The following is a 57,671-nucleotide window of genomic DNA, read 5'->3' on the forward strand; positions in this document are numbered from 1 at the left end:
CAGGGCGCGCATCAGATATCCTCCTGACGGTTCGCCAGCAGGGTCGCAAACGGCCCCTGCGCGGCAACAAGCGCGGCGTAATCGCCTTGTTCAACAATGTGTCCGTTTTCCATCACCCAGATCTGATCCCAGTCGGCAATACCTTCCAGCTGGTGAGTCACCATCAGGGTGGTTTGCTGGCGTGAGGCTACGTTAAGCGCATCCATCACGCGCTGCTCGCTGTGAGCGTCCAGGCTGGCCGCAGGTTCGTCCAGCAGCATTAGCGAAGAGGGATTCAGCAGCGCACGGGCGACCGCGACGCGCTGTGCCTGGCCAACTGACAGCCCGGCAGACTGATCGCCAATGACGGTATCGACACCCTGCGCAAGCAGCGGCAGAAACTCGCTGACCCAGGCGCGGTCGAGGACCGATTGCAGCTCATCTTCACGCGCATCCGGGCGTGCCAGCAGCACATTCTCGCGCAGCGTCGGAGCTGGCAGCTGAGGGTTTTGCCCCACCCAACTCAGCTGTTTACGCCAGGCATCAGGATCGAGCTCGCGCAGCTCCGTTTTGTTGATACGCAGCGATCCGGTGTACGCCATAAAACCTGACAGAGCATTCAACAATGAGCTTTTACCTGAGCCGCTGGTACCCACCAGCACCACACGTTGCCCGGCAGGCAGGGTAAAGTTCAGCGGACCGGCCAGCACTTTGCCTTCAGGCGACAGAACAGAAAAATCCTGTGCTTCAATGGTCACCGGATCGTTCGTATTCAGCGTTACCTCACCACGCTCCGGATTCGCCAGCGGCGTTTCCATGAAGGTTTTCAGGCTGTCGGCAGCACCCACCGCCTGCGCTTTGGCATGGTAAAAGGTGCCGAGATCGCGAAGCGGCTGGAAAAATTCCGGTGCCAGGATCAGCGCCAGGAACCCGGCGGAAAGCGTGACCGCCGTACCGTAGTGGCCAAAGTCCAGCGCGCCGAGGTAGGAGAAGCCAAAGTAAACCGCCACCAGCGCAATCGACAGGGAGGTGAAAAATTCGAGCACGCCAGAAGAGAGAAAGGCCATGCGCAACACTTCCATGGTGCGCTGACGGAAATCCTGCGACGCCAGGCGAATGTTTTCGGTTTCCGCTTCACCACGACCGAAGATCCGCAGGGTTTCCATTCCGCGCAGACGGTCCAGGAAATGACCGCTCAACCGACCCAGCGCCAGGAAGTTACGACGGTTAGCATCTGCCGCGCCCATGCCGACCATCGCCATAAACAGCGGGATGAGCGGGGCGGTGCCCAGCAGGATCAACGCCGCCACCCAGTTAACAGGGAAGATGGCGATAACAATCATCAGGGGCACAAATACTGCCAGCGCCATCTGCGGAAGATAACGCGCGTAGTAATCGTGCATATCGTCGATTTGCTCAAGGATCAGCGTCGCCCAGCTACCAGCCGGTTTGCCCTGGATCCACGCAGGTCCGGCTTCCGAAAGCCGGTCGAGCACCTTGCGGCGGATCTCATAGCGAATGTGCTGCCCGGCATGGAATCCAACCCGCTCGCGCAGCCAGACCACCCACGCACGCAGAACGAAAACCAGCACCAGAACGATAAACGGCAACAGCAGCGCTTCGCGCGGGATGTTCTCCATGATCATATGGTTGAGAATGCGGGCCAGCAGCCATGCCTGGGCAACAATCAACAGACCGCTGATGAATCCCAGAACGCGGGAAATCATAAGCCAGCGGCGGGACAGGACGCTTTGCTGTTTCAGCCAGCGGGTTAACTCTTGTTGACGGGTTTTTTCCATTGCGTACTTTGCAGGTGACGTTATAAGAAATTAGACCTCTGCATGTTACACGCGAGCAAAAATAAAGGCGACCAGTGGCCGCCTTTATTTACGTTTGTTACTGACTTGTAAAGATTATTTACCTTGTTCAGCCAGTCCGTCCAGATAGCGTTCTGCGTCCAGCGCGGCCATACAGCCGGTGCCCGCAGAGGTGATCGCCTGACGATAAATATGGTCCATCACGTCGCCAGCTGCGAAGACACCCGGAACGCTGGTCTGGGTGGCGTTGCCGTGAATGCCAGACTGCACTTTGATGTAGCCGTTCTCCAGCTCCAGCTGGCCTTCGAAGATAGCGGTGTTCGGGCTGTGGCCGATTGCCACAAACAGGCCCGCCACTTCCAGCGTTTCGACGTTATCGGTGTTCTGGGTATCACGGATACGCAGTCCCGCCACGCCCATCTGATCGCCAGTCACTTCTTCCAGCGTACGGTTGGTATGCAGCACAATGTTGCCGCTCGCCACTTTGTCCATCAGGCGTTTAATCAGGATCTTCTCCGCGCGGAAGGTGTCGCGACGGTGAATCAGGTGTACTTCTGAGGCAATATTTGCCAGATACAGCGCTTCTTCCACAGCGGTGTTGCCGCCGCCGATAACCGCAACTTTCTGGTTGCGATAGAAGAAACCGTCGCAGGTCGCGCAGGCTGACACGCCGCGGCCTTTGAACGCTTCTTCAGACGGCAGGCCGAGATAGCGGGCAGAGGCGCCGGTGGCGATGATCAGCGCATCGCAGGTGTATTCGCCGCTGTCACCCGTCAGGCGGAACGGACGGTTCTGCAAATCCACTTTATTGATGTGGTCGAACAGGATTTCGGTTTCGAATTTGGCGGCATGCTCGTGCATGCGCTCCATCAGCAGCGGCCCGGTCAGGTCGTTCGGGTCGCCAGGCCAGTTTTCCACTTCCGTGGTGGTGGTCAGCTGACCGCCTTTTTCCATCCCGGTGATCAGTACCGGTTGCAGGTTAGCGCGTGCAGCATAGACCGCTGCGGTATATCCCGCAGGTCCAGAACCAAGGATTAGCAGCTTACTGTGTTTGGTCGTGCCCATGAGATCCCCATTGTTGTTGGCAGGCAATGGGCTGGATTGTAGGGAATTTGTTGCCGTAAAAAAAGAGCAGGAGAGTTTTGCTTCCGATATATGCAATAGACGCGCCCTATGGGTCAGAGGCGGTCACATCACTTCTGCTACTGAAAACCGCGCGTTTATAAGGCAATAAAATGAGGATTAATACCCCTCCGTAATGAATATCCGGCATGTTGTACTAAAAATCGATGTTTTGCTTTGACAATCCCCTGCGCTTTTGCGAAAACATTCAAGGAAGAAAAAAAGACGCACGAACTGCATGCCGCATAGACATGCACGGAAATGCCATTTTTACCGGGTCAGTGAAATCTACGCATGGTGTGGACAGACGCCATACGTGATGTCTGTGACTGCTTTCGGGCAACGGTCTTCTTACCGCAGAACCCGAATCTACATCGCGTCTAATACATAACCAGGCGATGTGATGAATAACGGGTCCAGGCTCTGAACAGTGATGTGCACAGGGTCCAGGCAGGAGTAGGGAAGGAATACAGAGAGACAATAATAATGGTAGATAGCAAGAAGCGCCCTGGCAAAGATCTCGACCGTATCGATCGTAACATTCTTAATGAATTGCAAAAGGATGGGCGTATTTCCAACGTCGAGCTTTCAAAACGTGTGGGACTTTCCCCGACGCCGTGCCTTGAGCGTGTGCGTCGACTGGAAAGACAGGGTTTTATTCAGGGCTATACGGCTCTGCTGAACCCGCATTATCTGGATGCCTCACTTCTGGTATTTGTTGAGATTACTCTGAATCGTGGTGCACCAGATGTGTTTGAGCAATTTAACGCCGCTGTACAAAAACTTGAAGAAATTCAAGAGTGCCATCTGGTTTCCGGTGATTTTGACTACCTGTTGAAAACCCGTGTGCCTGATATGTCCGCCTACCGTAAGCTGCTGGGTGAAACCCTGTTGCGTCTGCCAGGCGTGAACGACACCCGTACTTATGTGGTGATGGAAGAGGTCAAACAGAGCAATCGTCTGGTTATTAAGACGCGCTAACACGGAACAGGTGCAAAATCAGTGTAGTTTGATTACACTCCTGTTAATCCATACAGCAACAGTGCCGGGGAGTCCCGGCGCTGTTGTCCGTTTTAGCACACAGGCAGGACATGCCTGATACCTGGAGAGCCTTTCTTGAGCCAGGAATACACTGAAGACAAAGAAGTCACATTATCTAAGCTAAGCAGCGGACGTCGTCTCCTTGAGGCGTTACTGATTGTTATTGCCCTTTTTGCCGTCTGGCTGATGGCTGCCTTACTCAGTTTCAACCCCTCAGACCCCAGCTGGTCGCAAACCGCATGGCATGAGCCTATCCATAATTTAGGTGGCGTTCCCGGCGCCTGGCTTGCGGACACACTCTTCTTCATTTTCGGTGTGATGGCCTATACCCTTCCCGTCATAATTATTGGCGGATGCTGGTTTGCCTGGCGTCATCGACAGAACGACGACTACATCGATTATTTTGCCGTTTCGCTGCGCCTGATTGGCGCCCTGGCGCTGATCCTCACCTCCTGCGGACTGGCGGCGATCAACGCCGATGACATCTGGTACTTCGCCTCCGGCGGGGTGATTGGCAGCCTGTTGAGCTCCGCGCTGCAACCGATGCTTCACAGCAGCGGCGGCACGCTGGCGCTGCTTTGTATCTGGGCAGCGGGCCTGACGCTGTTTACCGGCTGGTCCTGGGTGAGCATTGCCGAAAAAATCGGCAGCTTTATTCTGACTCTGCTGACGTTTGCCAGCAATCGCACCCGTCGTGACGATACGTGGGTCGATGAAGATGAATATGAAGATGAGTACGAAGAGGAAGACGAGGCACCCGTGCAGCGTCGTGAATCCCGCCGTGCCCGTATTCTGCGCGGTGCTCTGGCGCGCCGCCAGCGTGTTGCTGAAAAATTCGCTAACCCGTTAGGCCGTAAAACGGATGCCGCGCTTTTCTCCGGCAAACGTATGGATGAAGAGGAGCAGATTGAGTATCGCGGCGCGGCCGTCGATCCTGATGATGTGTTGTTCTCTGGTCATCGAGCTACGCCGGGTGAGTATGACGAATACGATCCGCTGTTGCATGGTCATTCCGTGACTGAACCGGTAGCCGCTGCTGCTGCCGCAACGACGGCTGCGCAGGCCCATGTTGCGCCTGTTGAAGCCGTGATGCCGTCCTCGCCTGTTCCGGCACCGGAGTCCGCGATCCAGCAACCGCAGGTGGACTGGCAGACTGCGCCAGGCGTCCATACGCCTGAACCGACCATTGCGCCGGAGCCTGAAAGCTATATTCCTGTGCAGCAGGAACAGTGGCAGCAACCGTATCAGCCGCCTGAGCCTGCCAGCGAGCCGCAACAGCCGTATCAGGCCTATACGCCCGAACCTGCTGAGCCTGAACAGCCATACGTTGCGCCGGTGTCTGAACCCGAAATGGTGGAGGAAGCGAAGCCATCCCGTCCGCCATTGTACTATTTTGAAGAGGTGGAAGAGCGCCGTGCCCGAGAGCGCGAGCAGCTTGCCGCCTGGTATCAGCCCGTGCCTGAGCCGGTGCAGGAGCCTGTTGTAAAAGCGCCTTCTGCGAGCGTTGCACCTGTAGACCCAGCGCCAGCCGTTGCGTCGAGAGCGGAAACCGTGAAGCAGGCAACGGCAGCCGCTGCCGCTGCCGCGTCCGCTCCGCTATTCAGCCCGGCAACCGATGGTGCGCCGCGTCCTCAGGTAAAAGAGGGCATTGGTCCACAATTGCCGCGTCCTAATCGCGTGCGCGTACCGACGCGCCGGGAGCTGGCCTCTTATGGCATTAAACTGCCTTCCCAGCGTATGGCGGAAGAAAAAGCCCGTGAGTCCGACTACGAAGATGATGCCGACGAACTGCATCAGGATGAGCTGGCGCGTCAGTTTGCCGCCCAGCAGACTCAACGCTACGGGAATGAGTACCAACACGATGTTCATTCTCAGCAGGATGAAGATGATGCTGCCGAAGCGGAATTAGCGCGTCAGTTTGCGGCCACGCAACAGCAACGTTATTCCGGTGAGCAGCCTTCGGGGGCAAACCCGTTCTCGCTCTCGGATTTTGAATTTTCTCCGATGAAAGATCTGGTGGATGACGGCCCGAGCGAACCGCTGTTCACGCCGAGCGTGATGCCAGAAGCGGAACCGGTGCGCCAGGCGCCAGCGCCGCAGGTTAATGCGCAGCCACAACAGCCAGCGCCGCAGGCTTATGCGCAGCCGCATACACCGCCGGCCCAACCGCCGCAGCCGCAGCCGCAGTTCCAGCAGCCAGCACCACAGCCGCAGGAAAGCCTGATTCACCCGCTGCTGATGCGTAACGGAGACAGCCGTCCGCTGCAACGACCAAGTACGCCGTTGCCGTCGCTGGATCTGTTAACGCCGCCGCCAGCGGAAGTCGAACCGGTGGATACTTTTGCCCTTGAGCAGATGGCCCGTCTGGTGGAAGCGCGTCTGGCTGACTTCCGTATTAAAGCGGACGTGGTGAACTACTCACCTGGCCCGGTAATCACCCGTTTCGAACTGAACCTGGCGCCAGGCGTAAAAGCGGCGCGTATTTCTAACCTGTCCCGTGACCTGGCGCGTTCTCTGTCGACCGTGGCGGTACGCGTGGTGGAAGTGATCCCAGGTAAGCCTTACGTTGGCCTTGAGCTGCCAAACAAGAAACGCCAGACCGTTTATCTGCGTGAAGTTCTGGATAACACCAAATTCCGCGACAACCCGTCCCCTCTGACCGTGGTGTTGGGTAAAGATATCGCTGGCGATCCGGTGGTTGCCGATCTCGCGAAGATGCCGCACCTGCTGGTTGCGGGTACCACCGGGTCCGGTAAATCGGTCGGGGTGAACGCCATGATCCTCAGTATGCTCTACAAAGCGCAGCCTGAAGATGTGCGTTTCATCATGATCGACCCGAAAATGCTTGAACTGTCCGTCTACGAAGGCATTCCGCACCTGTTAACGGAAGTAGTGACCGACATGAAGGACGCCGCCAACGCATTGCGCTGGAGCGTCAATGAAATGGAGCGTCGCTACAAGCTGATGTCTGCGCTGGGCGTGCGTAACCTGGCCGGTTATAACGAGAAAATCGCTGAGGCGGCACGTATGGGCCGTCCGATTCCGGACCCATACTGGAAGCCGGGGGACAGCATGGATACCCAGCATCCGGTGCTGGAAAAACTGCCTTACATCGTGGTGCTGGTGGATGAGTTCGCCGACCTGATGATGACCGTTGGCAAGAAAGTGGAAGAGCTGATTGCGCGTCTGGCACAGAAAGCGCGTGCGGCGGGCATCCACCTGGTGCTGGCGACGCAGCGTCCGTCCGTAGACGTTATCACCGGTCTTATTAAGGCAAACATCCCGACCCGTATCGCGTTTACCGTGTCGAGTAAAATTGACTCGCGTACTATCCTTGACCAGGGCGGTGCAGAGTCGCTGCTGGGTATGGGTGATATGCTCTATTCCGGCCCGAACTCCACCTCGCCGGTGCGCGTACACGGTGCGTTTGTTCGCGACCAGGAAGTGCATGCGGTGGTGCAGGACTGGAAAGCGCGCGGTCGGCCGCAATACGTTGACGGCATCACCTCCGACAGTGAAAGCGAAGGTGGCGGCGGTGGTTTTGACGGCGGCGAAGAGCTGGATCCGTTATTTGACCAGGCGGTTAATTTCGTTACCGAAAAACGTAAGGCGTCCATCTCCGGCGTCCAGCGCCAGTTCCGTATTGGCTACAACCGCGCGGCGCGTATTATCGAGCAGATGGAAGCCCAGGGTATTGTGAGCGAACAGGGGCATAACGGTAACCGTGAGGTGCTGGCGCCACCGCCGTTTGATTAACCTTCAGCGATTGCAAAGAAAGGTAAATCAGCAAAAATTAAGCATATTCTTCTGTCGCCTGCCTTCGGGCAGGTCCAGAATAGAAACGGAACCCCCATATCGGGAAGACGTATTTTAAGGAATAACAATGAAAAAAATCGCCATCGCCTGTGCATTACTCTCCAGTTTTGTTGCCAGCAGCGTCTGGGCTGATGCAGCCAGCGACCTTAAAAGCCGACTGGATAAAGTGAGCAGCTTCCACGCCAGCTTCACGCAAAAAGTGACTGACGGCAGTGGCAACGCGGTGCAGGAAGGTCAGGGGGATTTGTGGGTGAAACGCCCGAATCTCTTCAACTGGCACATGACCCAGCCGGATGAAAGCGTGCTGGTGTCCGACGGGAAAACCTTATGGTTCTACAACCCGTTTGTTGAGCAGGCGACCGCCACCTGGCTGAAAGACGCGACCAGCAATACGCCGTTTATGCTCATTGCCCGTAACCAGTCCAGCGACTGGCAGCAGTACAACATTAAACAAAACGGTGATGAGTTCGTCCTGACACCAAAAGGCAGCAACGGTAACCTGAAGCAGTTCACCATTAACGTGAGCAGCAACGGTACCATTAATCAGTTCGGTGCGGTTGAGCAGGACGATCAGCGCAGTAGCTATCAGCTCAAGTCTCAGCAAAACGGCGCCGTAGATGCTTCGAAATTCACCTTTACCCCGCCGCAGGGCGTAACGGTGGACGACCAACGTAATAAGTAAGAGGCATGAGTGAGCAACCTGTCGCTCGATTTTTCAGATAATGCGTTTCAACCTCTGGCCGCCCGTATGCGGCCAGAAAATTTAGCGCAGTACATCGGCCAGCAACACCTGCTGGCTGCGGGGAAACCCTTGCCGCGCGCTATTGAGGCGGGGCATCTGCACTCCATGATCCTCTGGGGGCCACCCGGCACCGGCAAAACAACCCTCGCTGAAGTGATCGCCCGCTATGCTAACGCGGACGTTGAGCGCATCTCGGCGGTTACCTCCGGCGTGAAGGAGATTCGTGAGGCGATCGAGCGCGCGCGGCAAAACCGTAATGCCGGGCGCCGCACCATTCTGTTTGTCGATGAAGTCCACCGCTTCAACAAGAGCCAACAGGATGCGTTTCTGCCGCACATTGAAGACGGCACGATTTTCTTCATCGGCGCAACCACGGAAAACCCGTCGTTTGAGCTGAACTCTGCGCTCCTTTCCCGCGCCCGCGTTTACCTGCTTAAATCCCTGACCACAGAGGATATCGAAAAGGTTCTGACCCAGGCGATGGAGGACAAAGCGCGGGGTTACGGCGGACAGGATATCGTTCTGCCGGACGACACGCGTCGTGCGATCGCTGAACTGGTCAACGGCGATGCCCGTCGGGCGCTGAATACGTTGGAAATGATGGCCGATATGGCCGAAGTGGATGATGCCGGAAAGCGGGTGCTAAAGCAGGAGCTACTGACCGAAATAGCCGGTGAGCGGAGCGCACGCTTCGATAATAAAGGCGATCGTTTTTACGACCTGATCTCTGCATTACATAAGTCCGTGCGCGGCAGCGCCCCGGATGCGGCGCTCTACTGGTACGCACGTATCATTACCGCCGGTGGCGATCCATTATATGTCGCGCGTCGCTGCCTGGCCATCGCATCAGAAGATGTCGGTAATGCCGATCCACGCGCCATGCAGGTCGCTATTTCCGCCTGGGACTGCTTTACCCGCGTCGGACCCGCGGAAGGTGAGCGTGCCATTGCGCAGGCAATTGTCTATCTGGCCTGCGCGCCGAAAAGTAACGCGGTGTATACCGCCTTCAAAGCGGCGATGTCAGATGCACGTGAACGTCCGGACTACGATGTGCCGGTTCATCTGCGCAATGCGCCAACTAAATTGATGAAAGAGATGGGGTATGGGCAGGAGTATCGCTACGCCCATGATGAACCCAATGCCTACGCCGCCGGCGAGGAGTATTTCCCGCAGGAGATGGCACAAACCCGCTATTATCACCCCACAAACAGAGGTCTTGAGGGTAAGATTGGCGAAAAGCTCGCCTGGCTTGCCGGACAGGATCAAAATAGCCCTATAAAACGCTACCGTTAGTTCAATCGTTGCGGTAATGTTGGCAATATATCTCTGTGGCCGCAGGCTGTGGTCACTTTTTCCTTTTTTAATTCGATAAGCACAGGATAAGCATGCTCGATCCCAATCTGCTGCGTAATGAGCCAGACGCAGTCGCTGAAAAACTGGCACGCCGGGGCTTTAAGCTGGATGTAGATAAGCTGCGCGCTCTTGAAGAGCGTCGTAAAGTTTTGCAGGTACAAACTGAAAATCTGCAAGCAGAGCGTAATTCTCGATCGAAATCCATTGGCCAGGCGAAAGCGCGCGGGGAAGATATTGAGCCATTACGCCTGGAAGTGAACAAACTGGGTGAAGAGCTGGATCAGGCGAAAGCTGAACTGGATGTTCTTCAGGCTGAAATTCGTGATATCGCTCTGGCGATCCCGAACATTCCTGACGACAGCGTGCCTGTCGGCAAAGACGAAAACGACAACGTTGAAGTGAAACGCTGGGGCACGCCTCGCGAGTTTGACTTCGAGGTGCGCGATCACGTCACGCTGGGCGAAATGCATGCGGGCCTGGACTTTGCGGCTGCGGTTAAGCTGACGGGTTCTCGCTTTGTGGTCATGAAAGGTCAAATTGCCCATCTGCACCGCGCTCTGGCGCAGTTCATGCTGGATCTGCACACCGAGCAGCACGGCTACAGCGAAACCTACGTTCCGTATCTGGTTAACCACGATACGCTGTACGGTACCGGCCAGTTGCCGAAATTTGCCGGCGATCTGTTCCACACACGTCCGCTGGACGAGGAAGCAGACAGCAGCAACTACGCACTGATCCCAACCGCGGAAGTGCCGCTGACCAACCTCGTGCGTGATGAGATCATCGACGAAGACGATCTGCCAATCAAACTGACCGCGCACTCTCCATGTTTCCGTTCTGAAGCCGGTTCTTACGGTCGCGATACGCGCGGTCTGATCCGTATGCACCAGTTCGATAAAGTTGAGATGGTGCAGATCGTTCGTCCGGAAGAGTCTATGGACGCGCTGGAAGAGATGACCGGTCATGCTGAGAAAGTGCTGGAGCTGCTGGGCCTGCCGTACCGCCGTATGGCGCTGTGCACCGGCGACATGGGCTTCGGTGCCTGCAAAACCTTCGACCTTGAAGTCTGGGTGCCCGCGCAGAACACCTACCGTGAAATCTCCTCCTGCTCCAACGTCTGGGATTTCCAGGCGCGTCGTATGCAGGCGCGTTGCCGCAGCAAATCTGACAAGAAAACCCGTCTGGTTCATACCCTGAACGGTTCCGGTCTGGCAGTAGGCCGTACGCTGGTTGCTGTGCTGGAAAACTACCAGCAGGCTGACGGACGCATTGAGATCCCGGAAGTGCTGCGCCCTTACATGAAAGGCCAGCAGTTCATCGGCTAATTATTTGCTCTAAGACAAAAAAGCGCCTCAGGGCGCTTTTTTTATGCCTCTGATTTGATACGAAGCAATAACCCCTCCCTCTAAAGTAGTAATACTCCTCCGAACGAAAGTCAGCATAAAACACTGATAACCAAAAATATCGTTATACATAAAACTATATAGCGGTGTATGCCGCCCTTTATTTCTTTGTGAGCAACCAAAGTGAGTCTTTATGAAAATCAAAGCGCCTGAAGCGTTAATGGCTGCCGAGGTCACTCGCCGTGGGTTGATGAAAACCACGGCAATAGGCGGTCTGGCGGTTGCCAGCAGCGCCTTTACGCTCCCTTTTACCCGTCTGGCGTCGGCGGCGGAGGCTCTGTCTCCCGCTTCAGCCCCGGAAAAAGTGGTGTGGAGTGCCTGTACCGTTAACTGTGGTAGCCGTTGTCCTCTGCGTATGCATGTTGTGGACGGTGAAATCAAATATGTCGAAACAGACAATACCGGCGATGATAACTACGAAGGGTTACATCAGGTTCGTGCCTGTCTGCGTGGCCGTTCAATGCGCCGTCGCGTTTATAACCCGGATCGTCTGAAATACCCAATGAAGCGCGTCGGTAAGCGTGGGGAAGGGAAGTTCGAGCGTATTAGCTGGGACGAAGCCTACGATATTATCGCGACTAACATGCAGCGCCTGATCAAAGAGTATGGCAACGAATCCATCTACCTCAACTACGGCACCGGCACGCTGGGCGGTACCATGACCCGCTCCTGGCCGCCGGGTAAAACGTTGGTGGCGCGCCTGATGAACTGCTGCGGCGGCTATCTCAATCATTACGGCGACTACTCTTCCGCACAGATTGCTGCGGGGCTGAACTACACCTACGGCGGCTGGGCAGACGGTAACAGCCCGTCGGATATCGAAAACAGTAAACTGGTGATGTTGTTCGGTAACAACCCAGGCGAAACCCGGATGAGCGGCGGTGGGGTAACCTATTATCTTGAGCAGGCGCGCGCCAAATCCAACGCACGTATGATCATCGTCGATCCGCGCTATACCGATACCGGCGCGGGACGTGAAGACGAGTGGATCCCTATTCGCCCTGGTACCGATGCGGCGCTGGTCAATGCGCTGGCGTATGTGATGATCACTGAAAACCTCGTCGATCAGCCGTTCCTTGATAAATACTGCGTTGGTTATGACGAGAAGACCCTGCCAGCCAGCGCACCGGCTAACGGGCATTACAAAGCGTACATTCTTGGTCAGGGCAGCGACGGGGTAGCGAAAACCCCTGAGTGGGCATCCACCATTACCGGCATTCCAGTCGAGCGTATTGTTCAGCTGGCCCGTGAAATTGGTTCAGCCAAACCGGCTTATATCAGCCAGGGATGGGGACCACAGCGCCACGCGAACGGCGAAATTGCCACCCGCGCTATTTCTATGCTCTCGATTCTGACTGGCAACGTTGGTATTCACGGCGGTAATAGCGGGGCGCGTGAAGGCTCGTATGAAGTCCCGTTTGAACGTATGCCAACGCTGGATAATCCGGTTCAGACCAGCATCTCCATGTTTATGTGGACGGACGCGATCGAGCGCGGCCCGGAAATGACCGCGCTGCGTGACGGTGTTCGGGGCAAAGATAAGCTGGACGTGCCGATCAAAATGATCTGGAACTACGCCGGTAACTGCCTGATCAACCAGCACTCTGAAATCAACCGCACCCATGAAATTTTGCAGGACGACAAGAAGTGCGAAATGATTGTGGTGATCGACTGCCACATGACCTCATCGGCGAAGTATGCCGATATTCTGCTCCCAGACTGCACTGCGTCTGAGCAGATGGATTTCGCGCTGGACGCCTCCTGCGGCAACATGTCCTATGTGATCTTCACTGACCAGGCCATCAAACCGCGCTTCGAGTGCAAAACCATCTATGAGATGACTTCCGAGCTGGCGAAACGTCTTGGCGTTGAGCAGCAGTTCACTGAAGGACGTACTCAGGAAGGGTGGATGCGCCATCTGCACGAGCTCTCACGCAAAGCCATTCCTGACCTGCCGGACTTCGATACCTTCCGCAAGCAGGGCATGTACAAGCAGCGCGATCCCGAAGGACATCACGTGGCGTATAAAGCCTTCCGCGACGATCCGCAGGCCAATCCGCTGACCACGCCGTCGGGCAAAATCGAGATCTACTCCGAAGAGCTGGCAAAAATTGCCGCAACGTGGGAATTGCCGGAAGGGGATGTAATCGATCCGCTACCGATTTATACGCCAGGCTTCGAAAACTACAACGATCCGCTGACGGCGAAATTCCCGCTTCAGTTGACCGGTTTCCACTACAAAGCGCGTGTTCACTCCACCTACGGCAACGTTGACGTACTGAAAGCGGCCTGCCGACAGGAGATGTGGATCAACCCGATGGATGCGAAAGCGCGCGGCATCAGTAATGGCGATCGCGTACGTATCTTCAACGGACGTGGCGAAGTGCATATCGAAGCTAAAGTGACTCCGCGTATGATGCCTGGCGTTGTCGCGCTGGGGGAAGGGGCCTGGTATAACCCGGATGCGAACCGTATCGATCAGGCGGGCTGCATCAATGTTCTCACTACGCAGCGTCCGTCGCCGCTGGCGAAGGGCAACCCATCCCACACAAACCTCGTTCAGGTTGAAAAGGCGTAAGGAGTAACCGATGACAACCCAGTATGGATTTTTTATTGATTCCAGCCGCTGCACCGGGTGCAAAACCTGCGAGCTGGCCTGCAAGGATTACAAAGACCTGACCCCGGACGTTAGCTTCCGTCGTATTTATGAATACGCGGGCGGCGACTGGCAGGAGGACAACGGCGTCTGGCATCAGGATGTCTTCGCCTATTACCTGTCGATTGCCTGCAACCACTGCGAAGATCCGGCCTGCACCAAGGTCTGCCCGAGCGGGGCAATGCACAAGCGCGACGACGGTTTTGTGGTGGTGGACGAGGATGTCTGCATCGGCTGTCGCTACTGCCACATGGCCTGTCCGTACGGCGCGCCGCAGTACAATGCCGCCAAAGGCCACATGACCAAGTGCGACGGCTGCCACAGCCGCGTGGCGGACGGCAAAAAGCCCATCTGCGTCGAGTCCTGCCCGCTGCGCGCGCTGGACTTTGGCCCGATTGAGGAGCTGCGCAAAAAACACGGTCAGCTTGCTGCCGTCGCGCCGCTGCCGTCTGCGCACTTCACGAAGCCGAGTATTGTGATTAAACCTAACGCCAACAGCCGTCCGACGGGTGACACCACCGGCTACCTGGCAAACCCGAAGGAGGTGTGAGATGGGAAGTGGATGGCATGAATGGCCGCTGATGATCTTCACGGTCTTTGGGCAGTGCGTGGCGGGCGGGTTTATCGTCCTTGCGCTGGCGCTGTTAAAAGGGAACCTCAATGCTGAACAGCAGCAGCGTTTGGTGTTAAGCATGTTTGGCCTGTGGGTGTTGATGGGCATTGGGTTTATCGCCTCTACGCTGCACCTGGGCTCACCGATGCGCGCGTTCAACTCCCTGAACCGCGTAGGTGCCTCTTCGCTGAGTAACGAGATTGCCAGCGGGGCAATCTTCTTTGCCGTTGGCGGGCTGGGGTGGTTACTGGCAGCGGTGAAAAAGCTGCCGTCAGGGTTACGCGCGTTGTGGCTCATCGTCACCATGGTACTGGGCGTTGTCTTCGTCTGGATGATGGTCCGGGTGTACAACACCATCGATACCGTTCCGACCTGGTACAGCGTCTGGACGCCGATGAGCTTCTTCCTGACCATGTTTATTGGCGGGCCGCTGCTGGGTTATCTGCTGCTGCGTGTGGCTGGCATTAATGGTTGGGCGATGCGCCTGCTGCCCGCGGTCTCGCTGCTGGCGCTGGTAATCAGTACCGTTGTCGCGCTCATGCAGGGAGCGGAGCTGGCGACCATTCACAGCTCTATCCAGCAGGCTTCGGCGTTGGTGCCGGATTACGGTTCGCTGATGGCCTGGCGTGTGGTGCTGCTGACGGCGGCGCTGGTGTGCTGGATTGTCCCTCAGCTTAAAGGTTACTCGCCTGCGCTGCCGTTACTGTCCCTGGCCTTTGTGCTGGTGCTGGCAGGAGAGTTAATTGGTCGCGGCGTATTTTACGGTCTGCATATGACGGTCGGTATGGCTATCGCCAGCTAATTTTAGATTTTGTTATAAAAAGCCGGGACATAGCGCCCGGCTTTTCTTTTTTCATTCATGAAATTTTTCGACTGATGTTTCGTTGTAAAAATTCCCGGAAATAAATAAAAACAAATAGATAATTAATATCAGTAGCAGGCTTTGCATTAGCAGGATGAGTTTTTTAAATCGACAAGGCGCATAACGTGCGTGACGCCTGAACCGGTGGATTGACTTTGTTTTTGCCAGTGGCATGATGCGCACGAAATCTGAACTTCCTCACGGTTTTTAATCCATGACCACCTATACCCGCCCGGTGCTTTTGTTGCTCTGTGGCCTGCTTTTGCTGACCCTGGCGATCGCGGTGTTAAACACACTCGTCCCGCTATGGCTCGCCCATGAAAACTTACCGACCTGGCAGGTGGGTATGGTTAGCTCGTCCTTTTTTACGGGTAATCTGCTGGGCACCTTATTAACGGGCAGCCTTATTAAGCGCTTTGGTTTTAACCGCAGTTATTATCTGGCGTCGCTGATCTTTGCCGTCGGCTGCGCTGGTTTAGGCCTCATGGTCGGCTTCTGGAGCTGGATGGTCTGGCGCTTTATTGCGGGCGTCGGCTGCGCCATGATCTGGGTGGTGGTTGAAAGTGCGCTAATGTGCAGCGGAACGTCCCGTAATCGCGGGCGTCTTCTGGCGGCCTATATGATGGTTTACTACGTCGGTACCGTTCTGGGACAGCTGATGGTCAGCAAACTGCCAACAGACCTGATGAGCGTGCTGCCGTGGGTGACGGGCATGGTTCTGGCGGCGATCCTGCCGCTGCTCTTTACCCGCATTGTGAATCAAAACAGCGAGCATCAGGAAGCTACCCACGTCTGGCCGATGCTGAGACTGCGCCAGGCGCGTCTGGGGGTTAACGGCTGCATTATTTCCGGGATTGTGCTGGGCTCGCTCTATGGCCTGATGCCGCTCTATCTTAACCATCAGGGCGTCAGTGATTCCGGGATCGGTTTCTGGATGGCGGTGATGGTCAGCGCGGGGATTGTCGGCCAGTGGCCGATTGGCCGCCTGGCGGACCGCTTTGGTCGTCTGCTGGTGCTGCGCGTTCAGGTCTTCGTGGTCATCATGGGCTGTCTCGCCATGCTCAGCAACGCCGCGATGGCGCCTGCGCTGTTCATTCTGGGGGCTGCGGGCTTTACCCTCTATCCGGTCGCGATGGCCTGGGCCTGTGAGAAAGTTGAGCATCACCAGCTGGTGGCGATGAACCAGGCTTTGTTGCTGAGTTACACCATCGGCAGTTTACTGGGGCCGACGTTTACCGCTATGCTCATGCAAAATTATTCTGATAATTTGCTGTTTATCATGATCGCCAGCGTGTCGTTTATTTATCTGCTAATGCTGCTACGCAAAGTGGGCGAACATCCAACGCCAGTGGCCCATGCCTGATTTATTAAAAGCCTGTCGATGACAGGCTTTTTTGTCCCTGTCACATATAAGACTTTTACTTATTGTGAGTTTTTACTGCCTGGCGATAATTCCAATGAGTTCTCCCACTAAAAGGCAGCCATCATGTCTACTCGTCGTTTTTCCACTACCGCACTTGCCGTAGTGTTGGCTTTAACGTTTGCAACGGCTCCGGCCATGGCTAATCCTGGAAACGGGAATGGTGGTGGTCACGGAAACGGTGGCGGACAAGGTAATAGCGGCAATCATGGTAACGGGAACGCTGGTAACCATGGTAATAAACACAATAACGGTCAGGATAACCCTGGGAAATCGGATAAGAGCTTTAAAAACAGCAAAGATGTCGGTAATGATGTGGATGCTCGCGTGAGCTTCGATCATGCCCGCCATCTGGCACTGAATTACGGCTTAACGGGCTACGACTCTCTGCCTCCGGGAATTGCGAAAAACCTGGCGCGCGGTAAGCCACTGCCTCCGGGCATTGCGAAGAAAACCGTGCCAGCCGATATGCTGGGTCAGCTTCCTTCCTATCCGGGCTATGAATGGCGCGTGGTAGGTGACGACCTGGTCTTAATTGCGCTGAGTACGGCGATTGTGACTTCCGTTATTAATGGCGTCTTTAAATAGAATATAAAAAGGCCCGGTTTTCACCGGGCCTTTTCGTTAATACATGACCTTGTGGCCATACTGCTCAAGAATACCTTTGACGCGCTCCATCGTCTCTTTTTTCGGCGGCTTCACGCCATCGAGTTTGTACTCTTCACCCATCGCCACCCATTTATGTTTACCCAGCTCGTGATAGGGCAGGAGTTCAATTTTCTCCACGTTACCCATATCCCGGGTAAATTCACCCAGACGATGTGCAGAGTCATCATCATCTGACCAGCCCGGCACCACCACGTAGCGGATCCAGGTCTTGACGCCTTTGTTGGCAATGTATTTGGCAAATTCCAGGGTACGGTGGTTTGAAACGCCAACCAGATTCTGGTGGATCTCATCGTTCATCTGCTTGAGATCGAGCATGACCAGATCGGTCACTTCAAGCAGTTCATCAATAACCGGATCGTAACGGCGCACAAAGCCGTTGGTGTCGAGGCAGGTATGAATGCCTTCTTTGTGGCAGGCGCGGAACCAGTCGCGCACAAATTCAGCCTGAAGAATGGCTTCACCGCCGGATGCCGTCACGCCACCGCCGGACGCGTTCATGAAGTGGCGATAGGTCACCACCTCTTTCATCAGATCCTCAACGGTGACTTCTTTACCGCCATGGGTGTCCCAGGTGTCACGGTTATGGCAGTACAGGCAGCGCATCAGGCAGCCCTGGAAGAAAGTGATAAAGCGGATCCCCGGGCCATCGACGGTGCCACAGGATTCAAAGGAGTGAATGCGACCAATAATTGACATTGCGGTGATATCTCCGAATTTGGCCCATCCGGGGGCCTATGTAGATGCACAGCTCAAAGGCTATGTCGAGTCTGTTTTGGCTGTTATCCATTAAGTATAGATAGCGGACAAAAGAGACTGATGAAGCGAGGGTGTTAAAAAGGCCCCACTTGCGTGGAGCCTTTATTGTACGCTTTTTAACGCGTGATTTCAGTCAATTCCACTTACATGGACTGAGTGAAAGTACGGGTAATAACGTCCTGCTGCTGTTCTTTCGTCAGGGAGTTAAAACGTACTGCGTAGCCAGATACGCGGATGGTCAGCTGAGGATATTTCTCAGGATGTTCCATCGCGTCGAGCAGCATTTCACGGTTCATCACGTTCACGTTCAGGTGCTGACCACCTTCGATGGACGCTTCGTGGTGGAAGTAACCATCCATCAGACCCGCCAGGTTAGTTTTACGCACTTCGTCGTCTTTACCCAGCGCGTTTGGCACGATAGAGAAGGTGTAAGAGATACCATCTTTCGCGTAAGCAAACGGCAGTTTAGCAACGGAGGTCAGAGAGGCAACCGCACCTTTCTGGTCACGACCGTGCATTGGGTTAGCACCTGGGCCGAATGGCGCGCCAGCACGACGACCGTCTGGGGTGTTACCGGTTTTCTTACCATACACAACGTTAGAGGTGATGGTCAGAACAGACTGAGTCGGGATAGCGTTACGATAGGTAGTGAGTTTCTGAATTTTCTTCATGAAACGTTCTACCAGGTCAACCGCCATGTCATCAACGCGAGCGTCGTTGTTACCAAACTGCGGATATTCGCCTTCGATTTCGAAGTCGATAGCCAGACCATCTTCGTCACGAATTGGTTTAACTTTCGCATATTTGATTGCAGACAGGGAGTCAGCCGCAACGGACAGACCTGCGATACCACACGCCATGGTGCGAACGACGTCACGGTCGTGCAGCGCCATCAGAGAGGCTTCGTAGCTGTACTTGTCGTGCATGTAGTGGATAACGTTCAGCGCGGTCACGTACTGTTTAGCCAGCCAGTCCATGAAGTGGTCCATGCGGTCCATGACTTCGTCATAGTTCAGCACGTCGCCTTTGATCGGTTCAGACTTAGGACCAACCTGCATTTTCAGTTTTTCATCAACGCCGCCGTTGATTGCGTACAGCATGGTTTTCGCCAGGTTTGCACGCGCACCGAAGAACTGCATTTGCTTACCAACAACCATTGGACTTACGCAGCAAGCGATAGCGTAGTCATCGTTGTTGAAGTCAGGACGCATCAGGTCATCGTTCTCATATTGCAGAGAAGAGGTGTCGATGGACACTTTAGCGGCGAATTTCTTGAAGTTCAGAGGCAGTTTTTCAGACCACAGAACGGTGATGTTCGGCTCCGGAGAAGGACCCATGGTGTACAGGGTGTTCAGGAAGCGGAAGCTGTTTTTGGTTACCAGAGTACGACCATCTACGCCCATACCGCCGATAGATTCGGTTGCCCAGATTGGGTCACCAGAGAACAGCTCATCATATTCTGGGGTACGCAGGAAGCGAACCATACGCAGTTTCATGACCAGGTGGTCAATCATTTCCTGAGCGTCTTGTTCAGTGATTTTGCCTGCTTTCAGGTCACGTTCGATGTACGCATCCAGGAAGGTGGATACGCGGCCGAAGGACATTGCTGCACCGTTCTGAGACTTAACAGCGGCCAGGTAGCCGAAGTAGGTCCACTGGATAGCTTCCTGAGCGTTGGTAGCAGGACCAGAGATATCGCAGCCGTATTTAGCCGCCATCTCTTTGATCTGACCCAGCGCACGGTGCTGTTCAGCGATCTCTTCACGCAGACGGATAGTCGCTTCCAGGTTTACGCCGTTTTCCAGGTCAGACTGGAGAGAGACGAACTGCGCGTATTTGTCTTTCATCAGGAAGTCGATACCGTACAGCGCAACGCGACGGTAGTCACCGATGATACGGCCACGGCCATAGGCATCTGGCAGACCGGTCAGAACGCCAGATTTACGGCAGTTCAGAATGTCTTTGGTGTAAACATCGAATACGCCCTGGTTATGGGTTTTGCGGTATTCGGTGAAGATTTTTTTCAGCATTGGGTCCAGCTCGCGGTTATACGCTTTGCAGGAACCTTCAACCATTTTGATACCACCGAACGGGATGATTGCGCGTTTCAGTGGTGCTTCAGTTTGCAGACCGACGATTTTCTCAAGGGCTTTGTTGATGTAGCCAGCATCGTGAGAAGTGATGGTAGAAGCAACGGAGGTGTCAAAATCAACTGGCGCGTGAGTGCGGTTTTCCAGTTTAACGCCTTCCATCACGCTGTCCCACAGCTTGGTGGTTGCGTCAGTCGCACCAGCCAGGAAGGATTCGTCACCTTCATACGGGGTATAGTTTTTCTGAATGAAGTCACGGACGTTGACTTCATTCTGCCAGTCACCTTTCGTAAAACCTTCCCAGGCTGTGGCTAACTTTTCATTAAGCTCGGACATGTAACACCTACCTTCTTAAGTGGATTTTTTATTTACTGCCTGAGACAACCATTAATGATGATCGCCGCCACGCAGGTAAATGACCCAGTATGTCAACCCAACTAACAGACCCCCACCGATAATGTTCCCGATAGTGACGGGGATCAGGTTATCAGTAATGAAGTTCATAATAGTCAGGTGTGAAAAACTTTCCGGGGTTGAACCTACAGCAGTCCAGAACTCCGGGCTTGCAAAGTTGCGGATAACAATACCCATCGGGATCATGAACATATTCGCAATACTGTGCTCAAAGCCGCTGGCAACAAACATCGCAACCGGCAGAACCATAATCATGGCTTTATCCATCAGGCTACGACCAGAGTAGCTCATCCAGACCGCCAGGCAGACCATCAGGTTTGCGAGGATGCCGAGAGCAACAGCTTCGATAAATGTATGGTGCATTTTGTGGTCGGCGGTTTGCAGGACGTTAAGCCCCCAGTCGCCGTTGGCGGTCATATACTCGCCAGAGAGCCACATCAACAGAACAAAGAGCAGACAGCCAATCAGGTTGCCAACGTAAACGTTGAGCCAGTTGCGCCCCAGTTGACCCCAGGTAATTCTTCCGCTGGCTTTTGCCACCACAATCAGCACCGTTGAGGTGAAGAGGTCGGCGCCGCAGATGACGCAGAGAATCAGGCCCAGTGAGAAGCAAATACCACCAATCAGTTTCGCTACGCCGAAAGGCATCCCGGCAGTGCCGGTGGTGGCTGTGATATAGAAGACGAAAGCGATGGAGATGAACACCCCAGCCGTAATGGCCAGAAAGAACGTCGTCATCGGATGCTTCGTGGCTTTGTAGACACCCGCTTCTTCGGCAACTTTCGCCATCGCAGCGGGGAGTAATAGATCAAAAGGGTTGTCAGCTTTCACACTAACTCTCTCTTTATTAAGTCGGCGACGAGATACTAACAAAGCATTATAGAAGAGAAATTGATATAGATCATATCTCGCCTGGCTTATAGGCCCGCAGTGTGTATGGTTTTACAGCAAAAGCGGAGTAAGTATTTGATTATCCGTATAAAAATAAATTTTAAAAGTTATGAAAAGAGTTGAATTTTTTCCTTCAGCCTCCCGTGGAACAGTTAATTAAAATGGAGTATTTATTATAATTAGTAACAGTAAAGCTCAGGTAAGCGTTTTTATATTTACCCGTGATTAACTTAATTATTACAATTAAACGTCATTGCGGAAAAATAAAAAAAAAGGGGCAATGAAATTGCCCCGTAATATAGCTCAGGCGATTGAATACGCCTACAGCCATTAATGTTATATGCGCTTATTTTGACCAGTAAGCGGCTTTTGCCTTCTGCAATTTTTCATACGCATTCAGCAGTGACTGATGCGCCGGGAAGGCTTTCAGATCGCTGTCAACCGCTTGCAGGCCGTAGAATGGTTCTTCACCGCTCAGCGCCGCGCTGGCAGCTTCAACGGCATCCGCACCGTACATACGTACAAAGGCGTTCAGATACTGCAATGGCTCACGGTCATCTTCCTGAGAAAGCAGGAGCAGCGTTTGCAGGCAACGGTAATAATTAGTGCGCTCGGCGGAGAAGACGGACTGGTTAAACTCCATTGTCCACTCGGTCCAGGCCAGAGCCTGATCCAGATCGCCGCCCGCCAGCGCCAGCATCGCTTTCAGCTCGCCGATGCGCAGGGTGTACCAGCCGTTATCTTTTCCGGTCGCCAGACCCAGAAGTTCGCGCACGCGGGTGAAATCATCGTGTCCTTCTTCGTCCAGCTGGGCGATCAGGTTCAGATAATCTTCTTTATCCCACTCGCTGCCTGGCAGGGCCAGCAGGGTTTCACGCAGATGCGCGCCCATGCTGTTGTTCGCCAGCCACAGATCTTCTGCCGGATAAATGTCCGACATACCTGGCACAATAATACGGCACGCGTAAACGCCGAGGTGTTCATAGTCGGCAATGTAAACTTCCTGATCTTCCGCGTTGAAGATCGCCATCAGGGTGGCGAATTCTTCTTCCGTCGTACCGGCAAAGCTCCAGTCCACGAACGGATAGTCCGCGTCCTGTTTGAACATATCCCAGGAGATCAAACCGCTGGAGTCGATGAAGTGCGTTTCGAGGTTGGTGTGCTCGGCGACTTCTTCGTCATCAAAGGTTGGCGGAGTAAAGACATCGAGATCTTTCAGGCTACGACCTTGCAGCAGTTCGGTTACGGTACGCTCCAGCGCCACGCCGAAGTCCGGGTGCGCGCCGAAGGAGGCGAAGCAGGTGCCATTTGCCGGGTTGAACAGTACCACGCAGATAACCGGATATTTGCCGCCCAGAGAACCGTCATAAGCAAAGATTGGGAAACCTTCTGCTTCCAGTTTGGCGATGGATTCCACCACGCCCGGGTAGCGCGCCAGCACGTCAGCCGGGATCTCCGGCAGGCTGATGGATTCAGCAATAATGCGGTTTTTGATATGACGCTCGAAAACTTCAGACAATCCCTGCACGCGCGCTTCGTTGCGGGTGTTACCGGCAGACATGCCGTTAGACACATACAGGTTGCCGACGATGTTCATCGGGATATAAACGGTCTGCTCGTCAGACTGACGGGTGAACGGCAGGGCGCAGATCCCACGATCCTCATTGCCGGATTGCAGGTCGATCAACATGCTGCCGGTCAGTTCGTTTTCCGGATCGTAGAACGCGCGCAGGCGGGCATCGAGAATGCCTTCCGGCAGTTCATCGTTTTCGGTCAGCGGGAACCATTTTTCGTTCGGATAGTGAACGAACGGACCGTTGGCAATAGTTTCGCCCAGCCAGAAGTCGGCGAAGAAGTAGTTGGTGGACAGACGCTCAAAATACTCACCCAGCGCAGAGGCCAGCGCCGCTTTTTTGGTCGCGCCTTTACCGTTGGTAAAGCACAGCGCACAGTCTTTGTCGCGAATATGCACGGACCAGACGTGAGGCACCGGATTCAGCCAGGAGGCTTCTTCGATATTAAAGCCCAGGTCGGTCAGTTTCTGCTGGAAGCGAGCGATGGAATCTTCCAGAGCGGCGTCTTTGCCGGGGATAAACGTTTGAGTCATGGCGTTCACTTTTATCGTACGTAAAGCGCGCAATGATACGGGTTTTGCGTGACGGGTGCTATCTCCGGCGAAAATAAATGGCTGGACTATGCTTATAAGCAGTAACCTACTGTTAAGGCATAAAAAAATGAAAGCATTTGATCTCCAGCGGATGGCGTTTGATAAAGTCCCTCCTGAGTTTTTAGGCGAAGTGGCGCTGCGCAGCCTGTATACCTTTGTACTGGTTTTCCTGTTTCTGAAAATCACCGGACGTCGCGGCGTGCGGCAGATGTCGCTGTTTGAAGTGCTGATCATCCTGACGCTGGGGTCGGCGGCAGGGGACGTTGCCTTTTATGACGATGTGCCGATGGTGCCGGTCTTTATCGTCTTCGTGACGCTTGCACTGCTGTACCGGCTGGTCATGTGGCTGATGTCGAAAAGTGAGAAACTGGAAGATCTGCTCGAAGGGAAGCCGGTGGTGATTGTCGAAGATGGTCAACTGGCCTGGGAGAATGTGCAAAGCGCCAATATGACGGAGTTTGAGTTCTTTATGGAACTCCGTTTGAGCAGCGTTGAGCAACTGGGGCAGGTGCGTCTGGCGATTATGGAAACGAATGGTCAAATCAGCGTCTATTACTATCCCGACGATGAGGTGAAGCCCGGCCTGTGCATCCTGCCGGATATGCTCATCGAGCGATACAAAACTGTACCTGAAGCGGGCGAGTACGCCTGCATAAAATGTAGTCATGTCGTGGTTATGCAGGCGGGCGAACATCAATTATGCCCCCGCTGTACGAATCCAGAATGGACGAAGGTTAGCCGGGCTAAACGTAACACCTGACAGCGATTTTGTCGGTTTTGTGACAACGGTACGGCAGATTGTATTGTGTGACGAGGGGCACATTTCTTCGGCCGTCAGTTTTAGACATTGCGGCGCGTGTCACTGAATGATAAAACCGATATCCACAGTTATAACTTATGGCTTTTAGCGTGGTGAGGGGAAATGGCTCAAGTCTTTAATTTCAGTTCAGGTCCGGCAATGTTACCGGCAGACGTGCTCAAACAGGCTCAACAGGAGCTGTGTGACTGGAACGGTCTGGGTACGTCGGTGATGGAAGTCAGCCACCGGGGTAAAGCGTTTATTCAGGTGGCGGAAGAAGCAGAAAAGGATTTTCGCGATCTGCTGAACATTCCCTCGAACTACAAAGTATTGTTCTGTCACGGCGGTGGACGCGGCCAGTTTGCGGGTATCCCGCTCAATCTGCTGGGCGACAAAACCACCGCTGATTACGTTGATGCCGGCTACTGGGCGGCCAGTGCGGTAAAAGAAGCGCACAAATATTGCACGCCGAATGTCATCGATGCCAAAGTGACCGTTGACGGTCTGCGCGCCGTGAAGCCGATGAGTGAGTGGCAGCTTTCTGACAACGCCGCGTATCTTCACTACTGCCCGAACGAAACCATCGACGGTATTGCCATTCACGAAGAGCCAGACTTTGGCGAAAATGTCATTGTGACGGCGGACCTCTCTTCAACCATTCTGTCCACCCCGCTGGATGTCAGCCGCTACGGTGTCATCTACGCGGGTGCCCAGAAAAACATCGGTCCTGCGGGTCTGACTATCGTTATCGTGCGTGAAGACCTGCTGGGGAAAGCCCATAAGTCTTGCCCGTCAATTCTTGATTACACCGTCCTGAACGACAACGATTCCATGTTCAACACCCCGCCAACGTTTGCCTGGTATCTCTCCGGCCTGGTCTTCAAATGGCTTAAGCAGAAAGGCGGCGTGGCGCAGATGGATAAGATCAATCAGCAAAAAGCTGAACTGCTGTACGGCGTGATCGACAAGAGCGATTTCTACCGTAACGATGTTGCCAAAACTAACCGTTCGCGCATGAACGTGCCGTTCCAGCTGGCGGACAGCAACCTGGATAACGTGTTCCTGGAAGAGTCCTTCGCGGCGGGTCTGCATGCGCTGAAAGGTCACCGTGTGGTAGGCGGGATGCGCGCCTCCATCTATAACGCCATGCCGCTGGAAGGCGTTAAAGCCCTGACTGATTTCATGATCGACTTCGAACGTCGTCACGGTTAATTGGCTGTTTTTCACCCCCGCAGCGTTCCTGCGGGGTTTTTATTATGTTGAGTTGAGAGTTAAGTTTCATGGAATCCCTGACGTTACAACCTATCGCGCGGGTAGATGGCACCATTAATCTGCCTGGTTCAAAAAGTGTCTCGAACCGCGCTCTGCTGCTGGCAGCTCTGGCAAACGGCACCACCGTCCTCACTAATCTGCTGGACAGCGATGACGTGCGCCATATGCTCAATGCACTGAAAGCGTTGGGCGTTCAGTACGCGCTGTCTGACGATCGTACCCGTTGTGAAGTCACCGGTAACGGCGGCGCGTTACATTCTGCTGAAGCGCTGGAGCTTTTCCTGGGTAACGCCGGTACCGCGATGCGTCCTCTGGCCGCTGCGCTGTGTCTGGGGAGTAACGATATTGTGCTGACCGGTGAGCCGCGAATGAAAGAGCGTCCGATCGGCCATCTGGTGGATGCCCTGCGTCAGGGCGGCGCGCAGATTGATTATCTTGAGCAGGAAAATTACCCGCCCCTGCGTCTGCGCGGGGGATTCACTGGCGGGAATGTTGAGGTTGACGGTAGCGTTTCCAGCCAGTTCCTGACTGCGCTGCTGATGACCGCACCGCTGGCACCACAGGACACCGTCATCAGCATTAAAGGCGACCTGGTTTCTAAGCCGTACATTGATATCACCCTGCACCTGATGAACACCTTTGGCGTTGAGGTGGAAAACCAGTCTTATCAGCGTTTCGTGGTGCGCGGAGCGCAGCAGTATCAGTCCCCGGGCCACTACCTGGTTGAAGGCGATGCTTCATCCGCCTCCTATTTCCTTGCCGCAGGTGCGATTAAAGGCGGTACGGTAAAAGTGACGGGCATTGGCCGCAACAGCGTGCAGGGCGATATCCGTTTTGCTGACGTGCTGGAAAAAATGGGCGCGGTGGTGACCTGGGGCGATGACTTCATCTCCTGCACCCACGGTGAGCTGAACGCCATCGATATGGATATGAACCATATTCCGGATGCGGCGATGACCATTGCCACCGCTGCGCTGTTTGCGAAAGGCACCACCACGCTGCGAAACATTTACAACTGGCGTGTGAAAGAGACGGACCGCCTGTTCGCGATGGCAACCGAGCTGCGTAAAGTGGGGGCCGAGGTAGAAGAGGGCGAAGACTACATTCGCGTCACGCCGCCGGCAAAACTGCAATTTGCAGAAATTGGCACCTACAACGATCACCGCATGGCGATGTGTTTCTCGCTGGTGGCGTTGTCAGATACGCCAGTCACTATCCTTGATCCGAAGTGTACGGCAAAAACGTTCCCGGACTACTTCGAACAGCTGGCGCGCATTAGCACCCTGGCCTGATGATCGTATGCCGCATCACCTGATGCGGCATTTCCTTACGCTTTCTGACACTCATCCTCTTTCATTTCTTCTACACTCTGCTTCAATCATTCCGTAATTTGCACGCAAAGGTAACAGTTGCGCACGTTGGCGCGTATAATGCGCGGCGTTCATGTAAACGGTATGCCTTAATTAAGGAGAAAAAGATGACGGCAATTGCCCCGGTAATCACCATTGATGGGCCAAGTGGCGCAGGGAAAGGTACTCTGTGCAAAGCGATGGCGGAAGCATTGCAATGGCATCTTTTAGATTCGGGAGCAATCTATCGCGTGCTGGCGCTGGCTGCGCTGCATCATCATGTGGATGTTGCGTCTGAAGAAGCGCTGGTACCGCTGGCTGCGCATCTGGATGTGCGCTTTGTCTCGACCGATGGCAACCTTGAAGTGATCCTGGAAGGGGAAGATGTCAGCGGTGAAATCCGTACCCAGGAAGTGGCCAATGCGGCCTCTCAGGTGGCGGCTTTCCCACGCGTTCGTGAAGCGCTGTTACGTCGCCAGCGCGGTTTCCGTGAAGCGCCGGGGCTGATCGCCGACGGCCGCGACATGGGAACCGTGGTATTCCCCGATGCGCCAGTGAAAATTTTCCTTGACGCCTCTTCAGAAGAACGTGCTCAACGCCGCATGCTTCAGTTGCAGGAAAAGGGGTTTAGTGTTAACTTTGATCGCCTTTTATCCGAGATAAAAGAGCGCGATGACCGCGATCGTAACCGCGCCGTCGCACCACTTGTTCCCGCGCAAGACGCATTAGTGCTGGATTCAACCAGTTTAACTATTGAGCAAGTGATTGAAAAAGCGCTACAATATGCGCGCCAAAAACTGGCACTCGCGTAATCGCGACCGATTTAGCAGTACCCCCGCTGCAATGGATTGACGGCGGGTATGTGAAACAACCCCATCCGGCACGGAGCCAGGTGGACGTTAATATTAACCTGAAGATTAAACATGACTGAATCTTTTGCTCAACTGTTTGAAGAATCCTTAAAAGAAATCGAAACCCGTCCGGGTTCCATCGTTCGTGGCGTTGTTGTTGCTATCGACAAAGACGTTGTACTGGTTGACGCCGGTCTGAAATCTGAGTCTGCCATCCCGGCTGAGCAGTTCAAAAACGCCCAGGGCGAGCTGGAAATCCAGGTTGGTGACGAAGTTGACGTTGCTCTGGACGCAGTAGAAGACGGCTTCGGCGAAACCCTGCTGTCTCGTGAGAAAGCTAAACGTCACGAAGCATGGATCACGCTGGAAAAAGCTTACGAAGAAGCTGAAACTGTGGTCGGTGTTATCAACGGCAAAGTTAAAGGTGGCTTCACTGTTGAGCTGAATGGTATTCGTGCGTTCCTGCCAGGTTCTCTGGTAGACGTTCGTCCAGTCCGTGACACCCTGCACCTCGAAGGCAAAGAGCTTGAGTTCAAAGTAATCAAGCTGGACCAGAAGCGTAACAACGTTGTTGTTTCCCGTCGTGCCGTTATCGAATCCGAAAACAGCGCAGAACGCGATCAGCTGCTGGAAAACCTGCAGGAAGGCATGGAAGTCAAAGGTATCGTTAAGAACCTCACTGACTACGGCGCATTCGTTGACCTGGGCGGCGTTGATGGCCTGCTGCACATCACCGACATGGCGTGGAAACGCGTTAAGCACCCAAGCGAAATCGTGAACGTGGGCGACGAAATCACTGTTAAAGTGCTGAAGTTCGACCGCGAGCGTACTCGTGTATCCCTCGGCCTGAAACAGCTGGGCGAAGATCCATGGGTAGCTATCGCTAAGCGTTACCCAGAAGGTACTAAACTGACTGGTCGTGTTACCAACCTGACTGACTACGGCTGCTTCGTTGAAATCGAAGAAGGCGTTGAAGGTCTGGTGCACGTTTCCGAAATGGACTGGACCAACAAAAACATCCACCCATCCAAAGTTGTTAACGTTGGTGATGTAGTGGAAGTGATGGTTCTGGATATCGACGAAGAACGTCGTCGTATCTCCCTGGGCCTGAAGCAGTGCAAAAACAACCCATGGCAGCAGTTCGCGGAAACCCACAACAAGGGCGACCGTGTTGAAGGTAAAATCAAGTCTATCACTGACTTCGGTATCTTCATCGGCCTGGACGGCGGCATCGATGGCCTGGTTCACCTGTCTGACATCTCCTGGAACGTTGCAGGCGAAGAAGCAGTTCGTGAATACAAAAAAGGCGACGAAATCGCAGCAGTTGTTCTGCAAGTTGACGCAGAGCGTGAGCGTATCTCCCTGGGCGTTAAACAGCTCGCAGAAGATCCGTTCAACAACTGGGTTGCACTGAACAAGAAAGGCGCAATCGTAAACGGTAAAGTGACTGCTGTTGACGCTAAAGGCGCAACCGTAGAACTGGCTGACGGCGTTGAAGGTTACCTGCGCGCTTCCGAAGCTTCACGTGACCGCGTTGAAGATGCAACTCTGGTTCTGAGCGTTGGTGACGACGTTGAAGCTAAGTTCACCGGTGTTGACCGTAAGAACCGTGCAATCAGCCTGTCTGTTCGTGCTAAAGACGAAGCTGATGAGAAAGATGCAATCGCAACTGTGAACAAACAGGAAGATGCAAACTTCTCTAACAACGCAATGGCTGAAGCTTTCAAAGCAGCTAAAGGCGAGTAAGTTCAGGTTCGCACCATCATTTGAGCTGTAACGCATTTACAGCGTGAAGGATGGAGAGCAGACTTGACAGATTGCAGGATTCGTCCTGTAATCAATAACAAAGGGCGGCTACGGCCGCCCTTGTTTAATAAGCTGTTCAGCTAATGGGTTTGAAAGGAACCGGAGGAATCATGACCAAGTCAGAATTGATTGAAAGACTTGCCAGTCAGCAACCGCATATCCCTGCCAAGGCTGTGGAAGATGCCGTTAAAGAGATGCTGGAGCATATGGCTACCACTCTTGCCCAGGGCGAGCGCATTGAAATCCGCGGTTTCGGTAGTTTTTCTCTGCACTATCGTGCACCACGTACCGGGCGTAACCCGAAGACTGGCGATAAAGTGGAGCTGGAAGGAAAGTATGTTCCGCACTTTAAGCCGGGTAAAGAACTGCGCGATCGCGCCAATATTTACGGTAACTGAGTTTAATCATCAGGGTTAAACTGAGTTTAAAGAAAGCACCTTAGGGTGCTTTTTTTGTATCCCGCCCCTGCATTTCTGAATACGCGCCGCATTTTAATTTTCTCTTTGCTGTAAGCGCTTAAAAACGTTGCAGCGCCTGCTGTAAATCACGTCTTTCCTGTCTGACGACGCATCAGTCCCGCCGCATAATCGCCTGAAACATGGAGGTGAAGATGGGGATCCACGTTATCAGTATGTGCGCCATTCTGGCCATAATCCCGCTCTATTGGTTACCCGTTTTGCCAGATTTGCATCTTGTCTGGTTGCTGATTGCCGCAGGAATTGCGTTATCCGTACAGCAGAGAAAATGGCTCAGGTTTTCAGGACTCGCATTGCTTTTTATGTGCTGGGGGATCCTGGCCGCTCAGGAAAGCGTGTGGCCGATGAACTATTTAACGCAAGCACCGCAGCAGGCCGAGGTGGTCATTACCGCAACGGACGGCGCAACGATGCATCAGGGAAGAATTGTCAGCCTCAATGGAGAACGCGTGTGGGCTGCCATGGGCGTGGCGCTGTATGGCAACTATCTGCCGCAAAACGTCTGCGTGGGTCAACGCTGGGCAATGACCCTGCGGTTCAGGGCGGTACACGGAGAACTCAACGATGGCGGCTATGATTCACAGAAAAATGCCTTTGCCCGACACCAGACGCTGAGTGGACGGTTTACCCATGCGGCGCTCGTTGACGAAGGCTGTAGTCTGCGTGCGCAATACCTGACATCACTACAGAATACTCTTTCAGCATATCAGTGGGGACCCGTGATCCTGGGGCTGGGGATGGGGGAGCGGCTGTCGGTCTCGCGGGAGATAAAAAACCTGATGCGTGATACCGGAACGATGCATCTGATGGCAATCTCGGGATTACATATTGCGCTGGCCGCTTCTGTCATCTGGTTTCTGGCGCGGGGCATTCAGTTCTTCCTGCCGGGCCGCTGGATTATCTGGCAAATCCCCTTGCTGGCAGGGCTGATTTTTGCCGCGTTTTACGCATGGCTAACGGGCTTGCAGCCGCCCGCGCTGCGCACGGTTATCGCGCTTGTGGTACTGGCTGCATTAAAAATGAGTGGTCGCCAGTGGTCGCCCTGGCAGGTATGGCTTACCTGCGTGGCGGCGATCCTGATTTTCGACCCACTGGCGGTACTGTCACAAAGCCTGGCGTTGTCAGCGTTTGCGGTCGCCGCGCTTATTTTTTGGTATCAGTGGTTGCCTCTCCCGCACTGGCAACGTGGCCGGTGCCTGCGGCCGCTGGCGACGCTAGTGTATTTGCAGGTTGGAATGCTGCTGCTTCTGTTGCCGCTTCAGGTCCTGATTTTCCATGGTTTCAGCCTCTCCTCGCTGGTGGCGAACCTGTTTGCCGTTCCTCTGGTCACGTTTATCTCAGTTCCGCTGATCCTGCTCGGCATGTTTCTGCATCTGTTTCCGGTCGCTGCGCTGGAAAGTATTGTCTGGCTGGCTACTGATAAATCTCTGGCAGGGCTTTTCTGGCTATTGATGCGTTTACCGAATGGCTGGCAGGACGTTGATGAACGCTGGCAATACCTGACGTTACTGCCGTGGCTGCTGGTCATTGGCTGGCGATTCAGGGCCTTCAGCGCAGCACCCGCAGTCTGTCTGGCAGGCAGCGTGGTGCTGGCCTTTCCCCTCTGGCACAGGGTTAAAACAGACAGCTGGTCCCTGCATATGCTGGATGTAAGGCAGGGGCTGGCGATGGTCATTGAGCGTCACGGGAAGGCCATTCTGTATGACACCGGGCTGGCATGGCCCGGTGGGGACAGTGCGCAGCAGCTGATTATCCCCTGGCTACGCTGGCATCATCTGAAACCGGAAGGGGCGATCCTGAGCCATGAACATCTCGACCACGCGGGGGGACTGGCATCGCTAAAAGCTGCCTGGCCCGCAATGTGGATCAGGAGCCCCTTATCCTGGTCCGGACATCTTCCGTGCTTTCGAGGACAGCGATGGCAGTGGCAGGGTTTAACGTTCTCCGTGCACTGGCCACCCGAAAACACCTCGGCGAAAGGTAACAACCGCTCCTGCGTGGTAAAAATCGATGACGGCGAACAGAGCGTTTTACTGACCGGAGACTTTGAAGCGCAGGCAGAACTGGCAATGCTGAGCCACCGCTGGCGTCAGCTTGCGTCTACACTGATTCAGGTGCCGCATCATGGAAGTAACACGTCATCTTCAACACCGTTGCTACAGCGCGTAGAGGGGCAGGTTTCGCTGGCCTCGATGGCTCGCTATAACGCGTGGCGTTTCCCTTCTATTAAAGTGGTCCGGCGCTATCGAACGGAGGGATATCTCTGGCTTGATACCCCGCATTCCGGGCAGATATCTGTGACCTTTTCGCACCATAGTCGGCAAATTCGTCGCTTACGCGAACACTATTTACCGCGTTGGTATCATCAGTGGTTTGGCGCGCCCGTAGATAACGGGTAGAATATGCGGCTATTTCAACAAATGCTGGTTTTTTGAATGCATAACGACAAAGATCTCTCCACGTGGCAAACGTTCCGCCGGCTCTGGCCGATGATTGCTCCTTTCAAAGCAGGCTTGATCGTGGCGGGCGTAGCGTTAATCCTCAACGCAGCCAGCGATACGTTTATGTTATCGCTTCTCAAACCGTTACTGGATGACGGTTTCGGTAAAACGGATCGTTCAGTGCTGCTATGGATGCCGCTGGTGGTTATTGGGCTGATGATCTTACGCGGAATCTCCAGCTATGTATCCAGCTACTGCATCTCCTGGGTATCCGGTAAAGTGGTGATGACCATGCGCCGCCGGCTGTTCAGCCATATGATGGGGATGCCGGTCTCATTCTTTGACAAACAGTCAACCGGCACCCTGCTGTCGCGTATTACCTACGATTCAGAGCAGGTGGCGTCGTCCTCTTCCAGCGCACTGATTACCGTTGTGCGTGAAGGCGCATCCATCATTGGCCTGTTCGCGATGATGTTCTATTACAGCTGGCAACTGTCGCTGATCCTTATTGTGCTGGCGCCGATTGTCTCCATCGCGATCCGCGTGGTATCAAAGCGTTTTCGCAACATCAGTAAAAATATGCAGAATACGATGGGGCAGGTGACTACCAGCGCCGAGCAGATGCTGAAAGGCCATAAGGAAGTGTTGATTTTCGGCGGTCAGGAAGTCGAAACCAAACGCTTTGACAAGGTCAGCAACAGAATGCGCCTGCAAGGAATGAAAATGGTATCGGCCTCGTCGATTTCCGATCCGATCATTCAGCTGATTGCCTCTCTGGCCCTGGCCTTCGTCCTGTATGCCGCCAGTTTCCCGAGCGTCATGGAAACCCTGACTGCGGGTACCATTACCGTGGTGTTCTCATCCATGATTGCGCTGATGCGTCCGCTGAAATCGCTGACTAACGTCAACGCCCAGTTCCAGCGCGGGATGGCAGCCTGTCAGACGCTGTTCAGCATCCTCGATTCCGAACAGGAAAAAGATGAAGGTACACGCGTGATCGAGCGCGCTAAAGGCGACCTGGAATTCCGTAACGTCACCTTTACCTATCCAGGCCGTGAAGTGCCGGCGCTGCGTGATATCAGCCTGTCCATCCCGGCGGGTAAAACCGTTGCGCTGGTCGGTCGTTCCGGTTCGGGCAAGTCGACCATTGCCAGCCTGATTACCCGTTTCTACGATATCGACCAGGGCGAGATCCTGCTTGATGGTCACGACCTGCGGGAATATACCCTCCAGTCGCTGCGTAACCAGGTCGCGCTGGTCTCGCAGAACGTGCATCTGTTCAACGATACAGTGGCGAACAACATTGCGTATGCCCGTACCGAAGAGTACAGCCGTGAAGAGATTGAGAATGCGGCGCGTATGGCCTATGCGATGGACTTCATTAACAAAATGGATAACGGTCTGGATACGATCATTGGCGAAAACGGGGTGCTGCTCTCAGGTGGTCAGCGTCAGCGTATCGCGATTGCCCGTGCGCTGCTGCGCAACAGCCCGATTCTGATCCTCGATGAAGCAACGTCCGCACTGGATACGGAATCTGAACGCGCTATCCAGTCGGCTCTGGATGAATTACAGAAAAACCGTACCTCGCTGGTTATTGCGCACCGTCTGTCGACCATCGAACAGGCTGACGAAATCGTGGTGGTGGAAGATGGCGTGATCGTTGAACGCGGCAGCCATGCGGACCTGCTGAAACAGCGTGGTGTTTACGCGCAGCTTCATAAAATGCAGTTCGGTCAATGATTGCACGCATCTGGTCGGGTGAATCCCCTCTGTGGGTGCTGCTTCTCCCGCTCTCCTGGCTGTATGGCCTGGTGAGCGGTGCTATTCGTCTGCTTTACCGCCTCGGGATCAAGCGCGCCTGGCGCGCACCGGTACCGGTGGTGGTGGTCGGCAACCTGACGGCGGGTGGAAACGGCAAAACCCCGGTGGTGATCTGGCTGGTAGAACAGCTCCATAAACGCGGTATCCGCCCGGGAGTTGTCTCACGCGGTTACGGTGGTAAAGCGGCGCAGTATCCACTGGTGCTGAGCCCTGATACAACAACCGCTGAAGCCGGCGATGAGCCGGTACTGATTTACCAGCGTACCGGCGCGCCGGTTGCGGTATCGCCGGTGCGCAGTGATGCCGTAAAGGCACTGCTTGCGGAGCATGACGTACAAATCGTTATTACCGATGATGGTTTGCAGCATTACGCGCTGGCGCGTGACAAAGAGATCGTGGTTATTGACGGCGTGCGGCGTTTTGGCAACGGCTGGTGGCTGCCAGCCGGTCCTGTACGTGAGCGAGCGTCGCGCCTGAAGAGCGTCGATGCCGTGATTGTGAACGGTGGTGAAGCCAGAGCGGGCGAAATCCCGATGTATCTTCGTCCCGGACAGGCCGTGAATATGTTGACCGGCGAGCGCAAAGACGTCGCGCAACTGGAACATCTGGTTGCGATGGCCGGTATAGGTCATCCGCCGCGTTTCTTCGCAACGCTGGAGCAGTGCGGCGCAAAGCTTGATAAACGGGTGCCGCTGGCCGATCACCAGGCGTTAGTTGCCGAAGAGGTTGAAAGGCTGGCAGCGCCGGGACAGACGCTGATCATGACGGAAAAAGACGCGGTAAAATGCCGGGCCTTTGCGAAAGAAAACTGGTGGTATCTGCCGGTTGACGCTGAACTCAGCGGCGAACAGCCGGAACATTTGCTCAAGGAACTGCTCGCGTTAGTGCAGTAACTTCTACGCGGTTCCGGTGGCGCTTTGACTGACAGGAAAACGCATGTCTCTACCGCAATTCTCACTTGCAGCCGCACGAAACCTGCATCTTGCCGCCCAGGGGCTTCTGAAAAAGCCCCGCCGCCGCGCGCAGCCAGCTGATATCCTCTCTACCGTGCAACGCATGTCGTTGCTGCAAATCGACACCATTAACATCGTGGCGCGTAGCCCGTATCTGGTCCTGTTTAGCCGCCTGGGAAACTATCCTCCGCAGTGGCTGGATAATGCGCTAAATCAGGGCGAACTGATGGAATACTGGGCGCATGAAGCCTGTTTTCTCCCGCGAAGCGATTTTGCCCTGATGCGTCACCGCATGCTCGCCCCGGACAAAATGGGCTGGAAATACCGTCAGGAGTGGATGGTGGAACACGCGGATGAAATAGAGCAACTGATTGCCCATATTCAGGAAAACGGGCCGGTACGCTCTGCGGATTTTGAACACCCGCGAAAAGGCGCAAGCGGATGGTGGGAGTGGAAACCGCACAAACGCCATCTTGAAGGGCTGTTTACGTCGGGCAAAGTGATGGTGGTCGAGCGTCGCAACTTTCAGCGCGTCTATGACCTCACGCACCGTGTTATGCCTCACTGGGACGATACGCGTGACCTGCTGTCTCAGGACGCAGCCGAAGCCATCATGCTCGGGAACAGCGCCCGCAGCCTTGGCATCTTCCGCCCACAGTGGCTGGCGGATTATTATCGTCTGCGTCAGCCGCAGCTAAAACCACTGCTGGAATCGTGGCAGCGCGAACAGCGCGTCATGCCGGTCTCGGTAGAGTCGTTAGGTGAAATGTGGTTGCATGCGGATTTGTTCCCTCTGCTGGCGCAGGCGCAGGAGGGCAAACTCCAAGCGACCCACAGTGCCGTGCTGTCGCCGTTCGACCCCGTTGTCTGGGACAGAAAGCGGGCCGGGCAGTTGTTTAATTTCAGCTACCGTCTGGAATGCTACACTCCGGCGCCCAGACGGCAGTATGGTTATTTTGTTTTGCCGCTGCTGCACAAAGGCCAGCTAGTCGGGCGCATGGACGCTAAAATGCACCGTAAAACCGGCATGCTTGAAATTATCGCGCTCTGGCTTGAAGAGGGCATAAAGGTGACGGCTGGCCTGGAAAAAGGGTTAACGACTGCGCTCAGTGAATTTGCCCGCTGGCAGGGGGCGCATGAAATTGTACTCGGTCGCGTGCCTGCGGGGCTGTTTACGACCTGTCGAGGTGGCTGGGAAACAGGCACTCCCTGAAAAGGGAATGTGATAAGCTTTAGCGATTACCCATACGGAGGAACTATGGATCACCGTTTACTTGAAATTATTGCCTGCCCGGTGTGCAACGGCAAACTGTATTACAGCCAGGATAAACAAGAGCTGATTTGCAAACTGGACAGCCTGGCGTTCCCGCTGCGTGACGGTATTCCGGTCCTGCTGGAAAATGAAGCCCGTTCCCTGGTGGCAGAAGAGATCAAACCATGAGTTTTGTTGTCATTATCCCTGCGCGTTATGCTTCAACGCGCCTGCCAGGTAAACCGCTGGTGGATATCAATGGCAAACCGATGATTGTGCATGTCCTTGAACGGGCACGCGAATCGGGCGCCGGACGCGTCATCGTCGCCACCGATCACCCGGATGTTGCGCGCGCGGTTGAGGCCGCGGGTGGGGAAGTGTGCATGACCCGTGCCGATCATCAGTCAGGCACCGAGCGCCTGGCGGAAGTCGTCGAAAAATGCGGTTTCAGCGACGAGACGGTGATTGTGAACGTGCAGGGCGATGAGCCGATGATCCCGGCGGCGATTATCCGTCAGGTGGCCGACAACCTGGCTCAGCGTCAGGTCGGGATGGCGACCCTCGCGGTGCCGATTCACCACGCTGAAGAGGCGTTCAATCCGAATGCGGTGAAAGTGGTCATGGACGCAGAGGGCTACGCGCTCTATTTCTCCCGCGCCACCATTCCGTGGGATCGCGATCGTTTCGCGCAATCGAAAGAGACAATCGGCGAAACCTTCCTGCGCCACATCGGTATTTACGGCTACCGCGCCGGCTTTATTCGTCGCTACGTCGCCTGGGCACCAAGCCCGCTGGAGCATATTGAAATGCTCGAACAGCTTCGCGTGCTGTGGTACGGCGAGAAAATTCACGTTGCGGTTGCCCAGGAAATCCCAGGCACCGGCGTGGATACCCCTGAAGATCTCGAGCGCGTACGCGTCGAAATGCGTTAATTCGCTGGCATCCCCTCGTCTGGGGGGATGCTCTCCCGCCAGGCTATTTTCCTTTTCTTTTTCATTATTGATCTCTACCGGGTGACATCCGGGTTTCGCGCGCTCATTATAAAAGCAGTAGTCTTAATGGGGGTAATCTCATATGGAACAGCTGCGTGCTGAACTCAGCCATCTCCTTGGCGAAAAGCTAAGCCGGGTGGAATGCGTGAATGAAAAGGCCGACACCGCACTCTGGTCGTTGTACGACAGTCAGGGAAACCCCATGCCGCTGATGGCCAGAAGTTTTACCTCGCCGGGCGTCGCCAGACAGCTGGCCTGGAAAATGTCGATGCTGGCGCGGGAAGGGACTGTCCGCATGCCGACGGTCTACGGCGTGATGACCCATGAGGAGCATCCCGGCCCGGATGTTCTGCTTATCGAGCGTTTACGCGGGGTTTCTGTTGAAGCCCCGACGCGTACACCGGAGCGCTGGGAACAGCTGAAAGATCAGATTGTCGAGGCTCTGCTTGCCTGGCATCGGCAGGACAGCCGGGGACTTGTTGGCGCGGTGGACAGCACGCAGGAAAACCTGTGGCCGCTGTGGTATCGCCAGCGTGTTGAAGTGCTGTGGGGCACGCTGAACCAGTTCAACAACACCGGTTTAACGATGCAGGACAAACGTATTTTATTCCGCACCCGGGAGTGTCTGCCGACGCTGTTTGAGGGCTTTAACGACAACTGCGTGCTGGTTCACGGCAATTTCACGCTGCGCAGTATGCTTAAAGACTCGCGCAGCGACCAGCTGCTGGCGATGGTCGGGCCGGGGATCATGCTCTGGGCGCCGCGCGAGTACGAACTGTTCAGGCTGAGCGAGGGCGGGGCGGCGGAAGATTTGCTCTGGCACTATCTTCAGCGCGCCCCTGTTGCGGAGGCCTTTCTCTGGCGACGCTGGCTCTATCTTCTCTGGGATGAGGTGGCGCAGCTGGTCAACACCGGGCGCTTTAATCGCGCCAGTTTCGATCTGGCCGCAAAATCACTCCTGCCCTGGCTTGCCTGACGAACCTTTGAGCCACTGCCAGAGGCGGCCAAGCGTCTCGTAGCCGACGCGATCGCTGTGCATCAGCCATACCGGGGACGGGATTATCCGTTCCCACGGATTGAGCGGGGCGTCAATAGCCATCTGGTTTGCCGGAGCAGGAAGCGGATGCAGGCCCTGCTTCTCAAAGAAAATCATTGCGCGCGGCAGGTGTGAAGCAGAGGTCACCAGCAGGAACGGTACATCACCGATGGCCTGTTTCACCGCCGCCGCCTCTTCTTCGGTATCTTTTGGGCTATCCAGCGTGATGATGGCGGAACGTGGTACGCCAAGCGATTCAGCCACTCTTGCTCCTGCTTCAGCGGTACTGACCGGGTTGGTTTTTGCCGCAGCGCCCGTGAAGATCATCTTCGATCCCGGATTGGCCAGCCACAGGCGGAACCCCTCGTTCAGGCGCGGCAGGCTGTTGTTGATCAGGTTCGAGCTGGGCGCCCAGTTCGGATCCCAGGTATACCCGCCGCCCAGCACCACGATATAGCCCACCTTCTGATTTCCCTGCCATGTCGGGTAGGTGTTTTCAATCGGACGTAATAAACCGTCAGCGACCGGTTGCAGGCTGAGTAACAGCAGCGCCAGCCAGCCCACGGTAACGAGGGATTTACCGCTTTTCTGAAAGCGGCTAAACCATATTAATGCCAGCCCCAGCGCGATGAGAAGCAACAGCAGGGGAAGGGGAAGCATCATGCCTCCGATATATTTTTTTAGGGTAAAAAGCATCCTTTTTGGTTCCTTTTTTAACCATACAGCAGGCGATTGTCGGTGATATTACACCAGAGTGGTTCATTCTCCGCGCGGGTGTGACAAAATAGCGGTTTTGTAGTGAGTGGAACCCTCCCAATGCGGGATCGCAATTTTGATGACATCGCGGAAAAGTTTTCGCGCAACATTTATGGCACCACCAAAGGTCAGCTTCGTCAGACGATCCTCTGGCAGGATCTGGACAAGCTGCTGGCTGAATTCGGTGACCGACCGTTGCGCGTGCTGGATGCCGGTGGTGGGGAAGGTCAGACTGCAATTCTGATGGCGCAGCGGGGACATCACGTCACGCTTTGCGATCTTTCTGCCGAGATGGTTGCGCGCGCAGGGCGAGCGGCAGAAGAGAAAGGTGTGAGCGACAACATGCATTTTATACATTGCGCCGCTCAGGACATTCCGCAGCATTTGGAAACGCAGGTTGATCTGATATTGTTTCATGCTGTGCTCGAATGGATCGCCGAACCACAAGCGATGTTAAAAACGCTGTGGTCGATGTTGCGCCCGGGCGGTGCGTTATCGCTGATGTTTTACAATGCCAACGGCCTGCTAATGCGAAACGTGCTGGTCGGCAATTTTGGCTATGTACAGCAGGGCATGTATAAAAAGAAACGACGCACGCTTTCACCGGATTTCCCCCGTGAACCGCAGCAGGTCTATGGCTGGCTGGAGGAGATCGGTTGGGAAATTACCGGCAAAACCGGCGTGAGGGTGTTTCATGATTATCTGCGTGATAAACAAAAACAGGATGACTGTTTAGACGCCTTAACAGAAATAGAGACGCGGTATTGCCGCCAGGAGCCTTATCTGAGCCTTGGCCGCTATATACACGTCACCGCGCGCAAGCCGCAGATGCAAGGATAATCTATGAGTGAATTTTCCCAGACAGTCCCCGAACTGGTTGCCTGGGCCAGGAAAAACGATTTCTCCATCTCGCTGCCGGTAGACAGACTCTCATTCCTGCTGGCGGTTGCGACGCTAAACGGCGAACGCCTGGATGGCGAAATGAGTGAAGGCGAACTGGTGGATGCGTTCCGCCACGTCAGTGATGCGTTTGAGCAAACCAGCGAAACCATTAGCGTGCGTGCCAACAACGCAATCAATGATATGGTGCGTCAACGTCTGCTGAACCGCTTTACCAGCGAGCAGGCGGAAGGAAACGCCATCTATCGTCTTACGCCACTGGGCATTGGCATTACCGACTATTACATCCGCCAGCGCGAATTTTCCACGCTGCGTCTCTCCATGCAGCTCTCTATTGTTGCAGGTGAGCTGAAGCGTGCCGCCGACGCGGCTGATGAAAACGGTGACGAATTCCACTGGCATCGCAACGTTTACGCGCCGCTGAAATATTCGGTCGCCGAGATTTTCGACAGTATCGATCTGACTCAACGTCTGATGGACGAACAGCAGCAGCAGGTGAAAGACGATATCGCTCAACTGCTTAATAAAGACTGGCGTGCGGCTATCTCCAGCTGTGAACTCTTGCTGTCAGAAACGTCCGGTACGCTGCGTGAGTTGCAGGATACGCTGGAGGCGGCGGGGGATAAGCTACAGGCCAATCTGCTGCGCATCCAGGACGCGACAATGGCGCACGACGATCTGCATTTTATCGACCGTCTGGTGTTTGATTTGCAGAGCAAGCTTGACCGCATTATCAGCTGGGGCCAGCAGTCGATCGACCTGTGGATCGGTTACGACCGCCACGTGCATAAATTTATCCGTACCGCCATCGATATGGATAAGAATCGCGTCTTTGCTCAACGTCTGCGCCAGTCGGTACAGACCTACTTCGATGCGCCGTGGGCGCTGACCTACGCCAACGCCGATCGTCTGCTGGATATGCGCGACGAAGAGATGGCGCTGCGTGATGAAGAGGTCACCGGTGAACTGCCACCGGATCTGGAATACGAAGAATTTAACGAAATTCGCGAGCAGCTTGCGGCGATGATCGAAGAACAGCTCGCTGTCTACAAAACCAGACAAGCACCGCTGGATCTTGGCCTCGTGGTACGCGACTATCTGGCGCAGTATCCGCGCGCGCGCCACTTCGATGTTGCCCGCATTGTTGTAGACCAGGCGGTGCGCCTGGGCATCGCACAAGCCGATTTCACCGGACTGCCGCCGAAGTGGCAGCCGATTAACGATTACGGAGCCAAGGTACAGGCGCATGTCATTGACAAATATTGAACACGTGATGCCAGTTAAGCTGGCACAGGCGCTGGCGAATCCGTTGTTTCCGGCGCTGGATAGCCAGCTGCGTGCCGGTCGTCACATTGGCCTTGACGAGCTGGATAATCACGCCTTTTTGATGGACTTTCAGGAGTACCTGGAAGAGTTTTACGCTCGCTATAACGTTGAGCTGATCCGCGCGCCGGAAGGTTTTTTCTACCTGCGTCCGCGCTCTACCACGCTTATTCCGCGCTCGGTGCTTTCCGAACTGGATATGATGGTCGGCAAAATTCTCTGCTACCTCTATCTCAGCCCGGAACGTCTGGCGAATGAAGGGATCTTCACCCAGCAGGAGCTTTACGATGAGCTGCTGTCGCTGGCGGATGAAAGCAAGCTGCTCAAGCTGGTCAATAACCGCTCAACGGGGTCCGATCTGGACCGTCAGAAATTACAGGAAAAAGTTCGCTCTTCCCTGAACCGTCTGCGCCGTCTGGGAATGGTCTGGTTCATGGGTCACGACAGCAGCAAGTTCCGTATTACCGAATCGGTCTTCCGTTTTGGCGCCGACGTGCGTGCGGGTGACGATGCGCGTGAAGCGCAGCTGCGCATGATCCGTGACGGTGAAGCGATGCCGGTGGAAAACCATTTGCAGCTCAATGACGAGCACGAAGAGAATCAGCCGGATAGCGGGGAGGAAGGGTAATGATTGAACGCGGTAAATTTCGCTCACTAACGCTGATCAACTGGAACGGCTTCTTTGCCCGAACCTTCGATCTGGATGAGCTGGTGACAACGCTCTCCGGCGGTAACGGGGCGGGTAAATCCACCACCATGGCGGCCTTCGTGACGGCGCTGATCCCTGACCTGACCCTGCTGCACTTCCGTAACACCACCGAAGCGGGCGCCACGAGCGGCTCCCGCGATAAAGGTCTGCACGGTAAGCTGAAAGCGGGCGTCTGTTATTCCGTACTGGACGTGATCAACTCCCGTCATCAGCGCGTGGTTGTAGGCGTGCGCCTGCAACAGGTTGCTGGCCGCGACCGTAAAGTAGATATCAAACCGTTTGCGATCCAGGGACTACCAACCTCCGTACAGCCGACCGCGCTGCTGACGGAAACCCTGAATGAACGTCAGGCGCGCGTCCTCACGCTCCAGGAGCTGAAAGACAAGCTGGAAGCTATCGAAGGCGTGCAGTTTAAGCAGTTTAACTCCATTACCGACTACCACTCTCTGATGTTCGATCTCGGTGTGGTAGCCCGTCGTCTGCGCAGCGCGTCAGATCGTAGTAAATACTACCGTCTGATTGAAGCCTCCCTGTACGGCGGTATCTCCAGCGCCATTACTCGCTCCCTGCGCGACTACCTGCTGCCGGAAAACAGCGGCGTGCGTAAGGCCTTCCAGGATATGGAAGCCGCGCTGCGTGAAAACCGCATGACGCTGGAAGCGATTCGCGTCACACAGTCTGACCGCGACCTGTTTAAGCACCTGATCAGCGAAGCCACCAACTACGTGGCGGCGGACTATATGCGCCACGCCAACGAGCGCCGTATTCATCTCGACCAGGCGCTGGAGTATCGCCGCGAGCTGTTTACCTCCCGCAAACAGCTGGTGGCTGAGCAGTATAAGCATGTCGAAATGGCGCGCGAACTGGGCGAGCACAACGGTGCGGAAGGGGATCTGGAAGCCGATTACCAGGCGGCCAGCGATCACCTGAACCTGGTGCAGACCGCGCTGCGTCAGCAGGAAAAAATCGAGCGCTATGAAGCCGATCTGGATGAGCTGCAAATTCGTCTTGAAGAGCAAAATGAAGTGGTGGCCGAAGCCGCCGATTTGCAGGAAGAGAACGAAGCCCGCGCGGAAGCCGCCGAGCTGGAAGTGGATGAGCTTAAAAGCCAGCTTGCTGATTACCAGCAGGCGCTGGATGTGCAGCAGACGCGTGCGATTCAGTACAACCAGGCATTGCAGGCGTTGCAGCGTGCCAAAGAGCTGTGCCATCTGCCGGACCTGACCCCGGAAAGCGCTGACGAATGGCTGGATACCTTCCAGGCCAAAGAGCAGGAAGCCACTGAGAAACTGCTTTCTCTCGATCAGAAAATGAGCGTGGCGCAAACGGCGCATAGCCAGTTTGAGCAGGCGTACCAGCTGGTGGTGGCGATCAACGGTCCGCTGGCGCGTAACGAAGCGTGGGACGTTGCCCGTGAGCTGCTGCGCGACGGCGTCAATCAACGCCATCTGGCCGAACAGGTGCAGCCGCTGCGCATGCGCCTGAACGAGCTGGAACAGCGTCTGCGTGAACAGCAGGAAGCCGAGCGTCTGCTGGCGGAATTCTGCAAGCGTCAGGGTAAAAATTACGATTTCGACGAGCTTGAGGCCCTGCACCAGGAGCTGGAAGCGCGTATTGCGGCCCTGTCGGATACCGTATCGAACGCCAGCGAACAGCGCATGACGCTGCGTCAGGAGCTGGAACAGCTTCAGTCGCGTTCGAAGACGCTCTTACAGCGTGCGCCGATCTGGCTGGCTGCACAAAGCAGCCTGAACCAGCTCAGCGAACAGTGTGGCCAGGAGTTTGCCTCCAGCCAGGACGTCACCGAATACATGCAACAGCTGCTGGAGCGCGAGCGTGAAGCGATTGTTGAGCGTGACGAAGTGGGTGCGCGCAAGCGTGACGTCGATGAAGAGATCGAGCGTTTAAGCCAGCCTGGCGGCTCAGAAGATCCGCGCCTGAATGCCTTAGCCGAGCGTTTCGGCGGCGTGCTGCTGTCTGAAATTTACGACGATGTCGGCCTGGACGATGCGCCGTACTTCTCCGCGCTGTACGGTCCATCCCGTAACGCGATTGTGGTGCCTGATCTGTCGCTGATTTCGGACCAGCTTGCAGGGCTGGAAGACTGCCCGGAAGATCTCTACCTCATCGAAGGGGATCCGCAGTCGTTTGATGACAGCGTATTCAGCGTCGACGAGCTGGAAAAAGCGGTGGTGGTGAAAATCGCCGATCGCCAGTGGCGCTATTCGCGCTTCCCGGAACTGCCGCTGTTTGGCCGCGCCGCGCGTGAAAACCGTATTGAAAGCCTGCACGCTGAGCGCGAAACGCTTTCTGAGCGTTTTGCAACCCTGTCGTTTGATGTTCAAAAAACGCAGCGTCTGCATCAGGCGTTCAGCCGCTTTATCGGCAGCCACCTGGGCGTTGCCTTTGAGCCCGATCCGGAAGCTGAAATTCGCAAGCTCAACACCCGCCGTGGTGAGCTGGAGCGTGCGCTTGCCAGCCATGAAAATGACAACCAGCAAAGCCGCGTGCAGTTCGAGCAGGCGAAAGAGGGCGTTGCGGCCCTTAACCGTATCCTGCCGCGCCTGAACCTGCTGGCGGACGATACGCTCGCCGACCGCGTGGACGAAATTCAGGAACGTCTGGACGAAGCGCAGGAAGCGGCGCGCTTTGTGCAGCAGCACGGCAATCAGCTGGCAAAACTGGAGCCGATGGTTTCCGTTCTCCAGAGCGACCCGGAACAGTTTGAGCAGTTAAAAGAAGATTACGCCTGGTCACAGCAGGTGCAGCGCGAAGCGCGTCAGCAGGCGTTTGCCCTGACGGAAGTGGTGCAACGTCGCGCACACTTCGGCTACTCCGATTCAGCAGAAATGCTGAGCGGGAACAGTGATCTTAATGAAAAGCTGCGCCAGCGTCTTGAGCAGGCCGAAGCAGAGCGTACGCGCGCCCGTGAAGCGATGCGTACTCACGCCGCACAGCTGAGCCAGTACAGCCAGGTCATGGCCTCGCTGAAAAGCTCCTTCGACACCAAGAAAGAGCTGTTAAACGATCTGCATAAAGAGTTGCAGGACATCGGCGTGCGCGCCGACAGCGGTGCAGAAGAGCGGGCGCGTATTCGCCGCGATGAGCTGCATGCTCAGCTCAGTAACAACCGCGCGCGTCGTAATCAGCTGGAAAAAGCGCTGACCTTCTGTGAAGCAGAGATGGACAACCTGACGCGACGCCTGCGCAAGCTGGAGCGTGACTATCACGAGATGCGTGAACAGGTTGTGACCGCGAAGGCGGGGTGGTGCGCGGTGATGCGCATGGTGAAAGATAACAACGTGGAGCGTCGTCTGCATCGTCGCGAGCTGGCGTACCTGTCAGCCGATGAACTGCGCTCTATGTCGGATAAGGCGCTGGGCGCGCTGCGTCTGGCGGTGGCGGATAACGAACACCTGCGCGACGTGCTGCGTATGTCCGAAGATCCGAAGCGTCCTGAGCGCAAAATTCAGTTCTTCGTGGCGGTTTATCAGCACTTACGCGAGCGTATTCGTCAGGACATCATCCGTACCGACGATCCGGTGGAAGCGATCGAACAGATGGAGATCGAGCTGGGCCGTTTGACGGAGGAGCTGACCTCCCGCGAGCAGAAGCTGGCAATCAGCTCCCGCAGCGTGGCGAATATTATTCGTAAAACCATTCAGCGCGAGCAGAACCGTATCCGTCAGCTGAACCAGGGCCTGCAAAGCGTGTCGTTTGGCCAGGTCAACAGCGTGCGGCTGAACGTGAACGTGCGTGAGGCGCACTCCACGCTGCTGGACGTGTTGTCTGAACAGCACGAACAGCATCAGGATCTGTTCAACAGTAACCGCCTGACCTTCTCCGAAGCGCTGGCGAAGCTATATCAGCGTCTGAATCCGCAGATTGACATGGGCCAGCGTACGCCGCAAACCATCGGCGAGGAGCTGCTGGACTACCGCAACTATCTGGAAATGGAAGTTGAGGTTAACCGTGGCTCAGACGGCTGGCTGCGCGCGGAATCCGGTGCGCTCTCTACCGGTGAAGCCATCGGTACCGGTATGTCGATTCTGGTGATGGTGGTGCAGAGCTGGGAAGATGAAGCGCGTCGTCTGCGCGGCAAAGACATCTCGCCATGCCGTCTGCTGTTCCTCGATGAAGCCGCGCGTCTCGACGCCCGCTCCATCGCCACGCTGTTTGAGCTTTGCGAGCGACTCGATATGCAGCTCATCATCGCGGCGCCGGAAAACATCAGTCCGGAAAAAGGGACAACCTATAAGCTGGTGCGTAAGGTGTTCCAGAACAGTGAACACGTACACGTCGTGGGCCTGCGTGGTTTCGCCCCGCAGCCACCGGAGTCATTACCGGGCACGGCTGACGCCTCTTAACCCGGGGTGCGACAAATAGCGGCGCTCATGCGCCGCTTTTTTTATTCACTTAACTTGTGTTCAGGGCTGCGTTATCTTTAAACTTCTTTACATAAGGTAAGGCAGCAGCGAGTATGCCTTTCTATACTGAAGGAAAGCTCCAGAATAATGGGCATGTCGTGAAAAACAGGGGGCAAGGGATGTTGCTTAAGAAAAATCGTGGTCGTCAGCTGTCTGCGCTGAGTTTGTGCCTGACAGTGATGTTTGCTCCACTGTTTACCGCTCAGGCCGATGAGCCTGAAATTGTACCGACTGACAGCTCCGCGACGATGGGCGCGCAGCCGACGTCGCTGTCACAACCGCTGGATCAGTCTCCGGCGACGGCCATCATGGCCGGCATTAAACCGCTGCCGGAAGGCATTGATACTGAATCATTACGCCAGCAGCTTATGACCGGCCTGCCCTCGGGCTATACTCCCGCTTATATTAACCAGCTCACGCTGCTTTACGCTGCGCGCGATATGAAACCGATGTGGGAAAATCGCGAGGCGGTACGAGCCTTCCAGCAGCAGCTGGCTGAAGTGGCGATTGCAGGCTTTCAGCCGCAGTTCACGACCTGGGTTGAGCTCCTGACCGACCCTGCCGTTTCCGGACAGGCGCGTGACGTGGTGTTGTCTGATGCCATGATGGGCTACTTACAGTTTGTGGCGGGGATTTCGGTGAACGGCAACCGCTGGTTATACAGCAGTAAACCGTACAAGCTGGCGACGCCTGCGCTGTCCGTCATTAATCAGTGGCAGCTGTCGCTGGATAACGGCGAACTGCCGCGCTTTATCGCAAGCCTTGCGCCTGCCCATCCGCAATATGCCACGATGCATCAGTCGCTTCTTGAGCTGGTTGCGGATTCCCGCCCGTGGCCTCAGCTGCGTGGCACCACAACGCTGCGTCCGGGGCAGTGGAGCAGCGATGTGCCTGCGATCCGCGAAATTATGAAACGCTCCGGCATTCTCGACAGCGGCCCTAAAATTGCGCTGCCCGGTGACGAGACGCAAAATGCGGTCGTCAGCCCGTCGGCGCCGGTAAAAGAGAAAACGGCCGTTGCGTTGAGCAATAAGCCCGCCGCTTACGATCGCGAGCTGGTCGCCGCAGTGAAGCAGTTCCAGGCCGCGCAGGGGCTTGGCGCTGACGGCGTGATTGGTCCATCTACTCGCGACTGGCTGAACGTCTCTCCGGCCCAGCGGGCAGGGGTGCTGGCGTTGAATATCCAGCGCTTGCGCTTGCTGCCGGGCACGTTATCCACCGGCATTATGGTCAACATTCCGGCGTACTCCCTGGTCTACTATCAGGACGGTAGCGAAGTGCTGGCGTCCCGCGTGATTGTCGGCCGACCTGACCGAAAAACGCCAATGATGAGCAGCGCGCTGAATAACGTGGTGGTTAACCCGCCGTGGAACGTGCCGCCGACGCTGGCGCGCAAAGATATCCTGCCTAAGGTATGGAATGACCCGGGTTATCTGGAGCGACACAACTATACGGTGATGCGGGGCTGGAACAGCAAAGAAGCGATTGATCCCTGGATGGTCGACTGGTCAACGATTACGCCTTCGAACCTGCCGTTCCGTTTCCAGCAGGCACCGGGCGCACATAACTCGCTGGGACGTTACAAATTCAATATGCCAAGTTCGGACGCTATCTACCTGCATGATACCCCGAACCATAATCTGTTCCAGAAAGACGCTCGCGCGCTCAGCTCGGGCTGCGTTCGCGTGAATAAGGCCTCGGAGCTGGCGAATATGCTGTTGCAGGATGCAGGCTGGAACGATACGCGGATATCAGATGCCCTGAAGCAGGGGGATACGCGTTACGTCAATATCCGTCACAATATCCCGGTCAATCTTTACTATCTGACGGCGTTTGTAGGCGCGGACGGACGCACCCAGTATCGTACAGATATTTACAATTATGATCTGACAGCGCGATCCGGCGCACAAATTTTGCCAAAAGCGGAACAATTAATCAGGTAAATGAAGTAGTTCGGTAAAAATGATTGTCGTAAGTTATGGTGAATATTAGGCGATCTGGCTGCAAGCCGCGTATTCACTGGGGTTGGGCGCCTTGACGTAGCAGGCTTTGCCAGTTATGGTGCCCTTCGTGCGCTAAGCATATTGACAATTTCTTTTACCTGTAGACCTGATTATCATGGACAAATTTGACGCTAATCGCCGCAAATTGCTGGCGTTAGGTGGCGTTGCGCTGGGCGCAGCAGCCATCCTTCCGACGCCAGCATTTGCCACCCTCTCGACACCTCGTCCGCGTATTTTAACGCTCAACAATCTGCATACTGGTGAGACGCTTAAAGCGGAATTTTTCGATGGCAGAGGCTATATTCAGGATGAATTAGCAAGACTCAACCATTTTTTCCGTGATTTCCGCGCGAATAAAATCAAAGCCATCGACCCTGGATTATTCGATCAGCTTTACCGCTTGCAGGGACTGCTGGGAACCAAAAGGCCGGTGCAACTCATTTCTGGCTATCGCTCTCTGGATACCAACAATGAACTGCGCGCCCACAGCCGTGGGGTAGCGAAAAAAAGCTATCACACCAAAGGGCAGGCGATGGATTTCCATATTGAAGGCGTTTCGTTAGCCAATATTCGCAAAGCGGCGTTATCTATGCGCGCAGGTGGTGTAGGATACTACCCACGTAGCAACTTTGTGCATATTGATACCGGGCCGGTTCGGCACTGGTAATAACGAAACACAGGAGCAGTATGAACTATCGTATTATTCCGGTTACCGCGTTCTCACAGAACTGTTCATTGATCTGGTGTGAACAAACTAAACTGGCCGCGCTTGTTGATCCCGGTGGCGACGCTGAGACAATCAAGCAGGAAGTCGCTGCCAGCGGTGTAACGCTGATGCAGATTTTACTCACCCATGGTCATCTCGACCATGTGGGTGCAGCGGCTGAACTGGCTGAACACTACGGTGTGCCGATTATCGGCCCGGAAAAAGAAGATGAGTTCTGGCTTCAGGGGCTGCCTGCCCAAAGCCGCATGTTTGGTCTGGATGAGTGTCAGCCACTGACACCGGACCGCTGGCTGAACGAAGGCGATCGCGTTAACGTAGGGAATGTAACTTTACAGGTGTTGCATTGCCCAGGGCATACGCCCGGCCATATCGTCTTCTTTGATGACGTGTCGCGCCTGCTGATTTCCGGTGACGTGATTTTCAAAGGGGGCGTAGGACGCAGCGATTTCCCACGCGGCGATCACGGTCAACTGATTCAGTCGATTAAGCAGAAGTTATTGCCGTTAGGTGATGATGTGACGTTTATCCCTGGACACGGACCAATGTCGACGCTGGGCGATGAGCGGTTGCATAACCCGTTCCTTCAGGATGAAATGCCTGTCTGGTAAACCCGATAAAATAAAAAAGCCTGCGCGATGCAGGCTTTTTTTATGGGTGCAGGTTACAGCACCGCGACAATGGCTTCGCACAGCGGCGCCATGTTGTCAGGCGTCATACCTGCAACGTTCACGCGGCCAGAGGCAACGGCATACACGCCAAACTCTTCACGCAGGCGCAGCACCTGCTCTTTGGTCAGGCCGCTGAAGGAGAACATGCCGTTCTGCTTGATGATGAAGCTGAAGTCACGGTCAGCGCCTTTCTCAGCCAGCGTGTTCACAAACAGCAGACGCATGCGCTGAATGCGCTGACGCATATCGTTCAGCTCTTGTTCCCAGATTGCGCGCAGCGCATCGTTGCTCAGGATCGTCGCGACCACAGACGCACCGTGTGCCGGTGGGTTAGAGTAGTTAGCGCGGATCACGGACTTCATCTGGCTGAATGCGCGATCGACGGTTGCTTCGTCAGCAGCCACCAGCGTACAGGCGCCGACACGCTCGTTATACAGACCAAAGTTCTTGGAATAGGAGCTTGCGACAATCAGCTCCTGATGCACGGCGGCGAATGCGCGCAGACCTTCTGCATCTTCTTCCAGACCACGGGCAAAGCCCTGGTAAGCGAAGTCGAACAGCGGCAGCCAGCCTTTTTCAACGGACAGCTTAGCCAGCTGTTCCCACTGCTCAAGCGTAGGATCGATACCGGTTGGGTTATGGCAGCAGCCGTGGAACAGCACCACATCGCCCGCCTGGGCTTCGCTCAGGCTGGCCAGTAGACCGTCGAAATCCAGCGCGTGGTTTGCCGCGTCGTAGTAGGCGTATTCACGCACTTCCAGACCCGCAGAATTAAAAACGCTCTTGTGGTTCGGCCAGCTTGGATTGCTTACCCACACACGCTTCACAGAGGTGTTTTTCGCCAGGAAATCTGCCGCCACGCGCAGTGCGCCGGTACCGCCTGGGGTCTGCGCCGTGCGGGCGCGTTTTTCGCTCACAATGGTGCTGCCTTTGCCGAACAGCAGCTCCTGGGTGCAGCGACCAAATTCAGGGATACCATCAATACCGAGGTAGTTTTTGGTGGTTTCGTTTTCCAGCAGATACTGCTCAGCTTTTTTGACGCTGGTCAGTACCGGAGTTTTGCCGGTTTCATCTTTATATACACCAATACCCAGGTTGATTTTGCCAGGGCGGTCGTCGGCACGAAACAGATCGGCCAGGCCCAGAATTGGGTCGGCAGGAGCGGCAGTAATGTTCTCAAACATGACGAAGTTCCATTGTGATTACAGAAGTGAAATCCGCTATCAGGTTAACGGTAGATTTACAAAATGCCAACCGTTTGCGACGAAAAGCGTGCGGCTTTTCAAAAGTCGCTATTATTTTCTCTCAGGAATAAAAAAACAGGGCCGAAGCCCTGTTCATTAAGCATATAACAACGAGGTGTGCTGATTAGAACTGGTAAACCAGACCCAGAGCCACGATATCGTCGTTGTTGATGCCCAGCTTGTTGTCGTCTTTCAGCTGGTTGATCTGATAGTCAACATAGGTAGACATGTTTTTGTTGAAGTAGTATGTCGCACCAACGTCGATGTAGTTGATGTAGTCTTCGTCACCGATACCTTCTACGTCTTTCGCTTTAGATTTGTAGTAAGCGATGGATGGACGCAGACCGAAGTCGAACTGGTACTGAGCGACGACAGAGAAGTCCTGAGACTTGTTAGCGAAACCACGGCTGCCCAGACGCGCTGCGTTACGCATCTCGCCATAAATAGCTGCCAGGTAGATGTTGTTCGCGTCATATTTCAGGCCGGTTGCCCACTGCTCAGCTTTGTCGCCTTTACCCCAATCCAGCGTCTGCTGGTTGTTGGTACGGTCAGCTGCACCATAAGCACCCACAATGCCGAAACCGTCGAAATCATAGCTCAGAGAGGTTGCCCAGCCGTCACCGTTGGAACGTACTGCGTCATCACGTTCATTTTTGCCCAGGTACTGAACACCAAAGTTCAGACCGTCAACCAGGCCGAAGAAGTTGCTGTTACGGTAAGTCGCCAGACCACCCGTACGGCCTGCGAAGAAGTTATCGCTCGCGCCGGTGTCGCCGCCGAACTCAGGCAGCATATCGGTGATGCCGATTGCGTCATAGACCAGACCGTAGTTACGACCGTAGTCGAAGGAGCCTGCGTCACCAAATTTCAGACCTGCGAATGCCAGACGGGTTTTGTTGCCGTTCTGTGCATCGCCACCTTCAGAGTTGTTACCCTGGAAGTTGTATTCCCACTGACCGTAACCAGTCAGCTGATCGTTGATCTGAGTTTCACCTTTGAAGCCCAGACGCGCGTAAGTGTTGTCGCCATCGTTGCCCGCGTAATCAGAGAAGTAATGCAGGCCAACTGCTTTCCCGTAAAGATCTAATTTGTTGCCGTCTTTGTTATAGATTTCAGCAGCGTTTGCTGCACCGGCTACCAGCAGGGCAGGGACTACCACTGCCAGGATATTGCGCTTCATCATTATTTATTACCCTCATTGGTTTTTTTATGACACTCGCCACTGCCGCCAATAAATTCTGTCAATAAATATTTCCGGAACTATTGATGAGAGTTAGGTGTCTTTATGTGTCTGACAGGCATCTTTCCATTCATAGAACCGTTTCGCTACACTGAAAGTGCTACAATCTTCAAGATTCAGTTACCAAAAGAAAATATGTGTAACTAAATATGTATTTTTGGGAACTTTGTGAAGCACCTCAAATTTCAGTGCCACCTGGCGAATTAAACATCCGTTTTATTCTTATATATATGATTTCCTTATGTTTAATTTAGCTAAAGGCCTTTCGTATAAACAGAAGTTAAACGGCTCATTTTTTCTTATGATCGACAAAAGCCATCCAGATGGCTGTGAAATTGGTTGTTTTTTATGCTATTGCGTAAGAATTGTTTTAAGCGCAATAAGAGTGTGGTTATTTTTTTGTCTCAGGATATTTCGTGGAAACAAAACGTAACAGGTAGAGGTAATAGCGGGGTTGTGGTTTAAAGACGCTTACTTCTGACTGACGAAAACTGACATTGCAGGATAAAATAATGGCCAGCATTTGCTGGCCATTAATGATTTGGTCGGTTAGAAACTTGCGTTACGCGGTGTGCGTGGGAACGGAATCACATCACGTACGTTCTGAACACCTGTTACGTAAGCAATCAGACGTTCGAAGCCCAGGCCAAAGCCGGAGTGTGGAACGGTGCCGTAGCGACGGAGATCGCGATACCAGCTGTAGTCCGCCGGGTTCAGGCCCATCTCCTGCATACGCGCGTCCAGCACATCCAGGCGCTCTTCACGCTGGGAGCCACCGATGATCTCACCGATGCCCGGCGCGAGGACATCCATCGCGGCAACGGTTTTACCGTCTTCGTTAAGGCGCATATAGAACGCCTTAATGTCTTTCGGATAGTTTTTCACCACAACCGGTGCTTTAAAGTGCTTCTCTGCCAGATAACGTTCGTGCTCGGAGGAGAGATCCACGCCCCAGTAAACCGGGTTTTCGAATTTCTCGCCGCATTTTTCCAGGATAGCGACCGCGTCGGTGTAATCCACCTGCGCGAAGTCTGCGGAGACGAAGCGCTCTAGACGGGCGATGGCGTCGTTATCGACACGCTCAGCGAAGAATTTCATGTCGTCTGCACGCTCTTCGAGAACGGCTTTAAACACGTATTTCAGCATCGCTTCTGCCAGGGCTGCCGCGTCATTCAGATCGGCAAAGGCCACTTCCGGCTCCAGCATCCAGAATTCCGCCAGGTGACGGCTGGTGTTGGAGTTTTCCGCACGGAAGGTTGGGCCGAAGGTATAGATCTTAGACAGCGCACAGGCGTAGGTTTCACCGTTGAGCTGGCCGGAAACCGTCAGGAAGGCTTCTTTACCAAAGAAGTCTTTGTCGTAATCGACTTTACCTTCCGGCGTACGCGGCAGGTTTTCCATATCCAGCGTTGAAACGCGGAACATTTCACCTGCGCCTTCGGTATCGGAAGCCGTGATCAGCGGAGTAGAAACCCAGAAGTAACCCTGCTCGTCAAAGAAACGATGCAGCGCCTGCGCCAGCGTATGACGCACGCGGGCAACCGCACCAATCAGGTTGGTGCGCGGACGCAGGTGCGCGACTTCACGCAGATATTCGATGCTGTGACGCTTTGCAGCCATCGGGTAGGTGTCAGGATCTTCAACCCAGCCGGTCACTTCCACCGAGGTCGCCTGAATTTCGTAGCTCTGACCCTGGCCCGGAGAGGCCACCACAACACCGGTGACGATCACGGAACAGCCGGTTGTCAGGTGCAGAACGTCATCATTGTAATTGGGCAGAGAATTATTAATGACGGCCTGTACAGGATCAAAGCAGGAACCGTCATAGACGGCGAGGAAGGAGATGCCAGCTTTAGAATCTCGGCGAGTACGCACCCATCCGCGCACGGTGACCTCCTGGTCAACGGCGACACGGCCCTGGAGTACGTCGGCTACAGGCACAACGCTCATAATATTCTCTCTGTTAATAGTCGGAAAAAATAAACACTTGTCCGCCCTTATAGGGGGGATATCTATGTTACCTGCCATCCGCTATCAGACAAGTAAATTTCACCGTCTTAAGAGAAGAAATAAGAAATTAATAAGAGAAGGGGAGCCATGAAGGCTCCCCCGAAGCCGTTAACTGGCTTTTTTAACCTGAGGCAAATCGAAGGCTTTACGTAATGCGCGGACAAACGCTTTGTCATGGCAGATGGTTTTGCCCGGACTGTCGGAGAGCTTCGCGACCGGCTTACCGTTACATTCCACCAGTTTTATGACGATGTTCAGCGGTTTCACCTGAGGAATATCACAGGTTAACCGCGTACCAATCCCGAAACTCAGGTTCACCCGCGATGAGAAATGGCGATAAAGGTCGACGGCTTTCGCCAGGTCAAGGTTATCGGAGAAGACCAGCACCTTACTCATGGGGTCGATGCCCAGTTTTTCGTAATGGGCGATGGCTTTCTCACCCCATTCAACCGGGTCCCCGGAATCATGGCGCAAACCCTGGTAGCGTTCGGCAAACTCAGGGCCAAAGTCGCGCAGGAACGCGTCCATGGTAATGCAGTCGGTAAGGGCAATACCCAGCCGATCCGGGTATTCCTCTAGCCACGCGGCGAGGGCGGCTCGCTGGCTGTTGGCAAGGTCAGGGCTGATCTGCTGGTGCGCCTGGAACCATTCGTGCGCCTGGGTGCCCATCGGCGTTAAATCAAGGCGACGTGCCAGATCGTAGTTACTGGTGCCAACGAACCACGGCTCCTGTTGCAGACGTCTGACAATGGCTTCCTGAACCTCGCGAGAGAAGCGGCGGCGCGTGCCAAAGTCCATCAGACGGAATCGGGACATATCCAGCCCTTCGGTCAGTCTGGAAAACTCAACGAGTTTATTCTCCAGAGCGGCAACCGCCTGCGTCACACCGGTTTCAGGGGAGCGATAGCGGTGGGCCAGCTCGCTGATCACGGCCAGAAGCGGCACTTCCCACATGATCACCTCACGCCACGGGCCGGTCAGACGAATGTCCAGCTTGCCGTTATCATTGGTGACGGTGACCTGTTCCGGGTTATAGCGGAACTCACGCAGCCAGTTCAGATAATCCGCTTTAAAGAAAGGCAGGCCTGAAAGCCACTGATATTCGTCATCGGTGAGCGCCAGATGCTGCATGGCCTCGACCTGTTCACGAATGGAATCTGCGTAGATACCCAGCAAGTCGTCACCCCGGCAGCGAAATTCCGCCGCAACATGGACATCATGATAGTGGTGAAACACGGCTTGCTGCATATGCAGCTTGTACGCGTCGGTATCCAGCAACGTATGCAGAACCGGAGAAGCGAATTGAGTCATAGGTGCGCTGTAGCATCCTCTCACGGGAGCGTTTAGTACAATAAACAACTCCGGAGTATACCCTGTTTAGTGATTTATTGAACCCCGATCACAACATAAGCACACTTTATGGTCGAGAGCATTTCGTGCCCCGTGTTATAAAAATGTAGCAGTAACTATGCTAACCACTTGAATTTAAGGTTTTCTACTGCGCTACTACCATGCTTTGGGGCAGTGATGGGGCAGTGTGTGAAAGCGCCTGGTTGAGCAGAGCAACCTGCTCTCCACTCTTCTCTGACATCCACTTTCCATACACCTTGTAAACCATCTGTGCATCGGTATGCCCCATCTGAGTTGCTATAAAGTTCGGGTTAGCACCAGCTGATAATGACCAGCACGCATAGGTATGCCGTGACTGATAAGCGTTGCGGTAACGAATACCGGCGCGCTTGATTATCGGAGCCCAAATTTTATTAATCGAATTAACCGCGTAGTGATATCCTGTGTGAGACCCACGTTTGACGCATTGAGGGCTGAAAACGAAAGTGCATGGATGTATGACTGACTGGCCATATTCACGCAAATTCACTTCAACCTCATGCTGCCGGCCAAGGCGCGTCAGTTGGGCCTGATCCCTAAGGGCATCAATAGCTGGTTGTATGAGATAAATCACCCTGTCAGTGCCTGCCTCGGTTTTTGGCAGGGTGAACTCATACGTTTGGGTAAGGTTGCGCTTAACCGTAATGGTTCCCGCGGTGAGATCGATGTCTTCCCATGCAAGACCACATAATTCCCCATGCCTCATTCCGGTATAAACGGCGACGGTCCAGAGATTTCGCATCTGCTGGTGGCCGCATGCCTGAATGAACCTGATGAACTCGTCTGTCGTGAGTGGATCTGGTTCGTCTTTTGCCTTCCTGAGACGGTTAATTCCGCTAAACGGGTTTTCCTTTGCGTAGCCATTATCAGTTCCAAACTGGAAGATCTCGGCCATCAGCATCATGTAATTATTCACCGTTGAAGACTTCCGGCCTTTTACCTGTGTCCGGTGATCCTTCTTCATTACATGGAAGCCCGTCAGCAACTCCTTCCTGACATACAGCAAATCTTCAGTGGTAACCGCAGAAACCATTTTATTTTCGCCGATGCGCGGAAGCATGTTTTTTATGATGGATTCGTACCTACTCATGGTATTAGAGCTGATCTCCATTCTCTTCAGCTCTGACCATCTTTCGGTAAGCTCCAGCACAGTAATTTCCTTTCTATCCTGACCGAACCGGGCAAGGTTCGGTGAGTTTGGGAATTTTTCCGCATAGTTAAAATTCCCCATCCTTATCGCAAAACAAACCGAAGAACGCAGCTCACCAGCTATCTTGCGATTTTTTGCAGTGTCAGGGACACCGAGGTTTTCCCTGACACGTTTACCTTTATACAGAAACCAGATGCGGAGCGAACCGCCGTGGTTTTCGACGCCTGTCGGGTATGATGCATTAGCCATTGATCCCTCCTGAC

The 57,671-nt window shown here is 54.7% G+C and carries 43 protein-coding genes (1 of these 43 running past the window's edge); 30 read left to right on the forward strand and 13 right to left on the reverse strand.

Features of this window, described 5'->3' with window-relative positions; all coding sequences use genetic code 11:
- The 3 genes from cydC to trxB all read right to left on the reverse strand — a co-directional run.
- Nucleotides 1–12 carry the 5' portion of a cysteine/glutathione ABC transporter ATP-binding protein/permease CydC gene (gene cydC / locus IMQ56_RS04250; protein ID WP_040117449.1) on the reverse strand. The gene continues 1,710 nt to the left of window position 1, outside the view, so the window shows 12 of its 1,722 coding nt (coding positions 1–12); the start codon lies at nt 10–12; its stop codon lies off the left edge, out of view.
- Entirely contained in the window at nt 12–1,778 is a 1,767-nt protein-coding gene (gene cydD / locus IMQ56_RS04255) for a cysteine/glutathione ABC transporter permease/ATP-binding protein CydD (protein WP_196063691.1), read from the reverse strand. The genes cydC and cydD overlap by 1 nt, the downstream gene beginning before the upstream one ends.
- Nucleotides 1,779–1,892: 114 nt before the next feature.
- Complete coding sequence (trxB, locus tag IMQ56_RS04260; RefSeq protein ID WP_003858303.1) at nt 1,893–2,861, reverse strand: thioredoxin-disulfide reductase; 969 nt, start codon at nt 2,859–2,861, stop codon at nt 1,893–1,895.
- Nucleotides 2,862–3,404: 543 nt separating this feature from the next.
- Between trxB and lrp the strand changes: the two genes are divergently transcribed.
- The 10 genes from lrp to IMQ56_RS04310 all read left to right on the forward strand — a co-directional run bounded on the left by lrp (nt 3,405) and on the right by IMQ56_RS04310 (nt 17,412).
- On the forward strand, nt 3,405–3,899 hold the full coding sequence (gene lrp / locus IMQ56_RS04265) for a leucine-responsive transcriptional regulator Lrp (protein WP_000228469.1): 495 nt from the start codon (nt 3,405–3,407) through the stop codon (nt 3,897–3,899).
- A 135-nt stretch (nt 3,900–4,034) separates the two neighbouring features.
- Nucleotides 4,035–7,715 carry a DNA translocase FtsK 4TM domain-containing protein gene (locus IMQ56_RS04270; protein ID WP_196063690.1) on the forward strand — a complete coding sequence of 1,227 codons (3,681 nt, stop codon included), beginning with the start codon at nt 4,035–4,037 and terminating at the stop codon, nt 7,713–7,715.
- 127 nt (nt 7,716–7,842) lie between these two features.
- Nucleotides 7,843–8,457: an outer membrane lipoprotein chaperone LolA gene (gene lolA / locus IMQ56_RS04275; protein WP_003858270.1), complete on the forward strand. Its 615-nt coding sequence runs from the start codon at nt 7,843–7,845 to the stop codon at nt 8,455–8,457.
- Between the two features lie 9 nt (nt 8,458–8,466).
- Nucleotides 8,467–9,810 (forward strand): replication-associated recombination protein RarA, encoded by a 1,344-nt coding sequence (gene rarA / locus IMQ56_RS04280; RefSeq protein ID WP_006809396.1) that lies wholly within the window; start codon nt 8,467–8,469, stop codon nt 9,808–9,810.
- A 92-nt stretch (nt 9,811–9,902) separates the two neighbouring features.
- Nucleotides 9,903–11,195 carry a serine--tRNA ligase gene (gene serS / locus IMQ56_RS04285; protein ID WP_003858266.1) on the forward strand — a complete coding sequence of 431 codons (1,293 nt, stop codon included), beginning with the start codon at nt 9,903–9,905 and terminating at the stop codon, nt 11,193–11,195.
- A 211-nt stretch (nt 11,196–11,406) separates the two neighbouring features.
- On the forward strand, nt 11,407–13,851 hold the full coding sequence (dmsA, locus tag IMQ56_RS04290; protein WP_196063689.1) for a dimethylsulfoxide reductase subunit A: 2,445 nt from the start codon (nt 11,407–11,409) through the stop codon (nt 13,849–13,851).
- Nucleotides 13,852–13,861: 10 nt separating this feature from the next.
- A complete protein-coding gene (locus tag IMQ56_RS04295) occupies nt 13,862–14,479 on the forward strand; it encodes a DMSO/selenate family reductase complex B subunit (RefSeq protein ID WP_017384835.1) in 618 nt (205 codons plus the stop codon).
- A 1-nt stretch (nt 14,480) separates the two neighbouring features.
- Nucleotides 14,481–15,344, forward strand: coding sequence for a dimethyl sulfoxide reductase anchor subunit family protein (locus IMQ56_RS04300; protein ID WP_196063688.1), 864 nt, complete (start codon nt 14,481–14,483; stop codon nt 15,342–15,344).
- Nucleotides 15,345–15,618: 274 nt separating this feature from the next.
- The gene (locus IMQ56_RS04305) at nt 15,619–16,767 is read left to right on the forward strand and encodes an MFS transporter (protein WP_003858254.1); all 1,149 of its coding nucleotides are present in this window, start codon (nt 15,619–15,621) and stop codon (nt 16,765–16,767) included.
- Nucleotides 16,768–16,890: 123 nt separating this feature from the next.
- A complete protein-coding gene (locus tag IMQ56_RS04310; RefSeq protein WP_017384833.1) occupies nt 16,891–17,412 on the forward strand; it encodes an anti-virulence regulator CigR family protein in 522 nt (173 codons plus the stop codon).
- A 36-nt stretch (nt 17,413–17,448) separates the two neighbouring features.
- Here the strand turns inward: IMQ56_RS04310 and pflA are convergent, their stop codons facing one another.
- The 4 genes from pflA to ycaO all read right to left on the reverse strand — a co-directional run bounded on the left by pflA (nt 17,449) and on the right by ycaO (nt 23,751).
- A complete protein-coding gene (gene pflA, locus IMQ56_RS04315; protein ID WP_003858250.1) occupies nt 17,449–18,189 on the reverse strand; it encodes a pyruvate formate lyase 1-activating protein in 741 nt (246 codons plus the stop codon).
- Between the two features lie 203 nt (nt 18,190–18,392).
- The gene (gene pflB, locus IMQ56_RS04320) at nt 18,393–20,675 is read right to left on the reverse strand and encodes a formate C-acetyltransferase (protein ID WP_003858247.1); all 2,283 of its coding nucleotides are present in this window, start codon (nt 20,673–20,675) and stop codon (nt 18,393–18,395) included.
- Nucleotides 20,676–20,726: 51 nt separating this feature from the next.
- Nucleotides 20,727–21,584, reverse strand: coding sequence for a formate transporter FocA (focA, locus tag IMQ56_RS04325; protein WP_196063687.1), 858 nt, complete (start codon nt 21,582–21,584; stop codon nt 20,727–20,729).
- A 406-nt stretch (nt 21,585–21,990) separates the two neighbouring features.
- On the reverse strand, nt 21,991–23,751 hold the full coding sequence (ycaO, locus tag IMQ56_RS04330) for a 30S ribosomal protein S12 methylthiotransferase accessory factor YcaO (protein WP_023303388.1): 1,761 nt from the start codon (nt 23,749–23,751) through the stop codon (nt 21,991–21,993).
- A gap of 127 nt (nt 23,752–23,878) precedes the next feature.
- On the opposite strand from ycaO, the gene IMQ56_RS04335 reads away from it, so the two are divergent.
- The 13 genes from IMQ56_RS04335 to IMQ56_RS04395 all read left to right on the forward strand — a co-directional run bounded on the left by IMQ56_RS04335 (nt 23,879) and on the right by IMQ56_RS04395 (nt 38,802).
- The gene (locus IMQ56_RS04335; RefSeq protein ID WP_196063686.1) at nt 23,879–24,571 is read left to right on the forward strand and encodes a DUF421 domain-containing protein; all 693 of its coding nucleotides are present in this window, start codon (nt 23,879–23,881) and stop codon (nt 24,569–24,571) included.
- Nucleotides 24,572–24,733: 162 nt separating this feature from the next.
- Complete coding sequence (gene serC, locus IMQ56_RS04340; RefSeq protein ID WP_017384829.1) at nt 24,734–25,822, forward strand: 3-phosphoserine/phosphohydroxythreonine transaminase; 1,089 nt, start codon at nt 24,734–24,736, stop codon at nt 25,820–25,822.
- 68 nt (nt 25,823–25,890) lie between these two features.
- Nucleotides 25,891–27,174 (forward strand): 3-phosphoshikimate 1-carboxyvinyltransferase, encoded by a 1,284-nt coding sequence (gene aroA, locus IMQ56_RS04345; RefSeq protein WP_015570969.1) that lies wholly within the window; start codon nt 25,891–25,893, stop codon nt 27,172–27,174.
- Nucleotides 27,175–27,359: 185 nt separating this feature from the next.
- Nucleotides 27,360–28,043, forward strand: a complete 684-nt coding sequence (gene cmk / locus IMQ56_RS04350; RefSeq protein WP_015570968.1) for a (d)CMP kinase — start codon at nt 27,360–27,362, stop codon at nt 28,041–28,043.
- 111 nt (nt 28,044–28,154) lie between these two features.
- Nucleotides 28,155–29,828 carry a 30S ribosomal protein S1 gene (rpsA, locus tag IMQ56_RS04355; protein WP_003858235.1) on the forward strand — a complete coding sequence of 558 codons (1,674 nt, stop codon included), beginning with the start codon at nt 28,155–28,157 and terminating at the stop codon, nt 29,826–29,828.
- A 170-nt stretch (nt 29,829–29,998) separates the two neighbouring features.
- A complete protein-coding gene (gene ihfB, locus IMQ56_RS04360) occupies nt 29,999–30,286 on the forward strand; it encodes an integration host factor subunit beta (protein WP_003858233.1) in 288 nt (95 codons plus the stop codon).
- 212 nt (nt 30,287–30,498) lie between these two features.
- Nucleotides 30,499–32,763: a ComEC family protein gene (locus IMQ56_RS04365; RefSeq protein ID WP_196063685.1), complete on the forward strand. Its 2,265-nt coding sequence runs from the start codon at nt 30,499–30,501 to the stop codon at nt 32,761–32,763.
- A 36-nt stretch (nt 32,764–32,799) separates the two neighbouring features.
- Nucleotides 32,800–34,548 (forward strand): lipid A ABC transporter ATP-binding protein/permease MsbA, encoded by a 1,749-nt coding sequence (gene msbA / locus IMQ56_RS04370; RefSeq protein WP_196063684.1) that lies wholly within the window; start codon nt 32,800–32,802, stop codon nt 34,546–34,548.
- Nucleotides 34,545–35,522, forward strand: coding sequence for a tetraacyldisaccharide 4'-kinase (lpxK, locus tag IMQ56_RS04375; protein WP_196063683.1), 978 nt, complete (start codon nt 34,545–34,547; stop codon nt 35,520–35,522). Before msbA ends, lpxK begins: the two co-directional genes overlap by 4 nt.
- 43 nt (nt 35,523–35,565) lie before the next feature.
- Complete coding sequence (locus IMQ56_RS04380; RefSeq protein WP_196063682.1) at nt 35,566–36,795, forward strand: winged helix-turn-helix domain-containing protein; 1,230 nt, start codon at nt 35,566–35,568, stop codon at nt 36,793–36,795.
- A gap of 45 nt (nt 36,796–36,840) precedes the next feature.
- A complete protein-coding gene (ycaR, locus tag IMQ56_RS04385; protein WP_003858220.1) occupies nt 36,841–37,023 on the forward strand; it encodes a protein YcaR in 183 nt (60 codons plus the stop codon).
- A complete protein-coding gene (kdsB, locus tag IMQ56_RS04390; protein ID WP_015570964.1) occupies nt 37,020–37,766 on the forward strand; it encodes a 3-deoxy-manno-octulosonate cytidylyltransferase in 747 nt (248 codons plus the stop codon). The genes ycaR and kdsB overlap by 4 nt, the downstream gene beginning before the upstream one ends.
- Nucleotides 37,767–37,908: 142 nt before the next feature.
- Nucleotides 37,909–38,802: a YcbJ family phosphotransferase gene (locus tag IMQ56_RS04395; protein WP_003858216.1), complete on the forward strand. Its 894-nt coding sequence runs from the start codon at nt 37,909–37,911 to the stop codon at nt 38,800–38,802.
- On the opposite strand, the gene elyC is transcribed toward IMQ56_RS04395, so the two are convergent.
- On the reverse strand, nt 38,779–39,558 hold the full coding sequence (gene elyC, locus IMQ56_RS04400; protein ID WP_196063681.1) for an envelope biogenesis factor ElyC: 780 nt from the start codon (nt 39,556–39,558) through the stop codon (nt 38,779–38,781). The genes IMQ56_RS04395 and elyC overlap by 24 nt on opposite strands.
- Before the next feature lie 120 nt (nt 39,559–39,678).
- Between elyC and cmoM the strand changes: the two genes are divergently transcribed.
- The 7 genes from cmoM (at nt 39,679) to IMQ56_RS04435 (ending at nt 50,315) form a co-directional block, all read left to right on the forward strand.
- Complete coding sequence (gene cmoM / locus IMQ56_RS04405; RefSeq protein ID WP_003858212.1) at nt 39,679–40,458, forward strand: tRNA uridine 5-oxyacetic acid(34) methyltransferase CmoM; 780 nt, start codon at nt 39,679–39,681, stop codon at nt 40,456–40,458.
- Nucleotides 40,459–40,461: 3 nt separating this feature from the next.
- On the forward strand, nt 40,462–41,784 hold the full coding sequence (mukF, locus tag IMQ56_RS04410; protein WP_015570962.1) for a chromosome partition protein MukF: 1,323 nt from the start codon (nt 40,462–40,464) through the stop codon (nt 41,782–41,784).
- Nucleotides 41,765–42,469 (forward strand): chromosome partition protein MukE, encoded by a 705-nt coding sequence (mukE, locus tag IMQ56_RS04415; RefSeq protein ID WP_196063680.1) that lies wholly within the window; start codon nt 41,765–41,767, stop codon nt 42,467–42,469. The genes mukF and mukE overlap by 20 nt, the downstream gene beginning before the upstream one ends.
- Complete coding sequence (gene mukB, locus IMQ56_RS04420; protein WP_045329586.1) at nt 42,469–46,917, forward strand: chromosome partition protein MukB; 4,449 nt, start codon at nt 42,469–42,471, stop codon at nt 46,915–46,917. The genes mukE and mukB overlap by 1 nt, the downstream gene beginning before the upstream one ends.
- A gap of 179 nt (nt 46,918–47,096) precedes the next feature.
- Complete coding sequence (gene ldtD / locus IMQ56_RS04425) at nt 47,097–48,920, forward strand: L,D-transpeptidase (protein WP_015570960.1); 1,824 nt, start codon at nt 47,097–47,099, stop codon at nt 48,918–48,920.
- 175 nt (nt 48,921–49,095) lie between these two features.
- A complete protein-coding gene (locus tag IMQ56_RS04430; protein WP_003858202.1) occupies nt 49,096–49,647 on the forward strand; it encodes a YcbK family protein in 552 nt (183 codons plus the stop codon).
- Nucleotides 49,648–49,667: 20 nt separating this feature from the next.
- Nucleotides 49,668–50,315, forward strand: a complete 648-nt coding sequence (locus IMQ56_RS04435; protein WP_015570958.1) for an MBL fold metallo-hydrolase — start codon at nt 49,668–49,670, stop codon at nt 50,313–50,315.
- A 53-nt stretch (nt 50,316–50,368) separates the two neighbouring features.
- On the opposite strand, the gene IMQ56_RS04440 is transcribed toward IMQ56_RS04435, so the two are convergent.
- The 5 genes from IMQ56_RS04440 to IMQ56_RS04460 all read right to left on the reverse strand — a co-directional run bounded on the left by IMQ56_RS04440 (nt 50,369) and on the right by IMQ56_RS04460 (nt 57,657).
- On the reverse strand, nt 50,369–51,559 hold the full coding sequence (locus tag IMQ56_RS04440; protein WP_017384820.1) for an amino acid aminotransferase: 1,191 nt from the start codon (nt 51,557–51,559) through the stop codon (nt 50,369–50,371).
- A 184-nt stretch (nt 51,560–51,743) separates the two neighbouring features.
- A complete protein-coding gene (gene ompF / locus IMQ56_RS04445) occupies nt 51,744–52,802 on the reverse strand; it encodes a porin OmpF (protein ID WP_015570956.1) in 1,059 nt (352 codons plus the stop codon).
- A gap of 606 nt (nt 52,803–53,408) precedes the next feature.
- Nucleotides 53,409–54,809: an asparagine--tRNA ligase gene (gene asnS, locus IMQ56_RS04450; protein WP_015570955.1), complete on the reverse strand. Its 1,401-nt coding sequence runs from the start codon at nt 54,807–54,809 to the stop codon at nt 53,409–53,411.
- Nucleotides 54,810–54,977: 168 nt separating this feature from the next.
- A complete protein-coding gene (gene pncB / locus IMQ56_RS04455) occupies nt 54,978–56,180 on the reverse strand; it encodes a nicotinate phosphoribosyltransferase (RefSeq protein WP_015570954.1) in 1,203 nt (400 codons plus the stop codon).
- 184 nt (nt 56,181–56,364) lie between these two features.
- On the reverse strand, nt 56,365–57,657 hold the full coding sequence (locus tag IMQ56_RS04460; RefSeq protein WP_126510682.1) for a site-specific integrase: 1,293 nt from the start codon (nt 57,655–57,657) through the stop codon (nt 56,365–56,367).
- Nucleotides 57,658–57,671 lie beyond the last annotated feature (14 nt).

This window comes from Enterobacter sp. Res13-Sevr-PEC09-46 (genome assembly GCF_015672585.1).
GTDB lineage: Bacteria > Pseudomonadota > Gammaproteobacteria > Enterobacterales > Enterobacteriaceae > Enterobacter > Enterobacter hormaechei_C.

Coding starts and splice junctions, on each gene's coding strand:
- ycaR (WP_003858220.1), top strand. CDS start 36,841: ATGGATCACCGTTTACTTGAAATTATTGCCTGCCCGGTGTGCAACGGC.
- msbA (WP_196063684.1), top strand. CDS start 32,800: ATGCATAACGACAAAGATCTCTCCACGTGGCAAACGTTCCGCCGGCTC.
- IMQ56_RS04430 (WP_003858202.1), top strand. CDS start 49,096: ATGGACAAATTTGACGCTAATCGCCGCAAATTGCTGGCGTTAGGTGGC.
- lolA (WP_003858270.1), top strand. CDS start 7,843: ATGAAAAAAATCGCCATCGCCTGTGCATTACTCTCCAGTTTTGTTGCC.
- ycaO (WP_023303388.1), bottom strand. CDS start 23,751: ATGACTCAAACGTTTATCCCCGGCAAAGACGCCGCTCTGGAAGATTCC.
- ihfB (WP_003858233.1), top strand. CDS start 29,999: ATGACCAAGTCAGAATTGATTGAAAGACTTGCCAGTCAGCAACCGCAT.
- IMQ56_RS04440 (WP_017384820.1), bottom strand. CDS start 51,559: ATGTTTGAGAACATTACTGCCGCTCCTGCCGACCCAATTCTGGGCCTG.
- IMQ56_RS04365 (WP_196063685.1), top strand. CDS start 30,499: ATGGGGATCCACGTTATCAGTATGTGCGCCATTCTGGCCATAATCCCG.
- IMQ56_RS04460 (WP_126510682.1), bottom strand. CDS start 57,657: ATGGCTAATGCATCATACCCGACAGGCGTCGAAAACCACGGCGGTTCG.
- lrp (WP_000228469.1), top strand. CDS start 3,405: ATGGTAGATAGCAAGAAGCGCCCTGGCAAAGATCTCGACCGTATCGAT.
- aroA (WP_015570969.1), top strand. CDS start 25,891: ATGGAATCCCTGACGTTACAACCTATCGCGCGGGTAGATGGCACCATT.
- ldtD (WP_015570960.1), top strand. CDS start 47,097: ATGTTGCTTAAGAAAAATCGTGGTCGTCAGCTGTCTGCGCTGAGTTTG.
- pflA (WP_003858250.1), bottom strand. CDS start 18,189: ATGTCAATTATTGGTCGCATTCACTCCTTTGAATCCTGTGGCACCGTC.
- kdsB (WP_015570964.1), top strand. CDS start 37,020: ATGAGTTTTGTTGTCATTATCCCTGCGCGTTATGCTTCAACGCGCCTG.
- rpsA (WP_003858235.1), top strand. CDS start 28,155: ATGACTGAATCTTTTGCTCAACTGTTTGAAGAATCCTTAAAAGAAATC.
- IMQ56_RS04335 (WP_196063686.1), top strand. CDS start 23,879: ATGAAAGCATTTGATCTCCAGCGGATGGCGTTTGATAAAGTCCCTCCT.
- mukF (WP_015570962.1), top strand. CDS start 40,462: ATGAGTGAATTTTCCCAGACAGTCCCCGAACTGGTTGCCTGGGCCAGG.
- cmoM (WP_003858212.1), top strand. CDS start 39,679: ATGCGGGATCGCAATTTTGATGACATCGCGGAAAAGTTTTCGCGCAAC.
- asnS (WP_015570955.1), bottom strand. CDS start 54,809: ATGAGCGTTGTGCCTGTAGCCGACGTACTCCAGGGCCGTGTCGCCGTT.
- IMQ56_RS04295 (WP_017384835.1), top strand. CDS start 13,862: ATGACAACCCAGTATGGATTTTTTATTGATTCCAGCCGCTGCACCGGG.
- trxB (WP_003858303.1), bottom strand. CDS start 2,861: ATGGGCACGACCAAACACAGTAAGCTGCTAATCCTTGGTTCTGGACCT.
- IMQ56_RS04300 (WP_196063688.1), top strand. CDS start 14,481: ATGGGAAGTGGATGGCATGAATGGCCGCTGATGATCTTCACGGTCTTT.
- pflB (WP_003858247.1), bottom strand. CDS start 20,675: ATGTCCGAGCTTAATGAAAAGTTAGCCACAGCCTGGGAAGGTTTTACG.
- IMQ56_RS04380 (WP_196063682.1), top strand. CDS start 35,566: ATGTCTCTACCGCAATTCTCACTTGCAGCCGCACGAAACCTGCATCTT.
- lpxK (WP_196063683.1), top strand. CDS start 34,545: ATGATTGCACGCATCTGGTCGGGTGAATCCCCTCTGTGGGTGCTGCTT.
- IMQ56_RS04310 (WP_017384833.1), top strand. CDS start 16,891: ATGTCTACTCGTCGTTTTTCCACTACCGCACTTGCCGTAGTGTTGGCT.
- dmsA (WP_196063689.1), top strand. CDS start 11,407: ATGAAAATCAAAGCGCCTGAAGCGTTAATGGCTGCCGAGGTCACTCGC.
- mukE (WP_196063680.1), top strand. CDS start 41,765: ATGTCATTGACAAATATTGAACACGTGATGCCAGTTAAGCTGGCACAG.
- IMQ56_RS04395 (WP_003858216.1), top strand. CDS start 37,909: ATGGAACAGCTGCGTGCTGAACTCAGCCATCTCCTTGGCGAAAAGCTA.
- mukB (WP_045329586.1), top strand. CDS start 42,469: ATGATTGAACGCGGTAAATTTCGCTCACTAACGCTGATCAACTGGAAC.
- cydD (WP_196063691.1), bottom strand. CDS start 1,778: ATGGAAAAAACCCGTCAACAAGAGTTAACCCGCTGGCTGAAACAGCAA.
- IMQ56_RS04435 (WP_015570958.1), top strand. CDS start 49,668: ATGAACTATCGTATTATTCCGGTTACCGCGTTCTCACAGAACTGTTCA.
- IMQ56_RS04305 (WP_003858254.1), top strand. CDS start 15,619: ATGACCACCTATACCCGCCCGGTGCTTTTGTTGCTCTGTGGCCTGCTT.
- elyC (WP_196063681.1), bottom strand. CDS start 39,558: ATGCTTTTTACCCTAAAAAAATATATCGGAGGCATGATGCTTCCCCTT.
- pncB (WP_015570954.1), bottom strand. CDS start 56,180: ATGACTCAATTCGCTTCTCCGGTTCTGCATACGTTGCTGGATACCGAC.
- serS (WP_003858266.1), top strand. CDS start 9,903: ATGCTCGATCCCAATCTGCTGCGTAATGAGCCAGACGCAGTCGCTGAA.
- serC (WP_017384829.1), top strand. CDS start 24,734: ATGGCTCAAGTCTTTAATTTCAGTTCAGGTCCGGCAATGTTACCGGCA.
- ompF (WP_015570956.1), bottom strand. CDS start 52,802: ATGATGAAGCGCAATATCCTGGCAGTGGTAGTCCCTGCCCTGCTGGTA.
- cmk (WP_015570968.1), top strand. CDS start 27,360: ATGACGGCAATTGCCCCGGTAATCACCATTGATGGGCCAAGTGGCGCA.